General features: G+C 66.9%; 32 protein-coding genes (1 of these 32 running past the window's edge). 16 read left to right on the plus strand and 16 right to left on the minus strand.

What is annotated here, in order from left to right; all coding sequences use genetic code 11:
• On the minus strand, positions 1–358 hold the beginning of the coding sequence (locus VGK32_23205) for a MerR family transcriptional regulator (GenBank protein HEY3384680.1). Its footprint begins 554 nt before the window's first position; 358 of the gene's 912 nt are visible here — the first part of the coding sequence; it begins with the start codon at positions 356–358; the stop codon falls past the left edge of the window.
• Between the two features lie 108 nt (positions 359–466).
• Between VGK32_23205 and VGK32_23210 the strand changes: the two genes are divergently transcribed.
• Entirely contained in the window at positions 467–1,405 is a 939-nt protein-coding gene (locus VGK32_23210; GenBank protein HEY3384681.1) for a serine hydrolase, read from the plus strand.
• Between the two features lie 78 nt (positions 1,406–1,483).
• Here VGK32_23210 and VGK32_23215 read toward each other — a convergent pair whose 3' ends face one another.
• The gene (locus VGK32_23215) at positions 1,484–2,746 is read right to left on the minus strand and encodes an MgtC/SapB family protein (GenBank protein ID HEY3384682.1); all 1,263 of its coding nucleotides are present in this window, start codon (positions 2,744–2,746) and stop codon (positions 1,484–1,486) included.
• Positions 2,747–2,770: 24 nt separating this feature from the next.
• Positions 2,771–4,642 (minus strand): aldehyde ferredoxin oxidoreductase N-terminal domain-containing protein, encoded by a 1,872-nt coding sequence (locus VGK32_23220; GenBank protein HEY3384683.1) that lies wholly within the window; start codon positions 4,640–4,642, stop codon positions 2,771–2,773.
• A gap of 206 nt (positions 4,643–4,848) precedes the next feature.
• Between VGK32_23220 and VGK32_23225 the strand changes: the two genes are divergently transcribed.
• From VGK32_23225 to VGK32_23250, 6 genes are all read left to right on the plus strand, one after another.
• The gene (locus VGK32_23225) at positions 4,849–6,432 is read left to right on the plus strand and encodes an amidohydrolase family protein (protein ID HEY3384684.1); all 1,584 of its coding nucleotides are present in this window, start codon (positions 4,849–4,851) and stop codon (positions 6,430–6,432) included.
• A 53-nt stretch (positions 6,433–6,485) separates the two neighbouring features.
• Positions 6,486–7,853 carry a Gfo/Idh/MocA family oxidoreductase gene (locus VGK32_23230; GenBank protein ID HEY3384685.1) on the plus strand — a complete coding sequence of 456 codons (1,368 nt, stop codon included), beginning with the start codon at positions 6,486–6,488 and terminating at the stop codon, positions 7,851–7,853.
• Positions 7,854–8,063: 210 nt separating this feature from the next.
• Complete coding sequence (locus tag VGK32_23235) at positions 8,064–10,034, plus strand: S8 family peptidase (GenBank protein HEY3384686.1); 1,971 nt, start codon at positions 8,064–8,066, stop codon at positions 10,032–10,034.
• Positions 10,035–10,482: 448 nt separating this feature from the next.
• Positions 10,483–10,842 carry a pentapeptide repeat-containing protein gene (locus VGK32_23240; protein HEY3384687.1) on the plus strand — a complete coding sequence of 120 codons (360 nt, stop codon included), beginning with the start codon at positions 10,483–10,485 and terminating at the stop codon, positions 10,840–10,842.
• Positions 10,839–12,665, plus strand: a complete 1,827-nt coding sequence (gene guaA, locus VGK32_23245; protein ID HEY3384688.1) for a glutamine-hydrolyzing GMP synthase — start codon at positions 10,839–10,841, stop codon at positions 12,663–12,665. Before VGK32_23240 ends, guaA begins: the two co-directional genes overlap by 4 nt.
• Before the next feature lie 153 nt (positions 12,666–12,818).
• Positions 12,819–13,655, plus strand: a complete 837-nt coding sequence (locus tag VGK32_23250; protein ID HEY3384689.1) for a PEGA domain-containing protein — start codon at positions 12,819–12,821, stop codon at positions 13,653–13,655.
• Between the two features lie 28 nt (positions 13,656–13,683).
• Here the strand turns inward: VGK32_23250 and VGK32_23255 are convergent, their stop codons facing one another.
• Genes VGK32_23255 through VGK32_23265 form a run of 3 tightly spaced genes read right to left on the minus strand, consistent with a single transcriptional unit; the run spans position 13,684 to position 22,855 of the window.
• On the minus strand, positions 13,684–16,941 hold the full coding sequence (locus VGK32_23255; GenBank protein ID HEY3384690.1) for a PAS domain S-box protein: 3,258 nt from the start codon (positions 16,939–16,941) through the stop codon (positions 13,684–13,686).
• Between the two features lie 10 nt (positions 16,942–16,951).
• Positions 16,952–20,293 carry a hypothetical protein gene (locus VGK32_23260; GenBank protein HEY3384691.1) on the minus strand — a complete coding sequence of 1,114 codons (3,342 nt, stop codon included), beginning with the start codon at positions 20,291–20,293 and terminating at the stop codon, positions 16,952–16,954.
• Between the two features lie 21 nt (positions 20,294–20,314).
• Entirely contained in the window at positions 20,315–22,855 is a 2,541-nt protein-coding gene (locus tag VGK32_23265; protein HEY3384692.1) for a hypothetical protein, read from the minus strand.
• 302 nt (positions 22,856–23,157) lie between these two features.
• Here VGK32_23265 and VGK32_23270 point away from each other — a divergent pair, with 302 nt between their 5' ends.
• Positions 23,158–24,102, plus strand: coding sequence for a PAS domain-containing protein (locus VGK32_23270; protein ID HEY3384693.1), 945 nt, complete (start codon positions 23,158–23,160; stop codon positions 24,100–24,102).
• Positions 24,103–24,121: 19 nt separating this feature from the next.
• Here VGK32_23270 and VGK32_23275 read toward each other — a convergent pair whose 3' ends face one another.
• The 5 genes from VGK32_23275 to VGK32_23295 form a co-directional block, all read right to left on the minus strand.
• Entirely contained in the window at positions 24,122–25,621 is a 1,500-nt protein-coding gene (locus VGK32_23275; GenBank protein ID HEY3384694.1) for an FGGY family carbohydrate kinase, read from the minus strand.
• An 11-nt stretch (positions 25,622–25,632) separates the two neighbouring features.
• The gene (locus VGK32_23280; protein HEY3384695.1) at positions 25,633–26,061 is read right to left on the minus strand and encodes an Rrf2 family transcriptional regulator; all 429 of its coding nucleotides are present in this window, start codon (positions 26,059–26,061) and stop codon (positions 25,633–25,635) included.
• 75 nt (positions 26,062–26,136) lie between these two features.
• Positions 26,137–26,754 carry a hemolysin III family protein gene (locus tag VGK32_23285; protein ID HEY3384696.1) on the minus strand — a complete coding sequence of 206 codons (618 nt, stop codon included), beginning with the start codon at positions 26,752–26,754 and terminating at the stop codon, positions 26,137–26,139.
• Positions 26,755–26,874: 120 nt separating this feature from the next.
• Positions 26,875–27,429 carry a manganese efflux pump MntP family protein gene (locus VGK32_23290; GenBank protein HEY3384697.1) on the minus strand — a complete coding sequence of 185 codons (555 nt, stop codon included), beginning with the start codon at positions 27,427–27,429 and terminating at the stop codon, positions 26,875–26,877.
• A gap of 49 nt (positions 27,430–27,478) precedes the next feature.
• Complete coding sequence (locus tag VGK32_23295; GenBank protein ID HEY3384698.1) at positions 27,479–28,840, minus strand: amino acid permease; 1,362 nt, start codon at positions 28,838–28,840, stop codon at positions 27,479–27,481.
• Between the two features lie 33 nt (positions 28,841–28,873).
• On the opposite strand from VGK32_23295, the gene VGK32_23300 reads away from it, so the two are divergent.
• A complete protein-coding gene (locus tag VGK32_23300; GenBank protein ID HEY3384699.1) occupies positions 28,874–30,262 on the plus strand; it encodes a dipeptidase in 1,389 nt (462 codons plus the stop codon).
• Between the two features lie 36 nt (positions 30,263–30,298).
• Here the strand turns inward: VGK32_23300 and VGK32_23305 are convergent, their stop codons facing one another.
• Positions 30,299–31,207: an AEC family transporter gene (locus tag VGK32_23305; GenBank protein HEY3384700.1), complete on the minus strand. Its 909-nt coding sequence runs from the start codon at positions 31,205–31,207 to the stop codon at positions 30,299–30,301.
• A gap of 234 nt (positions 31,208–31,441) precedes the next feature.
• Between VGK32_23305 and VGK32_23310 the strand changes: the two genes are divergently transcribed.
• Entirely contained in the window at positions 31,442–32,335 is an 894-nt protein-coding gene (locus VGK32_23310) for a hypothetical protein (GenBank protein HEY3384701.1), read from the plus strand.
• Positions 32,336–32,534: 199 nt separating this feature from the next.
• The gene (locus VGK32_23315; GenBank protein HEY3384702.1) at positions 32,535–35,828 is read left to right on the plus strand and encodes a hypothetical protein; all 3,294 of its coding nucleotides are present in this window, start codon (positions 32,535–32,537) and stop codon (positions 35,826–35,828) included.
• Between the two features lie 141 nt (positions 35,829–35,969).
• Here the strand turns inward: VGK32_23315 and VGK32_23320 are convergent, their stop codons facing one another.
• The gene (locus VGK32_23320; protein ID HEY3384703.1) at positions 35,970–38,945 is read right to left on the minus strand and encodes a carboxypeptidase regulatory-like domain-containing protein; all 2,976 of its coding nucleotides are present in this window, start codon (positions 38,943–38,945) and stop codon (positions 35,970–35,972) included.
• A gap of 90 nt (positions 38,946–39,035) precedes the next feature.
• Positions 39,036–39,611 carry an elongation factor P gene (gene efp / locus VGK32_23325; protein ID HEY3384704.1) on the minus strand — a complete coding sequence of 192 codons (576 nt, stop codon included), beginning with the start codon at positions 39,609–39,611 and terminating at the stop codon, positions 39,036–39,038.
• Positions 39,612–39,739: 128 nt separating this feature from the next.
• Here efp and VGK32_23330 point away from each other — a divergent pair, with 128 nt between their 5' ends.
• The 4 genes from VGK32_23330 to VGK32_23345 all read left to right on the plus strand — a co-directional run bounded on the left by VGK32_23330 (position 39,740) and on the right by VGK32_23345 (position 48,846).
• A complete protein-coding gene (locus VGK32_23330) occupies positions 39,740–42,988 on the plus strand; it encodes a S41 family peptidase (protein ID HEY3384705.1) in 3,249 nt (1,082 codons plus the stop codon).
• A 261-nt stretch (positions 42,989–43,249) separates the two neighbouring features.
• The gene (locus VGK32_23335) at positions 43,250–45,406 is read left to right on the plus strand and encodes a SpoIIE family protein phosphatase (protein HEY3384706.1); all 2,157 of its coding nucleotides are present in this window, start codon (positions 43,250–43,252) and stop codon (positions 45,404–45,406) included.
• Positions 45,407–45,680: 274 nt separating this feature from the next.
• A complete protein-coding gene (locus tag VGK32_23340; GenBank protein ID HEY3384707.1) occupies positions 45,681–46,691 on the plus strand; it encodes an NADH:flavin oxidoreductase in 1,011 nt (336 codons plus the stop codon).
• 70 nt (positions 46,692–46,761) lie between these two features.
• The gene (locus tag VGK32_23345) at positions 46,762–48,846 is read left to right on the plus strand and encodes a S46 family peptidase (GenBank protein HEY3384708.1); all 2,085 of its coding nucleotides are present in this window, start codon (positions 46,762–46,764) and stop codon (positions 48,844–48,846) included.
• Between the two features lie 289 nt (positions 48,847–49,135).
• Here the strand turns inward: VGK32_23345 and VGK32_23350 are convergent, their stop codons facing one another.
• Both VGK32_23350 and VGK32_23355 read right to left on the minus strand, forming a co-directional pair.
• The gene (locus tag VGK32_23350; protein ID HEY3384709.1) at positions 49,136–49,480 is read right to left on the minus strand and encodes a type II toxin-antitoxin system PemK/MazF family toxin; all 345 of its coding nucleotides are present in this window, start codon (positions 49,478–49,480) and stop codon (positions 49,136–49,138) included.
• Entirely contained in the window at positions 49,474–49,698 is a 225-nt protein-coding gene (locus VGK32_23355) for a hypothetical protein (protein ID HEY3384710.1), read from the minus strand. The genes VGK32_23350 and VGK32_23355 overlap by 7 nt, the downstream gene beginning before the upstream one ends.
• A 405-nt stretch (positions 49,699–50,103) precedes the next feature.
• Here VGK32_23355 and VGK32_23360 point away from each other — a divergent pair.
• On the plus strand, positions 50,104–50,298 hold a 195-nt coding region (locus tag VGK32_23360; protein ID HEY3384711.1), incomplete at its 3' end, for a nucleotidyltransferase domain-containing protein.

Here is a 50,298-nt window from a genome sequence, read left to right on the forward strand (position 1 = left end):
TCCGCAACCCTCGCTGCCGGCGCAGGCCGCGCAAGGTACGTCCCAGCGTCGCCAACGCGTAGCTGGCCGGATTGGACGGCTCGTCACGCGTCCCGAGCGCTTCCTTGATGGCCGGCACGTTGAGTTGACGCACGTCGCGCAGGTGCTTGATCCGCTTGAGCACCGACAGGGAATCCTGCGTGTAGAGGCGGTAGCCGCCGCGGTTCCGGACGGTGGTCACCAGACCGGCGCGCTCCCAGAGGCGCAACGTGGACGGGCTGACGCCCACAATCCTGGCGGCCCGACCGACGGTCAGCGGCGAGCGGCGGGGATGGTGGGGGTCGATCCGGGCGGTCCGTTCGTAGGGCGCAACTGGCACGGCGGCCCGAACCTTACCACAAAAGTGCAAGGTTTCACAATGTCATCAGTCCACGTGCCTCCGCCGAGATGTAGACTGACACTTCCCACCTCGCCCCCTGGAGGAGCCGTGAACAGAACACTGTCCGTTGTCCTCGCGATTCCCGCGTGCATCGTCCTCGTCGCCGCCGCCTCCGCGCAGACCGCGGCACCGGCTCGCCCACTCTCCCTCCAGAAGCTGGACGCCTCGATCGCGAGGGTCACGGCGAGCGTCAACGCCAGTTGGGGCATCTACGTGAAGTCGCTGGAGACCGGCGAGGAACTGACCATCGACGCCGACAAGCAGATGGACACGATGAGCGTCATCAAGATTCCGCTCATGGCCGAGGTCTTCCAGCAGATCAAAGACGGGCGGCTCAGCCTGGCGGACAAGTACACGCTGGCCAAAGACGACATGTTGCCTGGCACCGGCGTGATGCGCAGCCTCGACGCGGGCGACACGTTCACGATCAGGGATCTGCTCACGCTGATGATTATCGTGTCGGACAACACGGCCACCGACGTGCTGTACCGACTGGTCGGGGGGCCGGAAGCCGTCAATACGCGGATGCGGGCGCTCGGGCTGAAACAGACCGTGGCGCCGGCCAACGCGCGGACGTGGTTCGACGCACTCGCCGCCATGCGGAATGCCGAACGGTTCCACCGGGAGGCCAGGCACCCGTACGGCCTCTCGACGCCCCGCGAGATCGGGCAACTGCTCGAGATGATGGAGCGGGGCACGCTCGTGGACAAGGCGTCGTCCGACCTGATGCTCGAGATGATGCGCGGACAGCTCTACCGGACGCGGATCCCCCGCTACCTGAGCGGGTACCGGATTCCCCACAAGACTGGCGACTTCCTGCCCTACATCGGCAACGATGTCGGCGTGCTCGAAGCGCCAGGGGCTCCGGGCCAGCGCATCGTCATCAGCATCTTCACCGCGAACCACTTCGGAGCGGGCGAACGGCTCGAGGAGGCGATCGGCCGGGTGGCCGAACAGGTTGGCGCGTACTTCGCGTACAGACAGTAGCCGCGTGCCGACGCCGCCGCGCGGCGCGTCTCGACGCTCCGCGCCTCGGTCACCCGGGGCAGCGAGGGCACCGGGGCCTCACATCATCACGAGCGGCCACAGGCCGCACAACGCGAGAACGACGAGCGCAATCAGACTCTCGACGCCCGTCCGCCGGTCGGCGAACGTGAACGCATAGAGCCCCTTGACGACGTTGTTGCTCGTCACGGTGATGAGAATGGCGACCGCCGCGACGTACAGCGGCGTGGCGTTGCCGCCAGACTGCGTCATCCCCATGATGAAGGGATCGACATCGGTCACGCCCATGATGGCCGCGAGGCCGTATACGCCCGCGTGCCCCAGGTACGCGACGGCCAACTGGGTGGCAATCAGCATGACGACGAAGATCAGCGCGAACATGAGCGCGGCACCCAGTTCCAGGGGATTCTTCGGCACGTATTCGCGCTTGATGCTGCCGTCGTGCCCGTCGGCCACCCGCGACAGGACGAAGCCGCCAGCCATGGCGACGGCGGCCAGTACCGCGAACGACGGGCCGAGCAATCGCGCCAGCGCGCCGTTGAACAGCGCGAGCAACGCAATCAGCCGGAGGTACATCATGCCCGACGCCATGAGAATGCCGCCCGCGAACAGATGCGCCCGACGCTCGCGCTTCGCCCGTCGCGCCAGCACGACGGTCGTCACCGTCGACGAGTAGGCACCGCCGAGTATGGCCGCCAGCGTCACGCCGCCCCGGCCCTTGGTGGCTTTCTGCAGGACGTAACTGCCGTACGACACGGCGCTGACGGCCACGACGACCAGCCAGATCCTGAACGGGTTGAGCAGGAAGGGCCCGACGGTCTTGTCCGGCAGCACGGGCAGGACGACGGCCGTGAGGAACAGGAACTTCCCGAACGTGAGGATCTCGCCGGGCGCCGTCCGGAGCGCCAGGTTCTCGAGCGCCGTCTTCAACTCGAGCAGGAGCAGGCTCACCACGGCAATCGTCGTCGCAATCCAGAAGTGGTCGTAGTAGACCAGCGCCCCGAGCAGGTACGTCGTGAGGCCGGTCATCTCGGACGTCGCGCCGGCAGACGATGCCTGGAGCTTGTGGAGATACGACGCAACCAGGAACGCCCCGACAACGGCCAGGCCGACGGCGACCACGATGTACTGCGTGCCGGCCACGAGCGCGGTCGAGTAGCCCACGAGGCCGATCAGCGGGAACGTGCGCACGCCGCCGAAGAAGTAACGCTCCTTCGCGCCCTTGTGCTCCTCGCGTTCGAGGCCGACCAGGAATGACAGGAAGAGCACGAGCACGATCTTGACGCCGTCGGGCGGCAGCGACTGCATGAGGTCGTTCAGCACGAGGCCTCCTTGGGCCAGCCGATTTCAGAACTCCAGCAACGACTCGTGCGTCCCTTTGTGCATCTCGTACCAGAAATCGAGTGCCGCTTCACGCCGGTCCTTCTCGAAGCGGCTCAACCAGTCCGCCAGTTCTGGCCGCTCGACGTGCCCAACGTCGCGGCGCCGCCTGAGGAACTCGTACACGAGGTCCGCATTGCGGCCCGCCTCCCAGAACACCGAGGCGTTGCGGCTGTTGATGCGGCCCGCGGTCAGCTTCACCTTCTCGACGAACTCCTTGCCAAGGCCGTACAGCGCCTGCACGATCTCCTCCCCCATCTCCTCGGCCCACCCACGGTGGAAGCGGCAGATCCCGAGGTTGTCCATCAGCAGCTCCTGCACGAGCCGTTCGGCATTCATCCGTCCGAGTTGCCGGGGAGGGAGGAAGTCCGGCCCGTAGTACATGTAGTACTTGCCCATGATCGGCATCGGCGCGAGGGCGCCTGGCGTCCAGTACTGGTTCGGGACCATCCAGCCCTTCCGGGCGAACGCGGCGTGCACGAACAGATCGAGGACCTGCCGCCCCTTCACGCGTGCGAGCCGCCGCGCGCGGCGCCGCGGTCCCTGGAGCAGATCGACATGGCGCGACACGATCGCGTCGAGCATGGCGACGCCCAGATCCGCGTTGTGCGCGGAGTCCTCGACCACGCGGAAGCCATCCGGGGTGAAGACCGGCTTCTCGGTCGCGCCAACGTCGTCCGGCGTCAGCACGCCCTCGTGCACGCACTCGAACAGCCACGAGAGCACGCCGCCCGCAGCAATCGCGTCGAAGCCCAGGGTGTCCGCGCGGTGCGCGAGCCGCTCCGCCGCCCGCTGGTCGAAGATGCCGCACTGCGGGCCCATCGTCTCGTAGGGCTCGTAGTCCTTCTTGAACTCGCCGCGCATCTTCTTGCACACCGCGGAACAGGGTTCGCCGCACGTGTGCTGCTGTCTGGCGTCGATGGTCTCCTCGTTGAACTGCTTGAGGTAGTGCTCCAGGACGAGCGTCCGGTGGAGGTCGACGCGCTCGCTCTCGCTCATGTAGATGCTGCGGTAGTTGAACGACAGCATGGCACCGCCCAGCGTGGCGAAGTTCGCGCCGAGCGTCCCGCCCGTCGAGAGTCTCGGATCGAAGCGGTACTTCGTCGTCGCTTCGAAGTCCTTGGCCGCGAGCCGCTTCTGGAAGCGCACCTGGAACCACTCGTCGGCCACCTTGCGGTCCCGGAAATCCTCGTCCACCACCGTGCCGCCGTAGATCACCGCCGCGATGTTGTGCTCGTGGAGCATCCGCGAGCCGAACCCACCACGCCCCGCCCACGTGTCAACGTCGGTGAGCTTGCCGTTCCCGTCGATCGGCACCGACACGATGGCGCCGAAGTCGGTCGCCTCGGCGGCGGGCCCCACGGCGAGAATCCGAGGCGCCTGCGCATAACGTGCGGTGAACCGCTCGTGGACGTGATCGAGCACGGCATAGACACCCAGGCGGCCCGACGCCCAGACGCGCGTGAGGTCCACCGGCTCGAGTGAAACGTCGATCTCCTCGCCGTTCTGACGGTTGAGGATCAGCACCGACGGCCTCGCGGCACAGCCGACCAGCGAGAGCATGTTGATCCCCAGGTTGTCGAACACCAGCCCGGCACCGCCCATCGACGACACGTAGAACCCGCCCCAACAGGGGGAGAATCCGGTGACGATCAGCCGGTTCGATCCCGGCAGAATCGAGCCGGCCAGCAGGCCCACTCCAATGTTCAGGCTGTTGAACCGGCCGGTGAGATGCAGCCCGAGGTCCACGGGACCGAAGAAATCGCCGACGGGGTACTTCGCCACGCGGTAGTAACCGGTGCCGGCGTCGACGAAGAGGACTTTCTGCTGGACGTCCATGCTGCTTACTCTCCGTGCCTGCGGGCAGACACGCCCACAGCCACTGCGAATCCCGATCGGCGGCGGGCCTCCGCCGATCGGCTCGGGCAGCGCGAGGCGTATCCCCCTGCTCGGCGGCGGCGCGGGCCGGACCCGCGACAGAGTACCACGCTTTCCCTTGACCCGCGCGGCGTGGGAAGGCAGCATACCCGCGGAGGAACGGCACCATGTCTGCTGCGCTCACCCGCCCACGGGCGATAGGTTTCGGCCTGCTCGTCGTCTCCGCGTTGCTCGGCGTTCCGGTGCGCTCGGCGGTGCAGCCTGCGCCCGCCGTCAAGGCGCCTGCCCACGGGAAGTCAGTCACGCGCCTGCTGATTCGAAACGCCATGGTGATCTACGGCAACGCGAAGCCGGCGTTCGGCCCCGTGGACATCCTCGTGCAGGATGGCCTCATCGCGCGGGTCGGCCCCCCTTCGAAGAAGGACCCGCCGCCGGATGCGGTCATCGACGCCACCGGCAAATACGTGATGCCGGGAATCGTCAACGCCCATATGCACCTGCAGGACGAGCGCGGGGGCAAGGCGCAACCGTTCCAGTACGAGGCCAACCTGCTGCTCGCGTGCGGCGTCACGACCGTGCGCGATGTCGGATCCGAGTTCGAGAGGGCGAAGAAGTGGCGGACGGACAGCGCCGCGCACACGCTCGTGGCGCCGCGCATCTTCATCTACACGCCGAGCTGGCGCGGGCGGACGGGCAGCGCACCCGAGACGCCGCAGACCGTCCGTGCGGGTGTGCAGTGGGCCAAGCAGAACGGCGCCGACGGGGTTAAGATCTTCGGGATCGACCGTGATCTCCTCGAGGCCGTCCTGGACGAGGCACACAAGCAGAACCTCCGGAGCGCGACGCACATCGCCGTCGAGGAGACGACCGCGAAGGACTTCGCCGAACTCGGCGTGACCTCGATCGAACATTTCTACGGCATTGCCGATTCCGCGCTCGACGGGATCCAGGATTTTCCGGCGGATCACAACGCCAGCAACGAGATCCATCGCTTCGGCCGGGCCGGCGAGCTGTACATCCAGAAGAACCTGAACCCCGAAAAGCTTTCGGGCGTGCTGGATCTGATGGTCCGGCAGAAGGTCGCCTGGGTACCGACGCTGTCAATCTACGTCGCCGGCCGCGATCTGATCCGTGCGCAGAATCTGCCCTGGTACAAGGAGTATCTCCATCCGACCATGGAGGAGTACTGGAAGCCCGATCTGGAGCACCACGGCTCGTTCTTCCTGGGGTGGACGAGCACGCAGGAAACGCGGTGGAAGCAGGACTACCAGGTCTGGATGGCGGCGCTGCGCGAGTTCGGCCTCAAGGGCGGCCTGATCGCGACGGGGGACGATGCCGGGTTCATCTATTCACTCTACGGCTTCGGCCTGATCCACGAGCTGGAGTTGATGGAAGAAGCCGGGTTCCACCCGCTCGAAGTGATCAAGCATGCGACGGTCAACGGCGCGAAGTTGCTCGGCGTGGACGACCGACTGGGCCGCGTGCGCCAGGGCTACGTGGCCGATCTCCTCGTCGTCAATGGCAACCCGCTCGAGAACCTGCACCTCCTGAATCCGTACGGAACCGACGTCCTCACGGTGAACGGCAGGGCCGTGTCGAACTACTCGGCGATCACGCCCGGCGACAAGAGCGTGAAGATCGAGCACGGTGGCGGCATCGAATGGACCATCAAGGACGGGGTGCCGTACCACGTGCCGACACTGATGAAGGAAACGCGGGAAATGGTGGCGGCGGCGCGCGTGAAGCGGTAGGTGGGCGAACGGCGGCAGCACCTCACAGCGTTCCTTTCTCCAGGAGTACCGATATGCGTGGATTCGATCGGCGGCGGTTCCTGCGGGCTGGCGCGGTGGCAAGTGTCGGCGCGGCCCTGCGCGGCGCGGACGTCGGTGCGACCGAGGGCATGGCGCAGGCCCAGGCGCGTGCCATCAGTACGTCCCCCCTGCTCGAGTTCCGCGTCCCGCCCATCGATCCGGTCCGTATCGGCTACGTGGGTGTGGGCGGGATGGGATCGGCGCACGTTCGCAACCTCCTCACGATCGAGGGCGTGCAGATCCGCGCCGTCTGCGACATCGTCCCCGAGAAGGTCGAACGCGCGCAGAAGTCGGTGGTGGACGCGGGGCAGCCCAGACCCGAGGGCTACACGAAGGGACCGGAGGATTTCCGGCGCCTCTGCCAGCGCGAGGACATCGACCTGGTCTACAACGCCACGCCGTGGGAGTGGCACGTGCCAGTCTGCGTGGCGGCGATGGAGGCCGGCAAGCACGCGGCGACCGAGGTGCCGGCTGCGATGACGATCGAGCAGTGCTGGCAGCTGGTGGAAACCTCCGAGCGGACGAAGCGGCACTGCGTGATGATGGAGAACTGCTGCTACGACCGGCCCGAGATGCTGTGCCTCAACATGGTGAAGAAGGGGCTGCTCGGCGAGATCATCCACGCGGAGGCGGGCTACCTGCACGATCTGCGTGCGATCAAGTTCAGCACCGAGGGCGAGGGCCTGTGGCGCCTGGCGCATGCGGTGAAGCGCGATGCGAATCTCTACCCGACGCACGGCCTCGGTCCGGTCGCGCAGTGCCTGGACATCAACCGCGGTGACCGCTTCGAGTACCTCGTGTCGATGAGCACCGCGTCACGCGGTCTGAATCTCTACGCGGCGAAGGCGTTCGGGGCCAACGATCCGCGTGCGACGCGGAAGTACGCGCTGGGCGACGTCAATATCAGCCTCATCCACACGGCGCTCGGCAAGGTCATCACGCTCTACCACGACACCGACTCGCCGCGCCCCTACAGCCGGATCCACAAGGTTCAGGGGACCGCGGGGATCTTCGAGAAGTACCCGGAGCGGGTGTACGTCGAGGGCCGCAGCACCAGGGGAGATCAGTGGGACACGCTCGACACCTTCCGCGAGTACGACCATCCCTTGTGGACGTCACAGGCCGACAAGGCGCGCGGTGCGGGGCACGGCGGCATGGACTACATCGAGGACTACCGCCTGATTGACGCGCTGCGGCAGGGCCGCCCGCTCGACGTCGACGTCTACGACGCCGCGGCGTGGAGCGTGGTGACGGAACTGAGCGAGCTGTCGGTGGCGGGACGGGGCAAGCCCGTGGAGTTCCCCGACTTCACGCGAGGAGGGTGGAAGACACCCCGAGCGCTGCACGTGCAGGAGATCTGACCCTCACGGCGCCTTGCCTCCAGCACCTCTCCGTTGTATCGTTGTGCCTTGGGCGTATCCCATCAACAATCCTGATCGCCGCTGCGGACACGGGCGGGCCCTGGAACTGGCGCCGGCCTGCGCGGGTGGGCGGAACTTACGGCATTCCGCTGGACCTGGACGTGTCGGGTGGACGATCCCGTGAGCGCTCCATCAGATGCGGAGGGTGATGTGACGAAAGCTCGGCTGTCGAGGATGTTCGTATCGTGTGTCATCGCCGTCGCGTTCGCACTGCTCGCCCTGCCGGCCAGCACCGGCGTCGGACGGCAGCTGAGGACCGCGGCCCACAACGGCTACGACGTGGCGGCAGGAGAGGCGCTGGTGAAACTGCGCACGACCGCCGCACTCCCCGAGATCGAGAACGAGAGCGACGCCGACAGTTTCGAGGAAATCGGCGGCACCGGTGTACGGCGTGTTCACTCGCGCAGCCTGGGCACCGACGCGCTGATTGCGACGCTCGCCGCGCATCCCGACGTCGAGTACGTCGAGCCGAACTACATCCTGCACGCGGTGGCGACGCCGAACGATCCCGGCTTTCCCAACCTGTATGGTTTGCTGAACACGGGCCAGGCGATCCAGGGCGTGGCGGGCACGCCCGGCGCGGACATCGGCGCGACGAGCGCCTGGGACCTCTCGACCGGCTCACGTGGCACGGTCGTCGCCGTGGTCGACACCGGCGTGGACTACAACCACCCGGACTTGGCGGCGAACGTCTGGTCCGCTCCCTCGTCGTTCACCGTGGTCATAGGGGGGAGCACCATCACGTGCGCTGGGGGAACGCACGGCTTCAACGCGATCGCGAAGACGTGCAATCCGATGGACGACAACGACCACGGCTCGCACGTGTCGGGAACGATTGGCGCCGTCGGGAACAACGGCGTCGGCGTCGTCGGTGTGAACTGGACGGCGAGCATCATGGGTGCGAAATTCCTGGATTCAACCGGCAGCGGCACGCTGGCCGATGCCATCAATGCGATCGAGTTCGCGGTCCAGGCCAAGCAGGTGTTCGGCACCGGCGCCAACGTGCGCGTGCTGTCGAACAGCTGGGGCGGTGGCGGGTTCTCGCAGTCGCTGCTCGACGAAATCAACAGGGCGGACACCAACGACATGCTGTTCGTCGCCGCGGCGGGCAACAACGGCCGGAACAACGACACGACCGCGAACTATCCTTCCAACTACGCCGCCCCGAACGTGGTGGCGGTCGCGGCCACCGACAACCGGGACCAGCTCGCGTCGTTCTCCAACTTCGGGCGCGGCACCGTGCACCTCGGCGCGCCGGGCGTGAACATCCTGTCAACCGTCCGGAACGGCGCGTACGCGTACTTCAGCGGCACGTCGATGGCCACACCGCACGTGTCTGGCGCCGCCGCGCTCGTGCTCTCGAAGTGCACGCTCGACACGGCGGGACTGAAGGCCACGCTGCTGAACGCGGTGGATCCGATCGCGTCGCTCGCGACGGTGACGATCACCGGGGGACGGCTGAACGTCTTTCGCGCGATCAGCAACTGCGCGGCGCCGCCGACGCCCGATTTCACCCTGACCGCCAGCCCCGCGTCGCGTTCGGTGGCGCCTGGCGCCAGCGCCACCTACACCGTGACGACGGCTGCGCTGAACGGCTTCACCGGAACGATCACGTTCGGGGCGGCCGGCCTGCCGGCGGGAGCAACCGCCACGTTCTCGCCAGCGGCGGCAGCCGCAGGTGCGGCGTCCACACTGACCGTCGCTACGAGTTCGACGACACCGCCCGGATCGTATTCGATCGGCATCACGGCGATCAGTGGCGGCGTCTCCCACTCGACCGGTGTCACGCTGGTCGTCGCGAACGCCGACTTCACGCTGTCGGTCAGCCCGTCGTCGCTCAGTGTACGGCACGGTTCGAGCGGCTCCTTCACCGTCACCGTCACCTCGGCGAACGGATTCGCGGGAACGGTGAACCTGTCAGCCTCTGGCCTGCCGCAGCCCACGCAAGTGACGGCAACCTGGAGCGCCACGAGCGTGACCGTGCCCGCAGGCGGATCTGCCCAGGCGCGCCTCACGCTCGCGCCGGCCAGCAACGCGACACGGACCACCTATGGTCTGAGGTTCACCGGGACGTCTGGATCGCTGTCGCATTCGGCGTCGGCCTCGTTCCGCGTCCGTTGAACCCTGAGCTTACTTGTGTTGACCAGGCTGCGCGCCCTGCGCACCCCATGAAGCGGGCGTTCCCTGCGGGAGGCGTTGGTCAACACATCTGAGTCGAAGGGTAGGCGATCGGGGTCGGGACAATTCTCCTGGAATGGCGACATCATCGTCGGTGGTCGCCGCTCTCGACCGGGAATCCACTCCCGACCCTTTTCTCCGGCCCCACGCGCCGGCCCTGCGCCTGGCTGGCGTCGAAGTCCTCGCCGGTCGTCACGCGCCACTCGACACCGGCCGCGCGGGCAACCCGCCGCCCCTGAAGCCCGGAACCGAGGCGCGCGTCGCGGGTGCGACCGCCCCGGGGACGACAGCCGGCAGTTGCCCGATCCGGGCGCTCGCGATATCGTTACAGGATCATCGTTGGCCGGCGCGGATGGCGCGGGCACAATCCGGCCCATGCTGGAGGGAAGCAATGGCAGACCTGTCGCGGTCGGACGTCATCAAGATCCTCGCAGTGGCCGAGAACGCTCGTCTGGCGGGCGTGGACCTCTCGGGGCTCGATCTGCACGGCCTCAATTTCAGCGGCGCCGATCTCATCCGCGCAGATCTCGCCGGCGCCAACCTGTCAGGCGCCTACATGCGCGGGGCCCGGCTCGAGTCTGCGAACCTCGAGGGGGCGATCATCACCGACGCGAACCTGAAGGAAGCCAACCTGAAGGCGGCGAACCTTCGGGACGCCGACCTGACGAACACGATTATGACGGATGCCAACCTCTTCGAAGCCATCCTCGAGGGCGCCCGCCTCGACCGGACCATTGGACTCAATCGATGACTCGACACGACACGATTGCCGTCGTCGACTTCGGCGGCCAGTACGCACATCTGATTGCCACGAAGGTCCGCCGCCTCCGCGTGCTCGCCGAGATCCGCCAGCCTGAGGATCCCATCGAGCTGTTCGCGCACTGCAAGGGCATCATCATCTCGGGCAGCCCGAGTTTCTCGTCATTCGGTGAAGACTCCGGCTACACGAAGGCGATCTACGATCTCGACATCCCGGTCCTCGGTTTCTGCTTCGGCCACCAGGAGATCGCGAAGCACTACGGCGGGGTCGTGGTGCACGGCGGTCGCGAATGGGGTCGTGCGAACCTGCACATCGTGCGCGACCACCCGCTGTTTCGCGGCCTCGGGCCGGTCGAGCCGGTGTTCATGAGCCATTTCGACTCGGTCGTCAGCCTGGGCCCGGACTTCGAGGAACTCGGCTACACGGTGCTCGGCGAGAGCGAGGGCGGGGGCCATCGCTACGCCGCCATCGGGTCCGACAAGCACCGGCGCTACGGCTTCCAGTACCACCCTGAAGTGGACGATACGGTCCACGGCCACGAGATGATCGCCAACTTCGTGCTCGGCATCTGCGGCTGCGAGCCGTCGTGGACGATGGAGCGGTATCTCGAAGAACAGGTGGAACGGGTCCGGCAGCAGGTCGGCGACCGCTCGGTGTTCCTGCTGGCCTCGGGCGGCGTGGATTCGACCGTTGCCGCCAAGCTGTTCGCGCTGGCGATCGGGCCGGAGCGGCTGCACCTCCTGCACGTGGACAACGGGTTGATGCGCAAGGGTGAGAGCCGGAAGGTGCTCGAAACGTTGCGTGGGATCGGTCTTGGCGCGCATCTCCACTTCGTGGACGCGACGGCCGACTTCCTGGCGGCGCTCGGCGGTGTCATCGAGCCCGAGCGCAAGCGACAGGCGATTGGAGACACGTTCGTCACCGTGTTCGAGCGCGAGGCACGGCGCCTCGGCATCGAGGATCATCTGCTCGGCCAGGGCACGATCTACCCGGACACGATTGAAACCGGCGCGACCAAGCGGTCGGATACGATCAAGACCCACCACAATCGCGTGCCGATCATCGAGGAGATGATCAAGAAGGGACGCGTGGTCGAGCCGCTGGCCGAGCTCTACAAGGTGGAGGTTCGAGAGCTGGGCGAGCAGTTGGGGATTCCGCACGAGATGATCTGGCGGCATCCGTTCCCCGGCCCCGGGCTGGGGGTGCGGCTGCTCTGCTCGGACGGGCGGGAGGATCGGGAGCAATTTCCCGAGATCGAGCCGCCACTCGCCGCGCTCGCCGCTGGCTACGGCATCCAGGCGCTGGCGCTGCCCATCCGGTCGGTCGGCGTGAAGGCCGATCTGCGGGCGTACGAGCATCCGGTGATGCTGGGCGGACAGGTCCCTTGGGAGCGCCTGCTCGAAGCGGTCGGCATGATCCTCAAACAGGTGCCTGGCCTGAACCGCTGCATCTGGAATCTCGGGCCGGCCATGCCGACGGGTGCCAGACCGCTGAAGGCGGGCATGACGGCGGCGCGTCTCGATCTGCTGCGCGAGGCCGATGCCCTCGTCATGGACGGCCTGCGCCGTCACGGCCTCTACGAGACGATCTGGCAGTGCCCGACCGTCCTCGTGCCGCTCGAGATCGACGGCCGTGGTGAGGAATTGGTGATCGTCCGGCCGATCCACTCCGAACGGGCGATGACGGCGACGCCCGCGCACCTGCCCGACGCGCTCGTCGCCGAGCTGAGAACGGCGATCCTCGCGCTCGCGGGCGTGAGCGGCTTCGCCCTCGATGTCACCTCGAAGCCGCCGGGAACCATCGAGTGGGAGTGAAGACGTTTCCGACGGATTACGCGGAATGAAGATTGGCGGATCGCTGAGAGTCACCCACCGGCAGCGACGTGACGCCATTGCCGTCGTGCAGGATGCGTCCGGCATTCTGCATGTCGCAGTTTGCATTCTGCATTTCTGCTAGGATCCCACGCCATGACGACCGAACGGGACGACTCCTCTTCTTCGCGCCCAGCCTGGCAGCGCCCGGTGCTCATCGTGGTCGCCGTCGTTGTCCTCGCAGGCGCTGCGTTTCTCGGCCGGATCCTGGCGCCGCTGGTTCGCGGCGGGGGAACGGCGCCGGCCAGCACCGTGACCGCCACACCCTCCACGCCGGCCGCCACCGCGGCCGCGCCGGTGACAACGCCCGAGACCACGTTGCCCGCGCTCGAGGCGTCACGTGATGCAAAGCCCAGAACGAAGAAGAGGGGCGAGGCACTACCCCCGATCGTGGCGGCGTCTGATGCAGCGCCGACGATGGGTGAACTGCACATCGACAGCGATATGCCGGGTGCCATGGTATTCCTCGATCGCAAGTACCTCGGCAACGCTCCCATCACCGCGAAGGACGTTCCGCCGGGCACGCACCAACTGAATCTGACCGCAGAGGGGTACGACGGCTACTCCGAACCGATCGACGTGGCAGTCGGTCCCGCGGACGTGATGATTCGCTTCAAGGAAGTGCGGCTCAAGGAGACGGCGGAGGTCGTGCACAAGCACGCGATGGGCTCGTGCGAGGGCCGGCTGTTCGCCGATCCCCAGGGCGTCCGCTACGAGACGACGAACAAGAGCGATGCGTTCACGATGCGGTTCGCGGACATCGAGGCGTTCGAGATCGACTACCTGCAGAAGAACCTGAAGATCAAGAGGCGCGGCGGCAAGTCGTACAACTTCACCACGAAGGCGACCAACGCCGACCCGCTGTTCGTGTTCCACCGCAACGTGGACAAGGTTCGTCAGCAGATCGCCGGCGGCGCTCCAGCGAAGAAGTAGCAGGCCGACGCCGCTCCGTCGGGGGCCATCACCCGGGAAGTGGTTGAGGTGGGCGCGACAGCCGCGCACGGACGCGGTCGAGCAGCACGCGAGGCTCGTACGGCTTGAGCAGCAGGTCCAAGCCATCATCGGCGCCGCCGCCGGTACTCTCTTCGAGCATCTGCCGGCTGTACCCGCTGCAGTAGAGCACCGGGACGTCCCGGCGTCTGGCCCTGATGTGCGCGTGCACCTGCGGGCCGTTCAGACGCGGCATCACGACGTCGAGCAAGGCGAGAGCGATCTCGTCCCGGTGCGCATCGAAGATCGCGACCGCCTCGGCTCCGTCCCGCGCGGTCAGGACCGTGTACCCGGCACCCTCGAGCACTCGCTTCGCGAGGCCGCGTACCAGGTCCTCGTCCTCTGCCAGCAGGATCATCTCATGGCCCACCGACCCCGCCGGCGCGGTCGGTACGATCTCGTCCCGCACGGCCGTCGCGTCCACGACAGCGTCGCCGGCCGCCGGCAGGTAGATGACGAACCGGGCACCGTGCGCTGGCTCCGAGATGACCTCGATCAACCCGTCGTGCTGCTTGACGATGCCGTAGACCGTCGCGAGACCGAGTCCCGACCCCTTGCCGACCTCCTTCGTGGTGAAGAAGGGCTCGAACACGTGCTCGAGGATATCCGGCGGGATCCCGGGACCGGTGTCCGACACGGTCAGAACGACGTAGTCTCCACCTCGTGCCCATGGCCGCTGCTGACAGAACTCCTCGTCGGCTGTGACCCGGGACGTGGCAACCGTGATGCGGCCGCCGTCCGGCATCGCATCGCGCGCGTTCAGCGAGAGGTTCATCAAGACCTGCTCGATCTGCCCGGCGTCGGCCATCACGGAGGGGAGGCCGTCGCCCGGACGGAAGTCCAGCTCGATGTGTTCGCCGATGAGGCGGCGCAGCATCGTGAGCAGGTTGGCAATCCGCGCATTCAAGTCGATCGCCCGGCGCTCCATCGTCTGCCGGCGGCTGAAGGCGAGCAACTGGCGCACGAGGACCGTGGCCCGGTCCGCGGCGCGTTTGATCTCGCTGATCTCGGAGTGCATCGGTTGACCGGGCTGCAGATCGGCGAGCGCCAGTCCGGCGTAGCCACTCATCACCTGCAGCAGGTTGTTGAAATCGTGAGCGACGCCCCCCGCGAGTTGGCCGACGGCTTCCATCTTCTGCGCCTGGCGGTACTGCGCCTCGAGCCGTCGCTGTTCGGTCACGTCACGCCCGAGGCTCGCCGACCCGATGATCGCGCCGGTCGTGTCGCGGATGTGGGTGTTGTCCCACACGATCTCGCGGACCTCCCCGTCGCGCGTCACGATCTGGTGCTCGTAGCTGGGCCCGAACTCGCCCGTCTGCAGTGCCTCGAGGAAGTGCCGCGACGCGGCATCCCGCACGTTGGGTGGGACGAACACCTCGAACCAGTCGCGCCCGATGATCTCGTCGCGCCGCCAGGCCGTCAGCGCGAGCAGGTGGCTGTTGCAGAACGTGATGCCGCCGTGCACGTCCAGCATCACCGCGATGACCGGCACGCTGTCGAGGATCTCTCGCACGCGCCGCTCGACCTGGTGGCGCGCATCCTCACCCGCCCTGCGTTCGGTGACGTCGAGGATGATGCTCTCGTCGATGCGGGAGCCGTCGAGTTCCGTTCCGACCGTTGCGGTGTCCTCCATCCAGCGCACCCGGCCATCGCGTGTGACGATGCGATATTCCAACCGGAAGTGGTCGCTCCCCTGCCCGGCGTGTGCCGCCACCTCCGCCATCGCCCGTGGCAGATCGTCCGGCAGCATGATATCGGCCCAGGCGAGACGACCCGAGACGAAGTCCTCGGCCGAGTACCCGAACTGCGCGACGTTTTCGGAGATGTATTCGACCAGCCAGGCGTCGCCGTGCCGCCAGCGGACGAGGATGACGGGGCTGTTCTCGACGATGAGCATGGCGCGGTGGAGCGCTCGTTCGACGGCTCGCGTCTCGGTGACATCCTCGGCGACGCCCATCACACCCAGCGGTTGACGATTCGCGTCGAGCATGAGCGCCGTGGACAGTCGGATGTCGATTGGGTGACCATCCTTGTGTCGCCGCGTGACCTCGATCCCGGTGATACGCTCGCCGCCCGTCAGAATCCGACGCTGGATGTCCATGAACCCGGGCCATTTGTCCGGCGCGACGATCGGTATCGGCTGTCCGATGGCCTCCGCAGCGGTCCAGCCGAACGTCAGCTCCGCGGCAGCGTTCCACGACATCACGCGACCATCGCGGTCGAGCGTGACGATCGCGAGAGGCGACGCCCGCAGCACGGCTTCCAGCATGTCGGTCGTCTGCGCGAGCGCGGCCGTCCGCTCCTCGACCGTCTGCTCAGCCTGGAGCTTGGCGTGGCGAAGCAGGCTCTGACGCCACGCGACCACGAACACGAATGCCATCGGGACGAGCGAGAGCACGAGTCCCGACAGCCCCCACAACCGGCGCGCCTCGGCCAGCGGGGCGGTCCATCCGAAGCGCGGCCGGCCCGCGATCTCCCAGCGGGCATTGGTCAGCTGGAACGTCTCGAGCACCGGGTCCTCATCGAACACGGCGTCCGATCCGTAGAAAGCCCGTCCGCCCGGCCGGCGAACGGCCAGGGCGACGTCACCGTGACTTCCGGTCAGCCCCGCCTCGTCCAGGATGGGCTGCATGTCCACCGCCACTCCGACGAGTCCCCAATACGCGTCCCGCTGGTGTACGGCGCGTCGCGCGATCAGGCCGAGGCCGCCCTGGACGAGGTCGACGGGGCCTGACAGCACTCTGTCCCGGCTGCGAATCGCCAGTTGGACGTCCTCGCGGACCTCCGCCCGTGAGTCGGCGGCCAGGTCGTAGCCCAGGACGCGCTCGTTGCCCTCGACCGGGTAGACCTGGGCGTAGGTCGTGCCGGGGGCGACTCCGAGGTTGCGCACGCCCGGCACCGCCGTGCGCAGCCGCGCGGCGAACTCCGGGAAGAGACGCCCCACCTGCTCGCGGCTCACCTCGACTTCGACGAAGGCGTGGAGGCCATCGAGCAGGGCGAGCCGGCGCTCGACGGCCGAGACGAGCGCGCTGCGACGGAGCACCAACTCGCGCTGCACGTCGTTCCTGAGCGCCTGCAGGCTCTGCGCCTGCCGCCACAGGCCCAGTTCGAACCACGCGGCCCCGAAGGCGAGGCCCGCCACCAGCGCCGCGGCAAGCGCCGTGCGACGGGGAGTGGAGAGCCACCCGATGCGGAACCTGACCCGCGTGGATCGTCCCTGTTCGTTCATGCGTCCACGACTAGCGCTCCGGCGTCCACCTCGGGACGCGCCCGGGTGTCCACGGCGCGCCAATCGCCTCGAGACGTCCCTGGAGGGTCTTCATGTCCAGCTCCATGATCGTCTTCAGTTGCTCGAGCACCGGCGCGAAGAGCTCACTCGAGATCTGGTACGAGCGCCGGTGAGTCTCGGTGGGTGCAGACGTTGCGGTCCAGTGACCGGCCACGATGCCCTGGACCCGCTCGACAATCGACGGCGGCGTGGCCTCGCTGTACCGGCGCAGCACCGTGTCGCCGTTGAGCGCCAGCTGGATGTCGCGCAGACGGGCATCGAGCGCCTGCACGTCACCGACCAGCTTCTCATCGGCCTTCGGCGAGTCGGCCAGGGCCTTGCGCACGAGCGTCAGTTCCTTCCGGAGGTCGCTCGCTGCCTGTGAAGCGCCGAGCACTGCGCGCTGCAGCCGGGCCGTTTTTTGCTCGAATTCGAGCACCGCGGCGCGATCGGCCGGCGGCAGGCTCGCGGTACCGAGGGGCACCGCCTGGAACGACTGGGCCTCGCCGATCGAGATCACCTTGCCCTCGACACGCTTCGCCAGCGACACCCGGTAGGTACCGGGCGCCACCATCGGCCCGACAGGCGGCGACGAGAAGAGGTCATCCTCGAGCGAGACTGGCGGCTGCGTGTCCGCCGGATCCGCTGGCGGGAAGCGGAGGTCCCACGCCACGCGATGGAAGCCCGCGCTCGTCGGAGCACCAATGCGTCGGACCACGTTGCCGGTCACGTCGGTGACGGTCAATTCGACCGCCGGTGCCTCCTCGCGATCCTCCGCCCGCAGCACCTCCCAGCTCGGAGACGTGACGTCACCGCCGGCCTTCGCCGCCTTCTTCTCCTGCGCCTGACGTGCCTGACGCCTGGTCTGGAGCCCTTCCTTCAGGTAGTAGGTGAACACGGCCCCGAACGGCGGGTTGGGCGCCGCGTACAGCGACTCGCCCAGGAACGCTTTGCCGCGGAGACCGAGCGGGAACGAGGGCACGTACATCCAAGCCGACCTGGCCGGGAAGATCGCGCCGTCCTGTCCCAGCAACTCCGGGGTCACGCGGCGCAGCGGCGTGTAGTCGTCCAGAATGTAGAAGCCCCGGCCGAACGTCGCGATCACCAGGTCGGTCTCTCGCTTCTGAACCGTGATGTCCCGCACCGCAATCGTGGGCAGACCGCCCTTGAGCGGAATCCACTTCCGCCCGCCGTCCACCGTGAAGAACAGCCCGAACTCGGTGCCGGCAAACAACAGGTTCGACCTCTCCGGGTCCTCCACGACGACGTACACCGAGCCACGTTCGGGCAGGTTGCCGACCATGGAGGTCCACGTGCGGCCGCGGTCCGTGCTCTTCAGCAGGTACGGCTTCAGATCGCCTGTCTTGTGATTGTCGAAGGCGGCGTAGACCGTGTCCGCGTCGCGCGGTGACGGCTCGATCCGCGAGACATACGTGTTCTCCGGCACGCCGGGGAACTTCTCGATCCTCCGCCACGACTTTCCGCCGTCCTCGCTCACCTGCACGAGCCCGTCGTCGGTCCCCACGTAAAGGAGGCCTTCTTTCACGGGCGACTCGGCGAGCGAGACGATGTTGCCGTAGAACGACGTGGAGCTGTTCTTGGCCACCGCATCGACCGTCCACACCCGTCCCATCACCTTGAGGGCATTACGATCGATCTGGCGGGTCAGGTCGGCACCGACTGGCGTCCAGGAGTTCCCCCGGTCGTCCGAGCGGAATAGGCGCTGCGCGGCGAAGTAGAGGCGGGTGTGCGAGTGGGGGCTGATGATGAGCGGCGAGTCCCAGTTCCAGCGGAGCGGTGCCTCATCCCTGCCGGCCTGCGGCTGGATATCGATCTGCTCGCCCGTCCGGCGGTCGAAACGCACCAACACGCCGTGCTGCGACTCGGCGTAGACGATGTTCGGATCCTCGGGATCGACGCGGCTGACGAATCCGTCGCCGCCCGTGGTGACGAACCAGAGGTCGTTCGTGATGCCGTGGTCGGTCGTCGTTCTGGACGGACCGCCGAGCGAGGTATTGTCCTGGGTGCCGCCGTAGACGTAGTAGAACGGCTTCGAGTTGTCCACCGCGACGCGGTAGAACTGCGTGATCGGCAGATTGGCCTTGAACGCCCAGCTCCTCGCCCGGTCGAAGCTCTCGTAGACGCCGCCGTCGTTGCCGTTGACCAGGTGATCGGTGTCGCTCGGATCGATCCAGAGCGCGTGGTTGTCCACGTGCTTCCAGCGCTCGCCGGCGTTCTGGAACGTCTTCCCGCCGTCGTGCGTGACCTGCATGTAGACGTCCATCGAGTAGACGCGGTCGACGTTCTTCGGATCGGGAACCAGCTCGTTGTAATACTGCGGGCCGCCGGACACGTAGCTGCTCATCTTCTCCCAGCTCGCGCCGCGATCGGTCGAGCGGAAGAAGCCGCCAGCCTTGTTGGCCGCCTCGACGATCGCATACACGACGTCGGGATCGACCGGCGAGACGGCGAGGCCGATGCGGCCGAGGTCCTCCTTCGGCAACCCGTTCTCGAGCTTCTTCCACGTGGCGCCGGCATCCGTCGTCTTGTAGATGGCCGACTCGGGGCCGCCATCAATCAACGTCCAGACGTGGCGACGGCGCTGGTAGGCCGACGCATAGAGGACGTCCGGGTTGCGCGGGTCGAGCGCCAGATCGCTGGCGCCCGTGTTCTCACTGATCGTCAGCACGGCCTTCCAGGTGGCGCCGCCATCGGTCGTCTTGTAGACACCGCGGTCGCCGCCGGACGACCAGAGCGACCCCATCGCGGCCACGTAGACGACGTTCGAGTGGCGCGGGTCGACCAGGATCTTCCCGACGTGCATCGAGTCCTTCAGGCCAACGCGTTCCCAGTTCTTCCCACCGTCGATCGACTTGTAGACGCCGTCGCCGTACGACACGCTCCGCTGGCTGTTGTTCTCGCCCGTGCCCACCCACACGACCTGCGGCTCGCGCGGGTCGATGGTGACGCAGCCGATCGAGAACGAGCCCTGCGCGTCGAAGACCGGCGTCCACGATACGCCGGCATTCACCGTCTTCCAGACGCCGCCGACCGTGGCGACGTACCAGGTCGTGCGACGGTCGGGCTGGACGGCGATATCGATCACCCGGCCCGAAGTGACGGCCGGTCCGATGTTCCGCAACTCGAGTCCGCTGAAGGTGTCGGCGGTCATCGGGTCCTTGGCGGCGTCCGCCGCCGACTTCCCGCCTCCCGACTTCTGGACTCCCCCGGCTGGCGCCTGCGCGTACAGGACGAGGCTGCCGAGTACCGCGATCGAGACGACGATGGCGACGAGCAGGACGGTACGTTTCACGAGATGACCTCCGTCTGGCAATCAAAAGTCGAACCGCAGACCCAGCCGGAAGGCGCGCGGCGGCTCGACAGCCGTCGTCGCGCGGTAGTCGCGCGTGACGGTCGGGTCCTCCTCGACCTCCTTGCCGGTGTTGAGGATGTTGAACACCTCGACGACGAGCGCGAGCCGCCGCGACCCGAAGCGCAATCCCTTCTCGACGCGGGCGTCCACCGTTCCGACGAAGGTGAACCGCGTCTGTCCGCGGGTGTGGCCCTGGATGGCCTCCGGTCCCTGGTTCAGATTCGGGACGATCACCATCCGCGCGAACTGCTGGCCGTCCTGATACCGGGCGATGGCGCCGACGTAGAGATCGTGCGCGAACATCCCCCCGGCCGACCACTTGACGACGTAGCCGCGATCGAAGAACAGGCGGCCCCGATCATAGGTGAGCGCGTTGGGATTCTCGAACGCCTCGCCCAGGACGCCCACGTCGTTCTCGGTGACGAGGAATCCACGGTTCCCACCGTACCCGTCCGATCGATGCGCGCTGCCGCCGAACATCATGTGCCACCGGCCGTCGAACAGCCGCTCGACGGCCAGATCGATGCCGACGTACCGTCCCGTGGCGTCGGGGCCGTTCGTCAGCAGATAGCGATCACGCCCGAAGCTGGCCGGGTTTCGGTTGTAGACCTGGAGATACCGGTCGTCGGCCGGGTTCACGAAGTCGTTGCCGCGATCCCAGAGCTGGATGATCGCGTAGTCGGAGGCAGTAACGCCGACGTTCACCGGCGCGACCAGATCACGGGCGCGGCGATCGATCGCGCTCAGACGTCCCAGCCAGTGCCGGCCGAACTTCGCCTGGAAGCCGAAAGCAATTTCGTCGCTCACGGGGGCGCGCAAGTCGGGATCGATCGACGACAGGCCGCCACCCGGTCCGATGACCGACACCAGGGGACCCGTCTCACTGCTCTGCGCGATGCGATCGCGGTTGGTGTCGTTCCACCGGTACACCTGCGCGCTCAGGCCAGCCGGGTCTCCGTACGCCAGGTAGTTGAGCGGCAGTCGATCGCGGTGCGCGGCGTAGCCGAAGAACGCCGAGACCCTGCCGCTGTCGGTGAACTGGTACCGGAGCGCGACGCGCGGCAGGATCGTGTTCCAGGCGATCGACGCGCCGGTCGATGTACCCGAAAGGCTTGCGCGCGTCGATTCGATGCGGGCTGCGGCATTGAGATTGAGTCGCGAACCGAGCGCCAGCCGGCTGTCCACCCAGGCCGCCAGGTCGGTGCTTTCCCGCGGCGTCGAGCCGCCGAACGAGTACCGCCAGATGCGCGCGGGAAGCCCGTCGACCAGTTCACCGATGACGGCCGGGGTCACCGAATCGGTGATGGACGACTGGCGGCTCAGCGAGACCCCGACGTTGACGCGGTGCCGCCCGGACGGGCCGCCAGGAATCCATTGAAAGCGCAGTGCCCCGTCGATCCGGGCGTGCGTCTCCTTGTCGGCCCCCATCAACTGAGGCACCGGACCGTCCTTCAGGCGTTCCACCGTGGCGACGGTCGGGACTCCGAGCGTGCCATCCGGTCCGCTATACACGCCACGCTGATAGCCAATCACGGCGCTGATGGTCGAGGCGCCGGCCTGCAGCCGCTCCCACACGCCGTGCAGGTGCCAGTAGCGCTCGCTGCCGCTGACACTCCGATCCGCAAATCGCACCCGGCCATCGAACGGGTGGCGCGCCCCGTCCAGGCTCGCGACGATCCGAAGCTGGCTGTCGGCGGACGGGGTGAACACACCGTGCATGAACAGCGACGTGGCACGGCTGTGAAGTTCGGCGGGATCGTTCCGCTCGAACCGGCTCGTCGTGGCCGTCCGCGCCGACATCAGCAGGCCGAGACGACCAGGGACGACAGGCCCGGCAATCAGCAGACTGCCATCGGCGGCCGACCCGAACTTCGCGATCGACGGCGCCGTCGGAAGCGAGTTCTCACCTTGGAGGGCATGCGGCAGGAGGGAGGCCTGAACCGTTGCTCGCCACGAGTCGGAGGGGCGCCGGGCAAAGAGCCTCACGACCGGACCCGAGCCGGACGCCTCTGCGGGCAGGAACACGGAGGACACGCTGACGGCCTGCAGCACCTCGAGTTCCGGCCGCAGCAGCGGCGTGCCCGTGCGATCCGGATCGGTGAGATCGAGACCGTCCATCGAGAAGCCGACCTGCGTCCACGAACTACCCCAACTGCCCAGCCGCGGGGTTTCGCCGAGGTAGAGGCCACCGTTCTGGATGCGATCCACCACCACCATCGCGTCGGCGGTTTCAATCAGCGACCAGATCGTCCGCGAGGTCGGGAGATCGTGCAGCGCTTCGGATCCGAAGAAACTGCCGTATACCGGCCGGGATGGCAGGACGTCGTTCTCGGGTGTTGCGGGCGACCCGCCCTTCGCCGCCTGGCTGGCCGGCGTCGCCGGCTTCGGCGGAGGCGCCGTTGGACCCGACTGTGCACCGACCGCTGTCGTCACACAGGCGAGGGCGATGATCACGAGGAACGCGCAGAGTGGCAGCCGTGTCGCCACGGGAGTGCTGGTCAAAACGGTATCCTTTCGAGAGGACGCCACGCCGCCACCTCGGCCTTGCAGCCGTGACCGGGACAGGGCGGCCCTGTTGGGTTGCCTTCGCCGTTCAATCGAGGACGGGAACCTGCAAATGGAGGCATTCTACAGGAGAGCGCGGTGCCGTAGAAGCGGGTATGACCTGCATCATATGGCGATCCGGTTCAGATGCGGCAGACTGTCGGGTGTCGCGTCGCGCGAGTGCCTCGTCCTGGTTGGACCACCGCGGGCCGGCGGCGCTTCAGCGTTGTCCCGGTTCCCTGCTCACCGAGGAGAGACCGATGCCGGAATCCTGGTCGGACCTGTTGATGAACGACCACCAGACCACTGAGAAGGTCTTCGATGCCGTCGAGCGTGCGCTCACCGCCGACCGCCCGTCGCCCGCCACGCTCCGCGACGCGGCCCGCTACTTCCAGGAGTACGTCGATGGGTGCCACAACAAGAAGGAAGAAGACCACCTCTTTCCACTGATCGAGCAGCGAGGGATCCCGCGTCATGGCGGCCCGCTCGCGGTCATGCTATCGGAGCACGATCAGAATCGGTCGCTGCTGCCGAGGTTTGTCGCTCTCGTGGACGAATACCTGACCGGCAACGCCGCGGTGATCGACGAACTCCGCGCGGTGTTCGCCCAGTACGCCGAGTTGCTCAAGGGCCATTTCTGGAAGGAGAACGACATCCTCTACCCCATGGCGCGCCGGGTGATGAGCAACGCCGATGCGGAGGCGGTGGTCGCCGGGATCGCAGCCACGGAAGCGTCGGTGGGACCCGACACCCGCGCCAAGTACTACGCGCTGGCCGATCGGATCATCAATGAGGGCGGGATCGAGGACCTCTCGTTCGGCGTCGAGCGCGACGTGCTGGCGGCGATCCTGAACACGTTGCCGGTCGAACTCTCCTTCGTGGATCGTGACGACCGCGTGCGCTACTTCAGCCACGAGAACGGCACCAAGATCTTCCCTCGTACCCGAGGCGCGATCGGCACAGCGGTGCAGAATTGTCATCCGCAGAAGAGCGTGCATCTGGTGAACCGGATCCTGGCCGACTTCAAGGCGGGCACCCGGCAGGTCGCGGAGTTCTGGATCGAGATGGGCGGCCGGATGATTCACATCCGCTACGTCCCCGTCCGGAACCCCGGGGGTGAGTACCTCGGCACGCTCGAGGTGGTCCAGGACGTAACCGGGATCCGGGCGCTGACGGGGCAGCGGCGGCTCCTCGATGAAGCGTGATCGGTGCGCGTGCGACGTACTACGCGCCAAGGACGTGCTGGCGGAGAGCGGTGAGCCAGCGGTCGTAGGCTTCACGGTAACGGGCGCGGGTCGTGCTGTCGGGCTCGATCCGCGCGCAGGCGGTCAGACCGATGGCGGCATCGGCAGGCGTCGCGTACACGCCCACACCGACACCCGCACCGCGCGCGGCACCCTGCGCGCCATCGGTGTCGATGAGTTCCACGGCCGCCCCCGACGTGTCGGCAAAGGCCCGCGCGAACAACGGGCTGAGGAACAGGTTCGACCGGCCTGCACGGACCGCCCGCACGTCCACACCCATCTCACGCATGATGTCGATGCCGTAGTTCAGGGCGAACACGATGCCCTCCTGCGCCGCGCGGCAGACGTGCGCCAGATCGTGGCGCGCGAACGAAAGGCCGAACAGCGACGCACCGGGGTCGCGGTTGCCCAGTGTTCGCTCGGCTCCGTTGCCGAACGGCAGCATCGTCAGCCCATCCGAACCCACCGGCGCCGTCTCCGCAAGTCGGTTCATTTCGTCGTAGGAGAGGTTCCGGCCGAGCGTCCGGTTCAGCCAGCTGTTCAGTGACCCGGTGCCGTTCACGCACAGCAGGACGCCGTAGCGCGGCACGGCCGGCGTGTGATTCACGTGGAGGAACGTGTTGACTCGCGACGCACTGTCCCATCGCGCCTCGCAGCCTACGCCGTACACCACACCGGATGTGCCCGCCGTCGCGGCCACTTCTCCAGGTTCGAGGACGTTCAGTGAGAACGCGTTGTTGGGCTGGTCGCCGGCGCGGTAGGAGACGGGTATCCCGGGGCGCAGTCCCAGTGCCGCGGCGGCGGCGGCCGTCAGTTCACCTTGCACGCCGAACGTCGGCACCTGACGGCAGATCAGCGACGGGTCGAGACCGAGCGCCTCGAGCACATCGGACGAGACGGTCTGGTCGAGAAAGTCCCACAGCACACCCTCGGACAACCCCGACGGCGTCGTGGTGGCCTCGCCCGTCAGCCGCATGGCGAGGTAGTCGCCCGGGAGCATGGCCTTGTGGATCGCGGCGTAGGTGGCCGGCTCGTGCTCCTTGACCCATGCGAGCTTCGAGGCGGTGAAGTTGCCGGGCGAGTTCAGCAGCCGCGCGAGGCAACTGAGCGGCCCGATGGTCGCGAATGCCCGCTCCCCGATGCCCACCGCGCGCCCGTCGCACCAGATGATCGCGGGCCGCAGCACCCGCAGGTGGCGATCGACGACGACCAGGCCGTGCATCTGGTACGAGATGCCGATGGCCGAAACGATGCCGGGTGGGGCGTTGGCCTCCTGCAACGCGAGGCGCGCGGCGCGGACGGCGTGGCTCCACCAGTGCTCGGGATCCTGTTCGGCCCAACCCGGCTGCGGCGCGCGGATCGTCATCTCGCGTTCCGGTGCCGCTGCGCGCGCCACGAGCGTCCCACTCGCGGCATCGATCAGCGCCGCCTTGATGAAGGAACTCCCGATGTCGAGGCCGAGGAGCCAGGGGCCGTTCATCGGACTGGCGCTCAGGAGGCGCCGGCCTTCTCTCGCTCGTGGGCGTTCGCCACGAGTCTGTCGAGCGTGGCGTCCGAGAGGAGCGCGTGCATGTGCCGCTCCACTTCGCGCCAGACTGGATGCGCTGGGCACGTCGGGCTGCGGTGGCAGCCGCCCGACAGCAGGCAGACGTTCAGTTCCGGCACACCTTCGAGCGCGCGCAGAATGTCGAGCAGGGACGATCGGCGGCCGCGCTCGACGATCTCGAAGCCGCCATGCTTGCCGCGACGCGACGCGACGAGGCCGGCCCGGACCAGCCGCTGGAGGACCTTCGACAGGAAGGCCGGCGACACTTCAGCAGCGGCGGCCAGATCGGTCAGACTGGCACGCGCGCTGTTCTCGTCGCTGGCGAGGTGGATCATGACCCGGACGCCGTAGTCTGCTGCACGAGTGAGCTGCATAGAACTGCCTTGCCGAAGAGAGGCGACTAGGAATCGGACTGCCGGTGAGTCGGCAGCCGTGGCGTGCGGCGGGCGTTACGCGATGAAGGCCAACACGACCACGTAATGCGCAATACTACCTGCGAGCACGAACAGATGCCAAATGCCGTGAAAGACCGGCAGGCGTTTGTCGAAGGCGTAGAAGGCGATGCCCCCTGTGTAGCAGACGCCTCCCCCGACGAGCCAGGCGAGGCCGGCCGGCCCGAGGCCCGCCACCAGGGGCCTGAACGCCAGGATCCCCAGCCAGCCCATCGCCACATAGATCACGACCGAGAGCACGCGCTCACCCTTCACGTGCCGGAACTCCTGCGCGGCGCCGACGATCGCCAGTGCCCACACCGCGCACAGCAGCCACCAGCCGAGCTGACCGCGCAGCACCACGAGCGTGACCGGGGTATACGTGCCCGCGATGAGCAGATAGATGGCGGTATGGTCCAGTTGGCGGAAGATGCGCTTCGGCGTCCCCTTCAGGCTGTGGTAGAGCGTCGAGAAGGTATACAGCGCGACCAGCGTTGCGCCGTAGATGCTGAAGCTCACGAGCTTCCGTGCGTCACCGGCCCGGCTGGCCTGCACGACCAGCAGAACCAGGCCGACGACCGCCAGGCTGGCTCCGACCAGGTGCGTGATGCTGTTGAATCGTTCTCCTCTATACACGACACGCCATTCTACCGCCAGCCGCATCCAGTCGAACGTTCGGTGGCGGCGGGCCTCCGCGCCCGCCCGCCACGGACGGGACGCCCAGCCACTCACATCACTGTGCCCATGCCGCTCCCCTCACAGCGTGTGCTGCGCCATGATGCGCAGGCCGATCACGATGAGCGTCACGCCGCCGGCAATCTCCATTCGGCGGCCGAACGCCCGCCCCAGCCGGCTGCCGACGAGGATCCCAAGCAGGGACAGGCCGGCGGTCACGCAGCCGATGATGAGGCTGGCGTACCAGATCCCGCTGCCGAGCATGGCCAGCGTGAGGCCGATGGCCAGCGCATCGATGCTGGTGGCGACCGACAGCACCATGAGCCTCATGCCCCGACTCGGATCGCGTGGATCGACGTCCTCCCCGCCGAGAGCCTCGCGAATCATCCGTCCGCCGACCACGACGAGCAGCCCACACGCAATCCAGTGATCGACCGACCCGATGTACGGCGCGACCCGCGAGCCCAGCATCCACCCGCACACCGGCATCAGGAACTGGAACAGGCCGAAGTGGAACGAGAGTCGGAACGTGGCGCGGACTCCGCGGGCACGGTTGCTCGCTGCGACCCCGAGCGCGACCGCGAAGGCGTCCATCGAGAGGCCGACGGCGATGACGAGGATTTCCCAAAGAGACATGGCAGATCGCGGGGCCGAAGGTCCGCGCCCCATCCGGCAGGGCGAACCTTCAGGCCCGCCGGCCCTGGCCCTTCTGCCAGTAGAGGTATGCCGGGACACCCGCCGCGATGATGCCCAGGCCGGCCAGCGCGTTCAGCGGCTGCGTGATCAGCGTACTGATGGAAATATACAGCGCCGCCAGGATGAACACCACCGGGGTGACCGGATAGCCCCACGTGCGGTACGGCCGTGGCAGATCCGGACGCGTGCGGCGCAGAACCATCACAGCCCCGACGGTCAGACCAAAGAAGATCCACTGGCCGAAAATGACGTAAGTGGCGAGTTGCTCGAACGTCCCGGTGGCGCTCAGCACCGCCGCCCACGCGCCGGTGGCGAGGATCGACACGTGCGGCGTGAGCAACTTCGGGTGCAGATCGGCGAACCTCTTGAAGAAGAGGCCATCGCGGGCCATCGCAAAGAACACCCGCGGCGCGGTCAGCACGTTGCCGTTCGCGGCGCCGGTAATCGAGAAGAGGATCACGGCGGCGATGATCGTCGCGCCGATCGGCCCGATGGCCACGTTCATCACGTCAGCCGCGATGCGCGTGGACTTCGCGATCTGGCCCGCGGGGAACACGTAGAGGTACGCCAGGTTGGTGGAGATGTACAGCGCGACGGCAGTCGTCGTCCCGATCAGGAGCCCGAGCGGCATGTTCCGCTCGGGACGCTTGATCTCGCCGCTGCTGAAGCTCACCGCCTCCCAGCCCTTGTACGCCCAGAGCGACAGCACCAACGCGGCCCCGAAATTCCCCACCAGGCCGCCGGAGAGCCCGCCGGGGGCAGGTTCGACGAAGTTGATCGTGTTCCCGCTGGCGAACGAGAAGACGACCACCGACACCGCGACGATCGCGCCGAACTTGATGAACATCAGCAGGTTCTGAAGCGCGGCCCCGTAGCGCACGCCGAGGATGTTCACGGCGACCAGGAACGCGATGAGCGCCAGCGCGACCATCTTCGACGCGAAGGGCGAGAGCGGGATGAAGTACGGCAGGTAGCGCGTCGAGAACGCCACCGACAGCGTCGCTATCGCGCCCGAGTCGATCACGAGGAACAGCGTCCACCCGAAGAGGAACGCCAGCGGCCGGCCGTAGCCCTCGCGCAGATAGACGTACATGCCACCGGCCTGCGGGAACGCCGCCCCGAGCTCGGCAAAGGCCAGCGCGCCGAAGAAGCTCAGCACGCCGCCGACGATCCAGACGGCGAGGATCAACTGGGGCGACTGCACGAGCTCGGCGATTCTGTTTGGCGCGACGAAGATGCCTGAGCCGATCACGGTGCCCACGAGAATCCCGATGACGGAGGTGAATCCGAGCACCCGCGGCAGTTCCCGTTGGGTGGAGTCGGCCGGAGCGTGCGCGGCAGACATGTGCATGGCGCATCAGGATAGCACGTATAATTCCGTGAAATGGCTCAGACACCGTACGCCTACCTCGAGTCGCACCGCGACGAAATCCTCGACGAACTGGTGGCGTTCACCTCGATCCCGAGCGTGAGCGCCGATCCTCATTACCGGCCCGACGTCGAGAAGGCCGCACGCTGGGTGGCCGATCGCCTGAAGCGCGCCGGGCTCGATCGTGTTCGGCTGTTCTCCACCGAGGACCACCCGGTCGTCTTCGGCGAGTGGGTCAAGGCGCCCGGCGCCCCCACGGTGCTCATCCACGGCCACTACGACGTTCAGCCGCCCGGTCCCGCAGAACGATGGGTCAGCGATCCCTTCCAGCCGACCATCCGCAAGGGGCGCCTCTACGGCCGTGGCGTCGCCGACGGCAAGGGTCCGCTCATCATTCCCATCAAGACCGTGGAAGCCTTCCTGACCGCCACCGGCCGCCTGCCGGTCAACGTCAGGTTCCTGATCGAAGGCGACGAGGAGGGCGGCCACTGGAATCTCGGCCCCTTCATCCGCGAGCACGCGGAGATGCTGCGCGCGGATTTCGTGTTGTCCACCGATGGCGCCATGTGGCGGCACGACGAACCGTCGCTGACGGTCGGCTGCCGCGGCTTCTTGGGACTCGAACTGGCGATCCTCTCTGGGAGCAAGGACCTGCACTCCGGGCGTCACGGCGGCTGCGTCGCCAACGCCGCAGTCGCGTTGGCGCGGCTCATCGCCAGCCTGCACGACGACAACGGCCGCGTCGCGGTGGCGGGGTTCTACGACGATGTCGTCGAACTGTCGGCCGACGAACGCCAGGCGATCGCCGCCATCCCGTTCGACGAGGCCCGGTACCTGCGCGAGAACGGATCGCCCGCACTCTGCGGCGAAGCGGGCTACAGCCTGCTCGAACGGCAGTGGACGCGTCCTGCGCTCGACGTGAACGGCATGTGGGGAGGCTATCTCGGGCAGGGCGGCCAGACGGTCATTCCCGCCGATGCGCACGCGAAGATCAGCTGCCGTCTCGTGCCGAACCAGGACCCGCAGGCAATCGCGCGCCTCGTCGAGCGCCACCTGGAGGCGCGCCTGCTCCCCGGCGTACGCGTGCAGTTCGGCGAGGTGGCCGGCGGGCTGCCGTACCGCGTCCCGCCCGATCACGTCGGCCTCCGCGTGGCCGCAGAGGTTCTCGAGCAGGTGTACCGCAAGCCGCCCGTCACCGTGCGCATGGGCGCGACCGTGGCGGTGTGCGAGGTGTTCCGGCAGGACCTGGGCCTCGAAACGGTGTTCTTCTCGTTCGCGACCGCAGACGATGACTACCATGCGCCGAACGAGTTCTTCCGCCTGAACCGGCTGTACGAAGGCCTCGAAGCCTGGACCCGTTACTTCGAGCGCCTCGCGGCGGCCCGCAAGAAGGACCGACAGTGATCGCTCCTCCATCGGTCGGCGCCCGCGCGAGACGTCCTACTTCACCCACGCAATCAGCAACGTCACCGTGATCGGGCTGACAAGGGTCGAGAGCAGCACGCACGCGGTGACGAACGACGGAGCCACGTCGAACTCGAGCGCCAGGATCGTGGTCAGCACGGCGCTTGGCATGCCGGCCTGCACCAACGCGGCCTGACGCGCCACTCCGGTCAGGCCGAGCACCCATGCCGCCCCCATCGCAATCAGCGGCGTGACCACCAGCGACAGCGTGACGGCCAGCGCAACCAGGCCGGGACGCTCCGGCCGGGTCCCGCGTTCGAACTGCATCCCGAGCACGAGGATCATCACGGGCAGCGCCGCGCCGCTCAGGAGTTCGATCGGCCGCATGACGACCGGCGGCAGCCGAACACCCAGCAGCAGCGCGAGCCCCGCGGCCACGACGCCCCATACGGCCGGCACGCGCAGCACGTTCGCGAGCGCCTGTCCCACACTTCGCCGCCCCGCCGACGCCAGGAAGACGCCGAGCGTGTAGGTGGCGACGGCATTGGCGACGAAGTAGACCGTCGCGTGGGCGAGCCCTTCCTTGCCGAACGCGAACAGCGTCACGGGCAGGCCATAGTTGCCGCTGTTGGAGAACATCACGACGAGCAGGAACGCGCTGGTCATCGCCCGATCCAGCCTGAACGGCTGCACCACCACGCGGGCGATGAGCCCGACACCGACGACGGCCACCCAGGCGAGCCCGGTCATCCGCGCGAAGTCACCGGCGCTCAGCGGCGTGGTGACGAGCAGGTGGAAGACCAGGCACGGTGAGAGCACATTGAACGTGACGCGAGACAGCGTCCGGACGTCGGCGTGCAGCACGCGCGCCAGCACGAAGCCGACGGCGGCGACGATGAAGATTGGCAGAACGTCGTTGGTGAAGATGGACAACAACAGGGTCACAACCGCCGGATTCTGACACAAGACGCTGGCAAACGGGGGAAACGGGCTCGGGACCATCTTCCACTGGCGATGACAGATTTGTAAGATGGTTCGCGGTCGGCGAGAATACCCGTCTTTGCCCGAGTACCCTCCGGCTCAGTGGTGTTGACCACCGTCTCGCGCAGGGAACGCCCGTTCCATGGCAGGGCGCGAAGCATGGTCAGCACATGTGAGCTGAGGGTTTAGAATCCAGCCATGCGTTCACGCTCCATCGACGCGATTGCCCTCCTCGCGCTTGCCGTCCTCATGGTCGGGGCTGTCGCCAGCGCCGAGCCGCAGTCCGCCGGCGACTCGTGGCCGCTGCCGGCATCGGACGTTCTCGAGATGACCTTCGCGTCCCTCGACCGCGCGTCCCCGTGGACTCCCCTCTGGTTCAGGACCGGAACCCGGTTTGCTGCGATGACCTCCGACGCACGGACGACCGGCGTGGACGGGGCGTCTGACTTGGGATGCGCCTTCCAACCGCAGCCATGGATCGTGGTTGAACTGAACCTCGAGATGACGACGGGCGAGGAATGGGGCGGCGGAGCCGACCTGACATTCTCCATCGTCGACCAGCAACACAACCGCCTGAGCCGCACGACCGATGTGTTCGTTGCGCGGTGGAAACCGGCCGCGTTCGTCGCCTTTGCGACGCCGACTCTGAAGGCTGGCGCGTACCGCGTCGAGATCCAGGGACGTGCGCGCAAGGGCGGCAGGATCGAGGTGCCGCCTGTCCCGGTCACGATGCCCGAGTGCGCGGACGCCCAGGCGCTGGGCTTTGGCACGGCGGTTCTGTGGCGAGCGCCCTCCACGAAGTCGGGGCCGACACCGACCGCCAACGCGCAGTACCGTGCGGGCACCGTCGTGCGCGTCGAGGTCACGATGGGCAGCCAGTTCGAGCACGTCGCCGAACGCCTCCTCCTGCGAGGCGCCGCCGCACCCGTGGAACACGCCATGTCGCGGCCCGTGCCGGCGCCACGCGGCACGCACATCGTTGAGCTCGACACGAAAGACCTGCGGCCAGGTGACTACGCGATCGAGTTCATGAGCCAGCAGCAGGGGACCCGCTACATCACGCTCGTCGCATTCCGCCTGCTGGCGAAGTGACCCGACGGCCTGCGCCCCCGGGACGGCCACGAGGCACACGGGGATCGCCGAGGAGGCACCCGGTCCCATCCGGACACAGTGTCGCGCACGGCTGAAGCTCCAGATCCATGTCTGGTGTCTTGGTGAGCTCGGCAACTTGATGGTGAGATTCCGAGGCGCCGGTCACCGCCGTGGCGTAGAATCTGCGCCGGAGGCTCACATGTCGAGACGCGTCGTGTTGGTCGTGCTGGTCCTGGTCGGTCTGCTGGTCAGCCACGGAACTGCGCAGAGAGCCGAGGTGGCGAACCTCGACCAACTCCGCTATCGCTTCATCGGTCCGTTCGGCAATCGCCTGGCGGCGGTGGTCGGCGAGCCGGGCAACACGAACGTCTATTACGTCGGGGCCGCCTCGGGTGGCGTGTGGAAGTCGATGGATGGCGGCTTCACCTGGCGCCCGGTGTTCGACGCGCAGGCCGCGCAGTCGATCGGCTCGCTCGCGATCGCACCTGGCGATCCAAACGTGGTGTGGGCGGGCACGGGTGAGACGTTCATTCGCAGCAACGTCTCGATTGGCGACGGCATCTACAAGTCCACCGACGCGGGCCGGAGCTGGACGCGCATGGGCCTCGAGAAGAGCGGCCGCATCGGCCGCATCATCGTCGATCCGCGCAACCCGGACATCGTGTTCGCAGCGGCGCTCGGCCACTGCTACGGCCCGCAGACCGACCGCGGCGTCTACCGCACGCTCGATGGCGGCAAGACATGGGACCGCGTCCTCTTCGTGGACGAGAACACGGGCGCCGCGGATGTCGCGATGGATCCCTCCAACCCGCGGGTGCTCTTCGCGGGCATGTGGCAGGTGGACATCAAGACATGGGGCCGGACGAGCGGTGGCCCTGGCAGCGGCGTGTTCGTCTCGCGGGACGGCGGAACGACCTGGCGTCGCCTGACTGCCGCCAACGGCCTGCCGGAATCGCCGCTCGGCAAGATCGCGGTTGCGGTCGCGCCCAACAACGGCAACCGCGTGTACGCACTCATCGAAACCGGGCAACGCGGCTCGCTCTGGCGCTCGGACGATGGCGGAGAGCGGTGGCGGCCGGTGAACCACAGCCGTCTGCTGAACGAACGTCCGCACTACTACACGCGCATGATGGTCTCGCCTGGCGACTACAACGAGGTCTACTTCCCGTCGAACAGCATGTCGGTGACGTACGACGGCGGGGAGACGGCCGAGCTGATTCCATGGGGCGGCGACAACCACGACATGTGGGCCGACCCGAAGAACCCCGATCGCATGATGATCGGCAACGACCTCGGCGTGATGATCACGACCACGCACGGCCGCCAATGGATGTCGCTCCGCCTGCCGATCGGCCAGATCTACCACGCGGCCACCGACAACCGCATCCCTTACTTCGTCTACGGCAACATGCAGGACTACGCGTCGGTCCGCGGACCGAGCAACAGCCTGAGCGGCGGAATTCCGTCGGGCCTGTGGACGACGACGGGCGGATGCGAGTCGGGCTGGAACATCCCGGATCCGGTGGACGACAACATCATCTGGAGCGGCTGCTATGCCGGCGTGATCGAGCGTTTCGACCTGCGCACGCGCCACGCGCGCAGCGTCAGCCCTTGGCCCGAGCGGACGATGGGCGCACCGGCGGGCGATGTGAAGCTGCGGATGAACTGGACGTTCCCGGTTGCCGTCTCGCCGCACGACCACAACACGGTGTACGTCGGCAGCCAGTACGTTCACAAGACCACCGACGGTGGTCAGACGTGGACCACGATCAGCCCGGACCTCTCGCTGGCCGACACGAGCAAGCTGGGCAACTCGGGTGGCCTCACGATCGACAACCTGAGCGTCGAGTACGGGGCGCTCGTCTTCGTGATTGCGGAGTCACCAATCGAGAAGGGTCAGATCTGGGCGGGCACCAACGACGGTCAACTGCAGGTCACACGCGACGGCGGCAAGACGTGGGCGAACGTGACCAGGAACATCACCGGCCTGCCGCCGGACGGCACGATGAGCAGCATCGAGCCGTCACGCTACGAGCCGGGCACGTGCTACATCGCCGTCGATCTGCACCAGGTCAACAACCGGGAACCCTGGATCTACCGGACGACCGACTTCGGGAGAACATGGGCGTCACTCGGCGCCGACGTGCCGCGCTCGATCTTCAGCTACGCGCACGTGCTGCGCGAGGACCCGGTGCGCAAGGGGCTGCTCTACCTCGGCACCGAGAATTCGCTCTACGTGTCGTTCAATGACGGCGCGAACTGGCAGCCGCTGCAGACGGGCATGCCGCACGCGCCCGTCCACTGGCTGACGATCCAGGGGCACTTCAACGATCTCGTCGTTGGCACGTACGGCCGCGGCTTCTACATCCTCGACGACGTGACGCCGCTTCAGCAGTTGACGCCGCAGGTGCTCGCGTCCAACGCGCACTTCTTCAAGCCGCGACCCGCCTACCGGTTCGTCTCCGTCAACCGGACGGGCTCGTCGGGCCTCGATCCGAACGTGGGCCAGAATCCGCCAGTCGGCGCGTCGCTCAACTACTACCTCAAGGCGGCGCCGAAAAGCGAGGTCAGCCTGACGATTCTCGATGCCGCCGGCAAGACGGTACGCCAGCTCACGGGGCCGCGGCGGCCTGGCATGAACCGCGTGTGGTGGGACCTGCGGTACGAGCGGACGATCGACGTCCAGTTGCGCACAACGCCGCCGGGAAATCCGCACGTGTGGGAAGAGAAGCGCTTCAAGGGCATGGACTGGCGCCCGATCTCCTACTACGGGATCGACCAGGTGAAGCAGGGCCCGGTCGTCTCGCCCGGCGAATACACCGTGAGAATACGGGTGGATGGACAGGAGTTCGCCCAGCCGCTCCTCGTGCGGAAGGATCCGTCGTCGGCGGGCACCGAAGCCGACATCACGGCGCAGGTGAAGCTCGCGCTCGACATCCGCGACCACGTCAACGTCGTCGCGGACATGACGAACACGATCGAATGGGTGCGGAAGCAGCTCGAGGACCTGCGGAAGCTCGTCGTGCCACCGGCGCCGGTGTTGCCGACGAGTGGCCGCGGCCGACGGGGCGCCGAGAGCGAGGACATGGCGCCATCCCAGACGCCTCCGAGGCCGGCTCCGACGCCGGAGCAGGCGGCGCTCATCCGGGCGATCGACAAGCTCGATTCGGATGCCTGCACGGTCGAGGATCGGTTGATCCAGCGTACGCTCGAGGAAGCGGACCAGAAATCGTTCCGGGGTCCAATCCAGCTCTATCTGAAGTGGCTGTGGCTGGCGGCCGAGGTGGGTAGTGGCGCCGCCGACGTCGCCGGCGGCGCGGACTTCGCTCCGACCGCCGCTGAACTCGAGGTGCATGCGCTGCTGATCCAGCGCCTCGACCGCGCGAAGGCGGACTACGACACGCTGATGCAGAAGCTGGTGCCGGCGTTCAACGAGACGCTCCGACAACAGGGAATGCTGCACCTGGTCGTACCCAAGGGCGGCCGACTCTAGGCGCGGGGCGCTGACCTCTGGGTGCCGGGTGGAGACGACATGAAATCGATCCGGCAGGACGCGACGCGGCGGGAGTAGGCCCCGAAAACCGATCTGCGCTGCAGCGGCCGGGTGAACCGGCCGCTGCAGCCGTGCTGTCTGCTAGAAACTCATCTTGATCGCCAACTGCGCGATCCGCTCGCCCGTGCTCGAGAGCGGCGTACCGAATGTCGTGCTCCGCGTCAGCGTCGAACCGCTCACGCTGTAATAGGTCTGGTCCACGCCGTTGTAGTTCGTCGCATTGAGCAGGTTGAACGCCTCCACGATGAACTGCAGGCGGACGCGAGCCAGATTGACGTCACGCTGGATGCGGGGATCGAGCGTCACGATGTTCGGCAGGCGGAACTGGTTGCGCACCGTGCCCGGCGCGATGTCGTTGCGGGCGTTGCCGTCGTTGTTCAGATCGACCGCACCCACGCGCGCCGTGTAGGGCTGCCCGGACTGCGCGGCGAAGATCGCGCTCACCGTCCAGTTCATCGCCAGCGTCCGCGCCACACCCGTCATCCTCCCGGCCACACCATTGGTCGAGAACACCCCGCTCACGACGAAACGATGCCGCTGGTCGTTGTTGCCGTAGGTCTTGTCTGCGTTGAAGTCCTGCGGGTTCGACGCGTACTTCGCATCGTCGCCCGCATTGCCGGGCACGACAGCGGTCGCGTCCGGCACCGTGTCGATCACCCGGCCGAGCGTGTAGGCGACGCGCGCCTGGAAGCTGTTCGCAAACCGGCGATTCACCTCGAACGTGACGCCGTTGTAGTGTGACTCGGCGGTCGATTCGAAGGCGATGACCCGCTGGAAGTTCTTGAACGGGCGGTCGGAACCGAAATACGGATAGGTCACCGTGCCGCCATCGGCGAGCACGAAGGTCCGTGAGGTCGGCGTACCCGTGTTGCGATCGATCGACCGGGGCAGCCCGCTGCCATCCACCCGCAGGTAGGTGACCGTCAGCGTCGTGTCTCGGGCGAACTCCCATTCCACGGCGGCGTTCGCCTGCTGCACACGCGCATTCTCGAAGTTCTTGTCGATGTAGAAGATGCTCGGCGTCGCGGCCGTGCCGCCGGCCGGGATCGAGGTGAAGGTGTTCGGATAGGTCGGGACCGCGTCTCCGCGGAAGGTCAACGAGACGACGTTGACCCCGTTGTTCGTGTGCGCGGTGCCGAGCATGATCGACGGGGTGCGGGCGTAGAAGATGCCGTACCCCCCGCGCACCACGTACTTCTTGCCTTCCGGATTCCACGCCACGCCCAGTCGGGGGCCGAAGTTGTTCGTGTCGGCGTTCAGGCGGCTGGTGTCGATGTCGGCTGCGGCCAGTTGCGCGTCCGGGTTCTTCACCGGTGGCGCGGCCGTCTTCATGAGGTCGTAGCGCAGACCCGCATTCAGCGTGACGTCGCGCCGCAGCTTCCACTCATCCTGCACGAACAGCGAGTATTCGCGGATGTTCGGATTGCTGGTCGCCCCTGTCGTCCCCGGGCCTGCGAAGTTCTGCTGGTAGCTCTCGTTCGCGCCGTTGGGCCGTCCGCCATTGAACGAGGCCAGGCTGCGAAACGTGTAGGACCCGCTGAAGAACCCCGGGAAGTAGTTGAGGATGTCGTCGAACTGAAAATCGAAGCCACCCTTCACCTTGTGCGCGCCGCGGGCCCAGGTGAGCGTGTCGGCGACCTGCCATCGCTTGATCGTCGTCTCACGGGGGCTGAAGTTGTTGCGGCCGATCGTCAGCACCGTCGTCCCGCTCTGCTGCACGATGGCCTCGGGGTTCGCGCTGTTCGTCTGGCCCGGCTCCTCGTCGCGGCCCCACTGGAACTTGGCTTCGTTGAACAGGCTCGATCCCACGATCGACGTCCACGCCAGGTTGAGCGACCGCGTGCGGACGATCGATGCGCCGGTGTGCTCGAAGGCGTTCTGCGCCCCGCCGTTCTCGAACCCGTCGCCGGTGAAGTTCTGGTGGTTGTACCGCACCGTCAGCCGGTTGTCGTGCGCGATTTCGCTGTCGGTCTTGATCAGGAACACGTCCTGGTTGAGCCCGCGGTTCCAGCTGGTCGCCAGCGGCTGCAGCTTGACGATCGCCGCCTGCGTCGCCGCGTCACCAGGCGTCGTCGCGGGCAGGTTCAGGAACACGAGGTTCGGCTGCGTGTTCCGCTGCCCGTCGTAGTTGAAGAAGAAGAAGTGACGATTCTTCACGATCGGGCCGCCAAACGTGCCGCCGAACTGGTTGTAGTGATACGGCGACTTCGGAAGCTTGCGGAGTTCGTTGATCGCGTTGTTCGCGTTGAGCACCTTGTCGCGGTAGAACTCGAAGATCGATCCGCTCGGGGTGTTCGTGCCGGACTTGGTGACGACATTGATGACGGCGCCGCCGGCGCGACCGTACTCCGCCGAGAACGAGTTGGAGTTCACCTGGAACTCCTTCACCGCGTCCTGGCTGAACTGGTAGGGTGCGCGTCCAGAGCCGGTGCGCCCGAAGGTCTGGCCGAAGAACGTGTTGTTGTTGTCGGCGCCGTCGACCACGAGGCTGTTCATCGTGCCGCGCTGACCGGCGAAGCTGAGGTCACCTGTTCGGACATCCTTGGTGACACCAGGCGTCAGGAGCGCGAAGTCGATGAAGTTGCGGCCGTTGACCGGCAGGTTCTGAACGGCCGTGTCGCTCACGGTCGAACTGACCTGGGTCCGCGAGGTCTCCAGCACCGGTGTGGCACCGGTCACCACGACCTCTTGCGCGACGCCGGCCAGTTTCATCTCGATCCGGAGCGTGACCGTCTGTCCGACCATCACGACGAGCGCCGGCTTCTTCACCGTCTCGAACCCGCTCAGCTCCGCGACCAGGTCATAGAAACCCACCGGCAGCAAGGGAAGCCGAAACAATCCCGCGCTGTCGGTGGCGACCGAGCGGCTGAGACCCGTCTGTGGATTGGTCAGTGACACGGTCACGCCGGGAATGCGCGCTCCAGTCTGATCGACGACGGTTCCGTCGATCGAACCGGTGGCGCTCTGTGCCACCGAGACACCAGCGGTCCATACGAGGACGCACAGCGCGGCTGACGCAAGGCGGACACAGCTCCGCCGGGCCTGCAGTGTAAACACACCATCCTCCGTTCGCAGCTAAAGGTTGACCCTACCCTCTGACCGTAGCCGGGGTGCGGGCGTCCTGTCAACCGGGCGGATGGGAGGGGGTCAGGCGCGGCCCATGAACTCGCGGGTTTCCGTGTTCACCCGCACCTTCTCGCCTTCTTTGATGAACAGCGGGACGCGGATCTCGATTCCCGTTTCGAGCGTCGCCGCCTTGTTCACGTTGCCGGCGGCCGTGTCGCCACGAGCGCCCGGTTCGGTGTAGGTCACCGTCAGTTCGACCGCTGGCGGCATCTGCAGGCCGATCACGTCCCCATTGAAGAGCATCACCTGCACGATCAGGCCGTCGACGAGAAAGTCGCGCGCGTCGCTGAGCATGTCGGCGCTCAACGTCAACGTCTCGTAGCTCTCCTGATCCATGAAGTGTGAGCCGTTCCCGTCGCTGTAGAGATAGCTCGCGGGCGCCATCGTCAGGTCGGGTTCCTTGAACTTGTCACCGGCCCTGAAGGTCTTGTCGAAGACAGCACGCGTCTTCAGATTGCGCATCTTCAGGCGGACGAGCGTCTGCCCTCCGCGTGCCGTCGGCGTCGACACCTCGACGTCCAGGCAGTGGTAGGGCGTGTCGTCCATCTCGAAGTACATCTTGCGCCGGATGTCGATTGCCTCGATCAGTGCGGCCATGGCGTCCCCTGCACGAAAAAGCACGACGGCCATCAGGCCGCCAAACATATGATTCTACCAGTCCGCCCGCCAGGCGGCGTGGTTCTCCGCTTATGATGGGACGTCTCTTCGCCCTTCCTGGAGCCTCGATGAAGAAAGCACTGCTGTTCACAGCTCTCGCGATCGCGGGCCTCGCCGCCGCCGCGTCGGCCGGCATTCCGGGTCGCTTCATGCAGTACCCGACGATTTCCGGTGAGACCGTCGTGTTCACGTACGAGGGGGACCTGTGGTCGGTTCCCGCGGCTGGCGGCGCAGCACGCCGGCTGACCAGCCATCCAGGCACGGAGGAGGCCGCCAAGTTCTCGCCGGACGGCAGGACGCTCGCGTTCACCGCCGACTACGACGGTGCCCCGGCGCTCTACACGATGCCCGCAACCGGCGGCGCGCCGAGACGCCTGACGTATTTCGGCGCCGGCGTGCAGGCCGTCGCCTGGAGTCCCGACGGCAAGAAGATCGTGTTCCGCTCGAGCCACGAGGCGACGTTCCGGCCCATGGCGCGGCTCTATGCTGTCGCGGCGAGCGGCGGCTACCCGGAGCCCCTGCCAATGGACCGCGGCATCCTGTGCTCGTATTCGCCCGACGGCACCAAGCTCGCGTACAACCGGCGGGGCCTCGAGGAGTACTACTGGAAGCGCTACAAAGGCGGCCGATTCGTCGACCTCTGGCTCTATGATTTCGGCGCCAGACAGTACACGCAGCTCTCGGACTACGTCGGCAAGAGCGCGTATCCGATGTACGCCGCCGGCAAGCTCTACTTCGTGTCCGACCGCGATCCGAAGGGCATCAGCAACCTCTACACGATCGACCCGGTCACCAAGAAGGTGGACCAGGTGACGAGCTTCGACGACTTCGACGTACAGTGGCCGACGACCGACGGCAAGCGGATCGTCTTCGTGCGCGCCGGGCGCCTGCACGTCTTCGACCCGGCCGCCGGCACCACCAGGGCGATCGAGGTGGACATCGCGTCCGACCGATGGCAGCTGGCCGACCGCACGGTGAACGCACGCGACTACATCCAGTCCTTCTCGGTGTCGAACGACGGCAGGACCGCGGTCTTCGAGGCCCGTGGCGACATCTTCCTCGTTCCCACCGACGAGAGCCTCCCAACCCGCAACCTCACCGGCACGACGAGCTCGCGCGAGCGGTTCCCGCAGCTTTCGCCCGACGGCAAGAAGGTGGCGTTCTTCTCGGACAAGACCGGCGACTACCAGCTCTACCTGGCCGACATCGGCGGCGACAAGCCGTGGGAGCCATTGACGACCGCCCTCGATCGCACCGTCTATCACCTCGAGTGGTCGCCAGATGGCTCGAAGATTCTGTTCGGCAACAAGGATTTCGCGCTCTTCTACCTCGACGTCGCCACCAAGAAGCTCACGAAGTTCGCCACGTCGAACCAGATGAAGAACGACGAGTTCTTCTGGGAAGTCAGCGATTACGCGTGGTCGCCGGACAGCAAGTGGATCACCTACTCGTTCGTGCAGTTCAACCGGAACAACCGCGTGTTCCTCTACAGCCTCGAGCAGAACAGGAACTTCCCGGTCACCAGCGACTTCTACGACAGCCTGAATCCGTCGTTCGACGCGAACGGAAACTACCTCTATTTCCTCTCGTACCGAGACTTCTCGACGCGCATCGACATCTTCGAGGACAACCACGTCATCGAGCACCCGGTGCAGGTGATGGCCGTGCAACTCAAGGCCGGGCCGAAGCCGCCCTTCGAGCGCGCCGACAAGAAGAAGGACGCCGAGCCGTTCCGCGTCGACGTGGCGGGGCTCGATTCGCGCGTCTTCCCGCTGCCCGTTGCCCCGGGAATCTACTTCCACCTCAAGGCCGGCAACGGGGTGGTCGGGTTCGATTCGCTGCCGACGTACGCCGAGGCCGAAACCGAAGAGCTCTTCAAGCCGGGCGGCGCCGACAAATGGACGCTCCACGTGTTCGACATGGCATCCCAGAAGGACGTGGTGGCGACCGACACGGTGGTGAACTGGCGGCTGTCCGCAAACGGCGAACAGATCATCACGCGAAAGGCGGATGCAACGTTCCAGATTGCGACGCCCGACAAGATCATCCAGAACCCCGGGTCGCTCGGCACGAAGCTCCCGCTCGGCGGGATGCAGGCGCGCGTGAGGCCAATCGACGAATGGACGCAGATCTTCAACGATACGTGGCGCTGGTATCGCGACTTCTTCTACGACGAGAACATGCACGGCCGCGACTGGAAGAAGCTGGGCGACACCCTGCGCGCGTTCATCCCCGACCTGTCGTCGCGCGCGGATCTCAACTGGCTGCTCTCGCAGATGGTGGGCGACCTCAACGTGTCGCACACCTACATCGGCGGAGGGGACCAGGGTCCCCAGCGCGCGCCCGAGGTCCGCACGTTCACGGGCCTGCTGGGCGCGGACCTGGCCGCCGACGCCAGCGGCTACCTGAAGCTCGGGAAGATCCTCGGCCCGACGGCCTACAACGCCGACCTCACGGCGCCGCTCGTTCGACCGGGGGTGGACGTCAAGGAAGGCGATTTCCTGATTGCCATCGACGGCCATGAGCTCAAGGCGTCGGAGAACCCCTACCAGTATCTCCAGGTGACGCGCGGCCAGAAGGTGAAGCTGACGGTCAACTCGAAACCGACGGCCGTCGGCGCCCGCACGATCGAGGTTGAACCGCTCCGCTCGGAATCGACGCTCCGCTACAACCGCTGGCTGTCCGACAACATCGACGCAGTTCTCAGAGCGTCGAACGGCGAGATCGGCTACATGCACATCACGGCGATGAGCACCGACAACGTCGGCCAGTTCGACAAGTTCTGGCGCGCCTTCCGCTACAAGAAGGGGCTCATCATCGACGTCCGCGGGAACGGAGGCGGCTGGACCGAGTACTTCATCATCGACAAGCTCGAGCGGAAGATGACGGCGTACAACGTCTTGCGAGGGATGGAGCCCTTCCGCTATCCGGGCTCGACGACCACCGGCCAGGTCGCCGTGCTGTCGAACGAGTACAACGGCTCGGACGGCGAGGCGTTCATCGAGCACTTCAAGGCGCGCAAGCTCGGCACGGTCATCGGCGTCCCGTCGTGGGGCGGACTGGTTGGCATCCTGAACCGCCAACTGACGATCGACAACGGAACGGTCGAGCAGTCCAACAACTCGTTCTACAACGACCAGGGGAAGTGGATCGTCGAAAGCCACGGCGCCGACCCTGACATCGTCCTCGACAACGACCCGGCGTCCGCATCGGCCGGCCGCGACGCTCAACTCGAGAAGGCCATCGAGGTGCTGCAGAAGCAGATCAAGGAGAAGCCGTTCACCTTCCCGGCCAGACCGAAATACCCGATCCGGTAGCGGGGTGAGCCACGCCGGGGACGTGGAGCTCGCGGAGGACGCAGAGCACGCAGAGACGAACACACCGTTCGCATCTGCGTACTCTGCGGATTCTGTGAGGCGTTCCGGCCCTGTCCACCAGAACCAATCGATGAGCCCCGACGTCCAACCGTTGGGGGACGCCTCCCGCCCGGCTCCATTTGACTCGCGTCCGCGTCTGCGGTTCCATAGCGGTAGGCGGGCGTCTCCCCCACGCCCGCAGCACGTGGATGAGGCGTCGCCATGAATCTCCGTTCGAGGTTGACGTTCGCGTTCTTCGCCATCTCCGTCGTCCCGCTCTCCGCGGTGACGCTCTATTCCCACTACTCGTCCGAACGGGCGCTGCGGCGGGCGGCCGAGCAGCAGGCCCAGGCGCTTGCGGCCGACATGGGCCACCGGATGGAATGGGTGACCGCCGATCTCGGGCGCCGGATGGACCGCCTGTGGCCGGAACAGGTCACCGAGCAGGCGGACGCCCGGCCGACTCGACCGGCCGGCCCCGAGGGCGTTCGGCCGCAGCCGTCGCCCTCCGAAGCGATGGCGGGGCACGTGGCGGGGACACTCGGCGCGATTGCGCCGATGCTCGAGTCACTGGAACTCGTGCCGACCGTGACCACCCCGCCAGCGGCGCCGTACTCCGGCTCGGACCGGGCCCCACTCCCCGTCCCGCCTCCGGCCGAGGTCGACCACTCTCGGCGGCGGCCGACGGCAGAGGAAACCGTTGCCAGGCGCGATCGCGTCGCCGCTGTAGCCGACGCCCGCAAGACCGTCGGAACCCGCAAGATGGTCGTCGAGATGTCGCAGGTGATCGCGCAGGCGCTGAAGCCCTACGCGAGCGGAAACGCGGGCACCAGCGCGACAGAGATGGCCGCCTGGAACAAGGCGCTGGCGGATCAGATCGACCGGAACGTCGCCAACCTCGGGCCGGTCGAGACGAGCCAGGCGCGGAGTGGCGCAGCCGCGGTCGGCACCGCTGGCGGCGAGAATTCGCCGCGACCACAAGGAGCGCCCGGACGCGTTCGCGCGTTCACAGTGCTCAAGGGCAACGCGATCAACACGGAGGTCCAGCGCGACGGCCGCCCGATCGGCCGCATCAGCGGGACGCTCAACATCGACCGGTTGCTCCATACGGTGATGTCGCTGAACCGCCGCGACCGCCAGGAGATTCCGTTCGCGGTGGACGGCGACGGGCACCTGCACGCACCGCGTGCCTCGGACGAGACCGTCATCCGGTCGCTCGGCCTCGCGTCGGCGCTGCCCGCCGGCGGTATCTCGGTGCGCTCGGTCAACGACTGGGTCGTCGCCACCCGGAAGGATCCGTCCGGCAGCACCTTCGGCATCGCGCGCCCCATCGGCGACGATGTCCGCGAGTTGCGCCGGGTATCGGCCCGGAACTTCGGCCTCGGCTTCGCCCTGATCGCGCTGGTGTTCGCGGGCAGCATCCCGCTGGCGGGCGGCATGACCCGAAACCTGCGCACGTTGATGGACGGTGTGCAGCGGCTCGCGCGCGGCGACCTCGGCACCCGGGTTCCAGTTCGCTCGCGCGACGAGTTCGGCCGTCTCGGCGTGGCCTTCAACCAGATGGCCGAGAACCTTGCCGCGCACGAAAAGCTCGTCGTCGAGCAGGAACGCATCAAGAGGGAACTCGAGCTCTGCCGGCAGATTCAGACCGAGATGCTGCCGCACCAGCCGCTGCGCTTTGGCCTGGCCGAGGCGCGCGGACTGTCGATCCCGGCGCGGGAGGTCGGGGGCGACTTCTTCAACTACTTCGTCCTGCCCGACGGAGGCATCGCGTTGCTCGTCGGCGACGTCTCGGGCAAGGGTGTCGGCGCGGCCCTGCTCATGGCCAATGTCCAGGCGACGCTGCGCGCGCGGCTGCCGCTCGAGCAGGATCTCGCGACGCTGGCCGACGGCCTCGACCACGATCTGCAGGCGGCCACGCCGTCCGAGGTCTACCTCACGCTCTTCGTCGGCATCGTGGACCCCGTCCGGCGCGTCCTGCGCTACGTGAACGCGGGCCACAATACGCAGTTCGTGCTCCGCCGCGACGGCGGCCTCGAGCGGCTGGCTTCGACCGGCCGCCCCCTCGGTCTGCTCGCGGGTGCCGGCTACGAGGAACGCGCCGTGACGCTCGGCGAGAGCGACCAGCTCTTCCTCTACACGGACGGGATGGTCGAAGCCGAGAGCGAGACGGGCGAGTTCCTGGGCCCCGAACGTCTCGAATCGCTGCTTCTGGAGGGCTTATCCACCGACGTGGAGGCGCTGCTCGCCCGGGTGGAGTTGGCCGTGCGTGAGTTCCGCGGCGCGGCCGAACCGTCCGACGACGCGACGATGATGGCGTTCAGGTTCGGACCGACACCGGACGTCGCGGCCTCGCCAGGCGTCAATCAGACCGCTTGATTCCCCACCGCGCCCGCAGTAGCATGACGCGGCTTGCCCCCGCTCTCTTTCACCCGGAGGTTCTCATGGCGAAGTGCGGATCGAAGTGCGGTACGAAGAAGGCGGCGCCGAAGAAGAAGGCCGCCAAGTAGCAACATCGGACCATGGTGCCGGCCTTCCAGGCCGCCTAAGATCGGCCGGCACCGTTCGGTCGCACGAGGTTTCGCCGTCGCACCGGACTCCTCCACGTCACGTTCTCGTTCGCGCTGCTGCCGGCGCCGAGTGATTCAACGTCATGCCCGATCTTCTGACGCCGCTGTCGTTGGGCCCTCTCAAGTTTCGGAATCGGATCGTGATGCCACCGATGTGGTCCGGTCAGGCCACGCCGGAAGGCCTCGTCACCGACAATATCATCGACTACCACCGCCGGCGCGCGGCTGCCGGGTGCGGGCTCGTGATCGTCGAACACGCATTCGTGCACGCCCGTGGCCGCCACACGCCGACACAGCTCGGCGTCCACACCGACGCCACCCTCGAAGGCTTGCAGAAGCTGGCCGCGGCCGTCCGGTCCGAAGGCGCCGTCGTCTGCCTGCAGATTTCCCACGCCGGATCCCGGGCGTCGTCCCGCGTGCTCGGCATGCGTCCGGTCGCACCGACCAGCGTGCGCCACCCATACGAGGCGGAGGGGGATATCCCCGAGGCCCTGACGGCGGGCATGATCGACGAGATTCTCCAGGCGTTCGGCGACGCCGCCGTCCGGGCGCGAAGCGCAGGCTTCAGTGCCGTCGAACTGCACGCCGCGCACGGTTTCCTGTTGTCGCAGTTCCTCTCGCCCCTGACGAACCTGCGGACCGATGAGTACGGAGGCCCGATCGAGAATCGATCGCGTCTGCACCTGGCGGCGCTCGAATCCGTTCGCGCGCGACTCGGCCAGGACTTCCCCGTCTTCGTCCGCCTGGGCGCGCACGACGAAACAGCCGGCGGCCTCGAGCTCGACGACTCGTGCTGGACGGCTGTGAAACTGGCGGCGGCTGGCGCGTCACTCATCGATGTCTCGGGAGGCCTCCAGGGCTCCCGCGGCATGGGAAAAGGCGCTGCGTACTTCGTGCCGTACGCGCGAGCGATCAAGGCGGTCGTCACCGTCCCCGTACTCGTGACAGGCGGCATCTCCGAGCCGGCCCTCGCCGACCGCGCGGTGCGCGAGGGATGGGCGGATCTGATTGGCATCGGCCGCGCGATGCTGAACGACCCGGACTGGGCGCGCAAGGCGATCGCGCATCTGTCGATGGCGCGTCGGCCCAGTTGACATTGGCTCTGGACTCTCGACCCTGACACCTGACCCCTGGATCCTGACTTCTGACGTCTGACTCCTACTTATGAAGCACCGCGCCATCCTGCTCTTCGCCGTCTCGTGCCTCCTCCTCGGCTCCGCCCCGAAGGCCGACGATGGGATGTGGACGTTCGACAACCCGCCGATGAAGATCTGGAAGGAGAAATACGGGTTCGAACCGACACCACAGTGGCTCCAGCACGTGCGCCTCGCCTCGCCCCGCGTCGAGGGGGCTTCTGGCGCCTTCGTCTCTCCCGACGGCCTGATTGTCACCAACCAGCACGTGGCGAACGGGCAACTGCAGAAGCTGTCCACGCCCGAGCACAATTACGTGCGCGACGGCTTCTACGCGCCGACGCGCGAGCAGGAACTGAAGTGCCCCGACATGGACGTCAACGTCTTCGTGTCGTACGAGGATGTCACGGCGCGCGTCCAGGGGGCGGTGAAGCCGGGCATGAGCGAACGCGAGGCGGGTGAGGCCAGGCGGACGGCCACGGCCGCGATCGAGAAGGAATCCACCGAGAAGACCGGCCTGCGCAGCGAGGTCGTGAAGCTGTACAGCGGCGGCGAGTACTGGCTGTATCGCTACAAGAAGTTCGCGGACGTCCGGCTCGTCTTCGCGGTCGAGGAATCGACGGGATTCTTCGGCGGCGACTACGACAACTTCACCTATCCGCGGTACGACCTGGACGTCGCCTTCTTCCGCGCCTACGAGAACGGTCAGCCGGCGCACACGGAGTACCTGACCTGGTCCGCGAAGGGCGCGGAGGAGAAGGAGCTGGTGTTCGCGATCGGCAGCCCAGGCGCCACTTCCCGCCTGCTGACGATGGCGCAGATCGAGTTCCATCGCGACGTCATGAATCCTGTGCAGATGGCGGTGTGGCAGGCGCGGCTCGTCGCGCTGCAGCGGTTCAGCGCGACGAGTCCCGAAGCGGACCGCCGGGCATCGGCCGGCCGGCGCGGTATCGAGAATTCGATCAAGCGGCTGGTGGGGCAACAGCGGGGCCTCGAGAATGCCCGGCTGATGGCCACCAAGCGCGAGGACGAGCGCAAGCTGCGCGCCGCGGTCGCGAACAACCCCGACTGGCAGAACGCGTACGGCGACGCCTGGGATCAGATCGCCGCGGCCTACAAGCAGTACGCACCGTATGCGAAGCGCAACGCCTATTCAACACTCTCGCCGTCCCGGCTCGGCAGCCTGGCCACCAGCCTCGTTCGGTATGCGGACGAGATCCGCAAGCCGAACAGCACGCGGCTCGACGAGTTCCGCGACTCGCGGCTCGACTCGCTGAAGACGACCCTCCTCTCGCCGGCTCCCGTCTACGCGGACATGGAGGAAGCCCTGCTCGCGGGATGGCTCGAAGCCGGTCGGAAAACGCTGGGCGATGACGATTTGTTCGTCAGGGCGGCGCTTGGCGGCCAGACCCCGGCGGCCGTGGCACGGGCCGTCGTCTCGGCGACGAAGATCGCCGACGCGTCGTTCCGAAAGACACTGGTCGAGGGTGGCCCCGACGCCATTCTGAAGTCCGACGATCCGATGCTCGCGCTCGTGCGCCGAGTCGATCCGGTCATGCGCGACCTGCGAACATGGATCGAGCAGCAGATCACCAACGTCGAAACGACCAACGGCGAGCGGCTGGCCAAGGCCAGGTTCGCCGTCCACGGCAAGACGGTATACCCGGACGCCAACTCGACGATTCGCATCAGTTTCGGCACGGTCCTCGGCTACGAAGCCGGATCGACGCTCGTTCCCTTCAAGACGACCTTCTACGGGCTGTACGACCGCGCGGCCGGCTTCGACAACCAGGCGCCGTTCGCGCTCCCGCCGCGTTGGCTGGACAAGCGCTCCGCGCTCGACATGTCCGCCCCGCTCAACTTCGTCTACACGGCAGACACGATCGGGGGCAACTCCGGCAGCCCGGTCATCAACCGGAAGGCGGAACTGGTCGGCCTGAACTTCGACAGCAACCTGCCGAAACTCGCCAACCGGTACATGTACATCGACGATGCGGAAGGCTCGCGCGCGGTGGGCGTCCACAGCGCCGGCATCCTCGAAGCGCTGAAATCGGTCTACGGGGCGGACCGGATCGTGAAGGAGATCACGGGGAAGTTTGCCCTGCCGCTTCTCTAGGTACGCCGTCCATCCCGACAGGTTCGGAGCGAGCACCGCGACCACGGCCTTCATTCCGTCGTTTGCGACGTCAGGCCGACTGACGATGGGGCACGGACGCAGCTGTTCCTCCGAGCCGCGGCACCACCTTCGGTCCCGAGGCAGCGTGTCGGGTCCGAGTGATATTGAACGTTCGTGTCGTCGCCGGGCAGCCCCAAGCAGTTCGACCGGAGCGCGCGCCCATTCGTCGCTTCCATCGGGTTGGTATCCACCGCGTTGTTCGATGGAGATCGGTGCCGCTTGGTGCCCGTTACCTTCCCAGAATCACGTCGATTCCCGTAAGAACCAAGTCAAGCTTGGCCCGCGGGAGCTTGCCCACGCGTTCGGTGAGTACGGTCTGGTTCAGCGTCACCACCTGGGACGCGTTGGCGACCGAGTCCTTCGGAAGTCCCGTCACCCGGGCACTCAGCACCGTGTTGCCCGGAGCGTCCGCCCAACGGAGGTTGCTGGTCAGCGGCACGCACACGACAGTTGCGAGCCGGCTCCGGTTCAGCGGGTCCCCTTGAACCACGACAACGGGTCGTCGAAACGCAGGTTCCGAACCGGTTGGCGCCCGAAGGTCCGCCCACCACACCTCGCCTTGTCCGACTACCATTCGCTGTGCTCCAGCGTGTGGCGCGCCGCCCGAGCAACGAACGGGTCGCCTTGCTCGCCCAGTTGGTCGCAGACGCGGTCCATCGCCTCGGTCACCTCGTCCGGGCTGTGCCGAGCGACGTATTCCTGGAGGGCGCTGCTGAAGACATGGCTTCTCGATTTCCGAGTCCGGCGTGCCAGACGTTCCGCCTGCTCGAAGACCTGGTCCGGAATGGACACCGCCGTTTTCATACCAGTAGTATAACCACCGGGCGAGCCGGACTCAGCTCCACGACGTGGGGTTCACATCCAATCGATCCGTGCGTTGTCCGTCGAACTTGAGCGTTCGCCCGACCGGCGCTCGACCCGGCCGCCGCGCCGGTTGGGCGGTACGTCAACCCTCAGATCTGCCGGCCGGACTTGCACCGGCTGCGTGAACTGACCTTTCACGGCACGCTCTCCACAAAGTCTCCATGACGGGGGACGATTCCAGGGGACTCCGCCGACCAATTCGTGTTCTCTGTCGCCGCAGGGCTGAGGTGCCTGGGCCGCGTTGAGGCCGTGCCTCGAGTCGTTGGGCTCGAATCCCCTTTTCTGGCCGCGCAGACGGCGGCGCGGTATCATGAACCGAATCGGAGGTTGGCGATGAAACGCAAGCCCCTCTCGCAGCGCGAGACGGAAGCCCTTCGCGAGTTCTCCACACGCATCCGCGCGGCGCTCGGCTCAAATCTCCTGGAACTTCGGCTGTTTGGCTCCAAGGCCAGGGGCGACTCTCGGCCGGACTCTGATCTCGACGTACTCGTGGTCGTCACCGGTGATCGCGTGGGGGCTGAAGACCTG

It is taken from the genome of Vicinamibacterales bacterium, from assembly GCA_036504215.1.
Classification (GTDB): domain Bacteria; phylum Acidobacteriota; class Vicinamibacteria; order Vicinamibacterales; family Fen-181; genus FEN-299.

Excerpts from the sequence above, each read along its gene's own strand:
- VGK32_23220 (HEY3384683.1), bottom strand. The coding sequence starts at position 4,642 with ATGGACGTCCAGCAGAAAGTCCTCTTCGTCGACGCCGGCACCGGTTAC.
- VGK32_23225 (HEY3384684.1), top strand. The coding sequence starts at position 4,849 with ATGTCTGCTGCGCTCACCCGCCCACGGGCGATAGGTTTCGGCCTGCTC.
- VGK32_23230 (HEY3384685.1), top strand. The coding sequence starts at position 6,486 with ATGCGTGGATTCGATCGGCGGCGGTTCCTGCGGGCTGGCGCGGTGGCA.
- VGK32_23240 (HEY3384687.1), top strand. The coding sequence starts at position 10,483 with ATGGCAGACCTGTCGCGGTCGGACGTCATCAAGATCCTCGCAGTGGCC.
- guaA (HEY3384688.1), top strand. The coding sequence starts at position 10,839 with ATGACTCGACACGACACGATTGCCGTCGTCGACTTCGGCGGCCAGTAC.
- VGK32_23250 (HEY3384689.1), top strand. The coding sequence starts at position 12,819 with ATGACGACCGAACGGGACGACTCCTCTTCTTCGCGCCCAGCCTGGCAG.
- VGK32_23255 (HEY3384690.1), bottom strand. The coding sequence starts at position 16,941 with ATGAACGAACAGGGACGATCCACGCGGGTCAGGTTCCGCATCGGGTGG.
- VGK32_23270 (HEY3384693.1), top strand. The coding sequence starts at position 23,158 with ATGCCGGAATCCTGGTCGGACCTGTTGATGAACGACCACCAGACCACT.
- VGK32_23275 (HEY3384694.1), bottom strand. The coding sequence starts at position 25,621 with ATGAACGGCCCCTGGCTCCTCGGCCTCGACATCGGGAGTTCCTTCATC.
- VGK32_23280 (HEY3384695.1), bottom strand. The coding sequence starts at position 26,061 with ATGCAGCTCACTCGTGCAGCAGACTACGGCGTCCGGGTCATGATCCAC.
- VGK32_23290 (HEY3384697.1), bottom strand. The coding sequence starts at position 27,429 with ATGTCTCTTTGGGAAATCCTCGTCATCGCCGTCGGCCTCTCGATGGAC.
- VGK32_23295 (HEY3384698.1), bottom strand. The coding sequence starts at position 28,840 with ATGCACATGTCTGCCGCGCACGCTCCGGCCGACTCCACCCAACGGGAA.
- VGK32_23300 (HEY3384699.1), top strand. The coding sequence starts at position 28,874 with ATGGCTCAGACACCGTACGCCTACCTCGAGTCGCACCGCGACGAAATC.
- VGK32_23310 (HEY3384701.1), top strand. The coding sequence starts at position 31,442 with ATGCGTTCACGCTCCATCGACGCGATTGCCCTCCTCGCGCTTGCCGTC.
- VGK32_23315 (HEY3384702.1), top strand. The coding sequence starts at position 32,535 with ATGTCGAGACGCGTCGTGTTGGTCGTGCTGGTCCTGGTCGGTCTGCTG.
- efp (HEY3384704.1), bottom strand. The coding sequence starts at position 39,611 with ATGGCCGCACTGATCGAGGCAATCGACATCCGGCGCAAGATGTACTTC.
- VGK32_23330 (HEY3384705.1), top strand. The coding sequence starts at position 39,740 with ATGAAGAAAGCACTGCTGTTCACAGCTCTCGCGATCGCGGGCCTCGCC.
- VGK32_23335 (HEY3384706.1), top strand. The coding sequence starts at position 43,250 with ATGAATCTCCGTTCGAGGTTGACGTTCGCGTTCTTCGCCATCTCCGTC.
- VGK32_23340 (HEY3384707.1), top strand. The coding sequence starts at position 45,681 with ATGCCCGATCTTCTGACGCCGCTGTCGTTGGGCCCTCTCAAGTTTCGG.
- VGK32_23345 (HEY3384708.1), top strand. The coding sequence starts at position 46,762 with ATGAAGCACCGCGCCATCCTGCTCTTCGCCGTCTCGTGCCTCCTCCTC.
- VGK32_23350 (HEY3384709.1), bottom strand. The coding sequence starts at position 49,480 with ATGGTAGTCGGACAAGGCGAGGTGTGGTGGGCGGACCTTCGGGCGCCA.